This is a genomic window from Leucobacter japonicus (assembly GCF_001273855.1).
Taxonomy (GTDB): Bacteria; Actinomycetota; Actinomycetes; order Actinomycetales; family Microbacteriaceae; genus Leucobacter; species Leucobacter japonicus.
Map to the genome: position 1 here is coordinate 54,825 of NZ_JHBX01000109.1, position 45,626 is coordinate 100,450.

Genomic DNA, 45,626 nt, shown 5'->3' on the forward strand with positions numbered 1-45,626 from the left:
TGTATCAGCTGCACCTCACCGCGGTCGGCAAGATCCCGAAGCCGTCGTTCCGGCCGGCCGAGGTCGTCGAACAGGCGCCGGGGGCGCCCGCCGAGCGGCGCTCCGTCTACTTCGGCGCCGACGGATGGGTCGACACCCCTGTGTACGACCGCGACGCGCTCGCCGCCGGCACCGCGTTCCCAGGCCCCGCCATTATCAACCAGCTCGACTCGACGACGGTCGTGCCACCGCACACTAACGCCGAGATCGACGAGTGGCTCAACATCCGTATCCACCTCGAGGAGGTCTCCCGATGACTGCACCCAGCACGTCTACCGTCAGCCGCGACACGAGCACCGCACCGGCATCGGCGCCGGCGCACGCCGCCCCCGGGCGCGACACCGCGCTCGACCCGGTCACCTTCGAGGTGCTCAAGAACGCCTTCGCCACGAGCGTCGACCTCATGAGCGAGCAGATTCTGCGCACCTGCTACTCGTTCGTGATCTACTCCCGCGACTTCTCATCCGCCCTCTGCGACGCCCGCGGCAACACCGTGATGCAGGGCTCCGGCGACATCGCGGTGCACGTCGGCACGCTGCACTTCCAGTGCAAGGCCGTCATCGAGGAATTCGGCGACGACATCCACCCGGGCGACGTGTTCGCCGTAAACGACCCGTATCGCGGGGGCACGCACCTCAACGACGTGTCGTTTATCCGCCCGATCTTCTCCGGCGGCCGAATTATTGCCTACGCGCAGAACAAGGGGCACTGGGCCGATATCGGCGGGCCGGTGCCCGGCTCGTTCAACGTCTCGGCCACCGAGCACTTCGGTGAGGGGCTGCGCATCACGCCGGTGCGCCTGTGGTCGAAGGGCGTTTACCTGCACGACGTCGCGAACCTCCTCGTCGGCAACACACGAGCGCCCGGGCAAGCGATGGGAGACCTGCACGCGCAGTCCGAGGCCACCGCGGTCTGCGAGCGCGAGATTCTGCGCCTCGTCGAGCGCTACGGCACCGTGACTGTCGAGACCGCGATGCAAGAGACCCAGGATTACGTCGAGCGCACGGTTCTGCGGCGCCTCGAAGATCTGCCGCGCGGCACCTGGAGCACGGTCGACTACCTCGACCTCGACCCGGGCGCCGACGAGGGGCTCGTGCCGGTCGAGATCACGATGACGCTCGATGGCAAAGGCATCCACTACAGCCTGAGGGGCGGCGCCGCGATCAAGGCTTTCCTCAACTCGGGGTACGGCACGACGTTCTCGGCGATCTACGCCGGCACGAAGACCTTCTTCCCCGACGTGCCGCTGAACTCGGGCTTTTACGCGGCCGTGACCGCCGAAATCGGCCCGGAGGGCACCGTGATCAACGCCGGCTGGCCGCTCGCGGTGACCGGTACCGTGTCTGGCCCGTACGAAAAGATCATGAACGGCATCTTCGAGATCTGGTCGCAGATCATGCCTGAGCGCGCGATGGCCTGCGCGTTCAACCTCGAGTACCTGCTCGTCGGCGGGCGCGATTCGCGGCACGATGAGAACCCGTACTTCATGTGGTACGACTGGATGGCCGGAGGCTGGGGCGGCCGCTCGTCGAAGGACGGCTCGTCGGCGACGGCACCCGTGTTCGGCGTCGGGCTCGCGGTGCAGGCGTGCGAGGGGCAGGAGCGATTGACGCCGGTGCTCACGACGATGCACCGGATCGGCACCGACTCCGGAGGACCCGGCCGATTTCGGGGCGGGTGCGGCGTTGAAAAGGGTGGCACGCTCACCGACGCGGGCAATTCGGTCATGAGCTACTGCTGCGACCGCGCGCGATCCATCACCTGGGGCATCGAGGGCGGGCTGCCGTCAATTCCCCACGGCGTTTGGCTCAACCGCGATACCGAGCACGAGCGGTTCCTCGGGTCGATCTTCTCGTCGGTGCCGGTGGAGCCGGGTGACACGTTCTATCGGCCCTCGGCAGGGGGTGGCGGGTTCGGAGATCCTCTCGACCGCAGCCCAGAGGAGGTGCTGGAAGACGTGATCGACGACTACGTCTCGATCGAGCGGGCCCGGGCCGACTACGGGGTGGTCATCCGCCCGATCGACCCCGAACTCGACCGGTACGAGATCGACCGCGACGCCACCGCGACCGAGCGAGCGCACATCCGTGAGCACCGCGCCGGCTGGCTCGCGGCCGATCCCGAATCGATCGCTGCCGGCTACCGCGACGGATCCATCGATCTGCTCGACGTGATCCGCCGTCACGGTGTCATTCTCGACTGGGGCACGGGGGAGCTATTCGCCGAGACCACGCGCCAGCACCGGGAGCAGATGCAGCGTCGCTCGGCAGCGCACTGGGTCGCCTGACCAAGAGGAGTACGTGTGGGCGGGGCGGCACGCCTCGCCCACGCGGCACCGTGCGCAGTGGTGCGCGAACGCGCTGAGCAGCGCTGCTCAGCCGCGTTCGAGCCATTGTGCAGATGACCGAGAAGTCTTGCGAATGTTCCGTCTGTTGCACAGTACTGATTCGTCATCCCTTCCATAACAATAAATGCGATACCGGGCGGAGGGGCCGCCCGGAACATCGCACTCCGCACTCGCAACGGCGCCCGCCGGAAGCGATCACCCGAACCCCACCGCCGCTCCCGCTTCGCGCACCGCCGTGCGAACTGTGAGATGCGGCACCCCGGATACCAATGGAGGTACACATCGTGAGTTTCAATCTCACCGGGACCAACGAGGATGTCGAAGCCACCGACGCCCTGGCGCGCGAGGCAAACGACGAAGACCAGATGAAGCGCGGTTCGCTCGCGCTCGCCTGGTACGGCGTCGCCAGCGCGTTCTTCTTCGTCTACATCGGCGCCGCCATGGCCGCCGCCTACGGCACGGTTAACGCCATCATCGGCATCGTGCTCACCATCATCGTGTATGGCGCGATCAACGCGGTGCTCTCGAAGTACGCGATCAACAACCGCACCACGGTCGCCCAGTTCTCGCGCACGATTCTCGGTACGGCCGGATCATCGATCGCGACGATCATCTTCGCGCTCGTGGCGATCTACTACGCCGTCTTCGAGGGCTCGATCGTGGCGTATGCGTTCATGGCGGCATTCGGTGGAGAGATGTGGATGTGGAGCCTGATCGTCGTGCTCTACTCCACCCCATTGATCATCGGTGGTGTGCGCCGGTTCCTCGACAAGCTCAACGGCTGGTTGATGCCGCTCTATTTCTTCGGACTCGTCGCAGCGGTCATTTGGGCCGGCGTGGTCTACGGATTCGGCGACGCGTGGCTCACCCATGCGCCTGCGGTGGAGCTGCCCTTCTCTCTGGGCGGCCCGGGCTGGCTCGCGACCTTCGCCGGGTACATGGGCATCTGGATCATGATGATGTTCACGATGGACTACGCAGCATTGGGCAAGCGCAAGGACGTGAAGTTCCATCAGCGTTTCACCTTCGGCCCGCTGTTCTACGTGCTCGCCTACGGCTTCTCGGCGTTCGTCGGCATCTTCCTCACCTTCACCATTCCCGGCATGGAAGTGTCGGAAAGCGGTGTCGCCGGGGGCATGGTCAGCCTCATGGGCATCTTCGGCCTGGTCGTCATCATCGCCTCGCAGACCCGCATCAATACCGCGAACTATTACCTGGGTGCGGCGAATCTGAAAGCGTTCGGCGAGCGAGTGCTGAGACTCAACCTGCCGAACATCGCGTGGGTGCTGATCTCTTCCGTCATCATCTTCCTGTTGATGCTGCTCCCAATCGTGCAGTACCTGCTGCTCGCCCTCGCCTGGCAGGGGGTATTGGTGACGGCGTGGGTCGCGATCGCGCTCACTCACGTGCTGCTCGACCAGGGCCGCAACCAGGAGCACTCCGCGATCGACGATCGCCATTACAAGCCCTTCAACAGCAACGGTCTCATCGCGTGGATCGTCGGTACGGTAATCGGTCTTGTGATGCTGCAGTTCGGTGCCATCAACCCCGAACTCGCGGGCGTCGGATCGACCTGGGGTCCGATTCTGACGGCCGTGTCATCTGCGGTCGTCTACGCGCTGCTCTGGAAAGTGCGTCCAACGAGCCGCACCGGACTGATCGCGGTGGTCGGATCCTGATCTGACATCTGCACCCGACCTGGCCCCGCAGGGCCCGAGCACCGCTCGGCGTGACTGCGGGGCCAGGCGCGTGCGTCCTGCGGTATCAGTACGGCTCGATATCGACCAGTCGCAGCGCCATCAGGCAGGTGGCCTTCCCCTCGAGAGTATCGAGCGAGAGGCCGAGGATCTCCTCGATGCGGCGGATGCGATACCCCAGCGAGTTGCGGTGGATGAAGAGTTCGTCGCAGGTGCGCGAGGGCTGGGCGTCATTGCGAATCCAGGCGCGCAGCGTCGGCAGCAGTTCGGTGCTGCGCTGCTCATCGTGCTCCAGCAGCGGGGCGAGGAAGTGCTCGGCCGACTCGCGCGCCCCGCGCCCGGCCGCCGCTGCGACCACGGCACTGAGGCCGAGAGCCGGAGCGACGACCGGGTGCGCAGTGTGGTGCACGAGGTCGAGTGCGTGAACGAGCGAGATGCGCAGCTCGTCGATGGTGCGCATCGGCCCGCGGAACACCAGCGGCAGCGCCGGCTTGAGGTGCAGGAGCGCCTCGGAGGCCTCGACGAACCCCTCGCGGGGAAACTGTGCGAGCGCGATGAGACGGTCGTCGATCTCGGCGACGCGCACATCGTGGAAGGCGCCGTGCAGGGCGACGCGCAGCTTCCAGGCCGCGGCCGCGTGCTCGCCGCTGAGGTCGGCGACGGTCAACGCGGTGTCGGCGCGGCGACTCAGGCCGAGCTCGTGGAACGCGTTCGCCACGTCGCTGCGCGTCGATTCCGACCAGCCCACGCAGCGGTTCACGAAGCGCAGCATGTCTTGGTGGCTGCTCGCGTCGACGGCGACTGCGCGATTCAGTTGCAGCGCCAGAATCGCGGTGACGGGGGCGAGCAGCGTCTCCACCTCGCCGGCGGAGCGGTGCAGGCGCACGGCCAGCTGGCACGGATTGCTCAGGCCCATGGGCAGCGGAATGCTGAGCTCTTCGGGGCCAGAAACGCGCCCGCTGCCGGTGCGCCAGGTGGCGGTCTCGGGGTATTGCGCGATCAGCGAGTCGAACGCGTCGTAGACCGCGAGCGGCCCCTCGACCACGGCATGAATCGCGGCGAGCAGCGTGGTGATCTCTGCGCCCTGGCTCGCGAGCCGCGCGCACTCGTCGGCGAGGAGCCAACCACGGTTGAACCGCTCCATGCGCTCCGCCTGAATCCACTCCTCGACGTATTGATCGATCTTGTGGAGGGGAACAGTGGTCGGCACCTCGAGCAGGGGGACATCGTAGGCGGCGCAGGCGGTGACGAGGCCGGGTGGCAACTCACGGTGCGCGGAGCCGATCGCGAAGGCGACCGCCGAGACCGGCACCCCGGCGAGGCGCTCGACGTAGCCGTCCCAGATCGCCGGCTCGGTGAAGTTCATGCCGATCCCCGAGGTGAGCAGCAGCACGTCCTCCTCCAGGAACGGCGTCGGATCGAGGTGTTCCATGGGGGCGCACCGGGCGATCTCGCGGTTGAGTCGTTTCGTGCCCGAGGGGGTCTCGAGGCGCAGGTCGAGCGAGGGGTCTGTCAGCAGATCGACGACGCGCACGTGCGGCTCCTTTGCGCTTGCACAATTTCATCCTGAAGTTTCTTGCACCTGCATAATAACGTCTCTCGTTTGGAGCACGTACGTTAGACGCCATGACTGCACAACGTGGTGAAGAAGTTACTGTCAACTCCGACATGGGCGAAGCCCTCGGCCTGCACACCTTCGGGAACGATCCGGCACTGATGCCGATCATCGATGTCGCCAACGTGGCGTGCGGGTTCCACTCGGGCGACCCGCAGACGATGGCCGCGACCGTGGCCCTCGCGCACGAGCACGGCGTCCGTATCGGAGCCCACCCGGGCCTCCCCGATCTCGTCGGTTTCGGCCGCCGCGAAATGAAGCTCACCGCCGACGAGGTCGAGAGCCTGATCCGCTACCAGGTCGGCGCGCTGAGCGGCTTCCTGAAGGCCCACGGCCTCCCGCTGAACCACATCAAGCCCCACGGTTCGCTCTACGGCATGCTCGCACGCGACGAGGGGCTCATGGCCGGAGCCGTGCGCGTCGCCGCCGACTTCGACGTGCCGGTTTTCGGCATTGCGGGATCCGCCCACCAGCGCGTCGCCGAGCGCGCGGGCGTCGAATTCGTCGGTGAGCTCTACGTCGACCTCGACTACAACTCCGAGGGCGGGCTCATCATCCTGCGCCAGCCGCTCGCCACCGACCCCGCTGCTGCTGCCGAGCGCACGCGTCGCGCGCTCGAGACCGGCATGGTGCTCGCGAACGACGGTACGGAGCTTCCCATCGCGTTCCGCAGCATCTGCGTGCATTCTGATACCCCGAACGCCGTCGAGGTCGCCGCCGCAGTCCGTGCGGCGCTCGCCGCCTGAACCACCCCGCTACCTGCACCGCACCGCCCACGCATCACTGGAGATCACACCCATGAGTTCACAGGTCATCGCGCCCCTTCCGGGCATTTTCTATCGCAGCCCCGCACCAGGCAAGCCGCCGTTCGTCGAAGCGGGTGACCCGGTCGAGGCCGGCCAGACCATCGGTGTCATCGAGATCATGAAGCAGTTCACCGAGGTTCGGTCGGAGAGCGCGGGAACCCTCACCGCGTTCGAGATCGAAGACAACGGCACCGTCGGCCCGGGCGATGTCATCGCCACCATCGACTGATGGGTGCGACGAACGGCAACAAAGGAGCTGCAGCAGTGAAGAAATTGCTCATCGCCAATCGCGGCGAGATCGCGATCCGCATCATCCGCACGGCGAAAGAGATGGGGATCGCCACGGTCGCCGTCGTGAGCGAGGCCGACCGCGGTTCGAACGTCGAGCGCTTCGCCGACGAAACCCACGTGATCGGGCCAGCGCCAGCCGGGCTCAGCTATCTGAACCACGACGCGATCCTCGCCGCCGCAGCGGCCAGCGGTGCCGACGCGGTGCACCCGGGCTACGGCTTCCTGTCCGAGAACGCGGCGTTCGCGCGACGCGTGCAAGAGGCCGGTCTCGTGTGGGTCGGCCCGAGCCCCGAGTCGATCGAGCTCATGGGTGACAAGGCGCGTGCGCGCGAGGCCGCCATCGCCGCCGGGGTGCCCGTGCTCGCCGGCACTGAAGGCGTGCTCGACATCGAGGCCGACATCGAGTCGATCGCCGACGGTATCGGCTACCCGCTCGTGGTCAAGGCCTCGGCAGGCGGCGGTGGTCGCGGTATTCGCCGCATCGCATCGCGCGCCGAGGTGCGGGGCACGGTCGAGATCGCGCAGGCCGAAGCGCTCGCCGCCTTCGGGTCGGCCGATGTCTACTTCGAGCGCTTCGTGACGCGCGCCCGCCACGTCGAGGTGCAGATCTTCGGCGACGGGGAGTCGTGGGTGCACCTCGGCGACCGTGACTGCTCCATGCAGCGGCGCCAGCAGAAGGTCATCGAGGAGGCGCCGGCGCCCAGCCTGCCCGACGCGATCCGCGCCCAGATGCGCGAAACCTCGGTGGAACTCGCGCGGCAGTCGCAGTACATCGGAGCGGGCACCGTCGAGTTCCTGTACGACCCGGTGCGCGAGGAGGTCGCGTTCATCGAGATGAACACGCGCCTGCAGGTCGAACACCCCATCAGCGAGGCCATCACGGGTATCGACCTCGTGCGCGAGCAGTTGCGCGTCGCGTCGGGCGAGCGGCTCGGTTACACGCAGGACGACATCACGTTCGAGGGGCACGCCTTCGAGTTCCGCATCAACGCCGAAGACCCCGAGAACAACTTCATGCCGAGCCCGGGCCTCATCGAGACGCTCGAACTGTCAGGCGGCCCCGGTGTTCGCTCCGACTTCGGGTTCTCGGCCGGGCAGACCGTGATGCCGTTTTACGACTCGCTGCTCGGAAAAGTCGTCGTCTGGGCTGCCGATCGCGAACAGGCTCGCGCTCGCGCGATCCGGGTGCTCGACGAGACGCAGATCTCCGGCATCAAAACGACCGTGCCGCTGATGCGCCGACTCGTCGACCTCGAGGACTTCAGCGCCGCGGAGCATTACACGACCTACATCGAATCCGTACCAGGACTATTGGGGGAGCCCTCATGACGCACACGGATCAGTCGCGCTACACATGGGGTGGCGACGAGTTCTTGCTCGTCGAGATCTCGCCCGACATGTCGCTCGAATCCAATTTCATCGCGAACGCAGTGGCCCACGGGCTCGAGGAGGCGGCGCTCGACGGCATCGTCGACATCTGCCCCGCGAACGCCTCACTCCTCATCCGCTTCGACCCCGACGCGCTATCGCATGGTGTGCTCGAGGCCCGGGTGCGCGAGTTCGAGACCGAGGTGCGACGGGCGACCGTGCAGCAACTCGAGACGCGCATTATGGAGATGCCCGTCTGGTACGGGGATCCCTACACGGCGGAGGTGGAGCAGCGGTTCCGCGAGGGCTTCCACCAACGGCCTGAGGGCACCGACCTCGACTACAGCGCGGAGGTGAACGGCTTGGCTTCAGCCGAGGAGTTCATCCGTCGGCATCACGAGACCCCCTGGATCGTCTCCATGGTCGGGTTCGTCGCAGGCCTTCCCTTCCTCTTCCAGCTGACGCCGCGCGAGCGGCAGTTGGAGGTGCCGAAGTACTTGAGCCCCCGCACCGACACTCCGGCGCTCACCATCGGCTACGGCGGCTGCTTCACCGCGCACTACTCGGTGCGCGGTGCCGGCGGGTACCAGATGCTCGGGATCACGCCGACCCCGATCTTCGACCCTGAGCAGCAGCTCGCCGACTTCGCCGACTTCATGGTGCTCTTCCGCACGGGCGACCTCGTGAAGTACCGCGCCGTCGACGAGGCCGAGTACCGCGAGATCGAGGCGCAGGTCGCCGCCGGCACCTATCGCTACCGCCAGGCGCCCGTCACGTTCACGCTCGCCGAGGCGCTCGCGGATCCCGACGCCTACAACCGCACCCTGCTGGAGGCCCTCGATGTCGCTTGAGATTCTCACCCCCGGTCTCGCCACGACTGTGCAGGATCGTGGTCGTTTCGGCTACTACCGCTTCGGCATTCCGCAGGGAGGTGCCATGGATCAGTACTCCGCCGCGCTCGCGAACCGGCTCGTCGGCAACGGGCCCGATGACGCGCTGCTCGAGTGCACCTACCTGGGGCCGAAGATCCGCGTGGACGCGCACACGGTGCTCGCGATCACCGGAGCACCGGTCGACGTGCTGGTCAACGGCGAGCCCGTGGCCGAGTACGAGCGGGTCGAGTTGGGAGCCGGCGACGAGCTGTCGTTCGGCGTGATCCGCGGCGGCGCGAAGTTCTTCATCGCGGTCGCCGGCGGCATCGACGTGCCGGAGGTGCTCGGCTCCCGCTCGACGTATCCCATCGGCAAGATGGGCGGCTTCGAAGGGCGGGCGCTGCAGGCCGGTGACGTGGTGCCGGTCGGCGCCGCCCCGACGAGCGCGCTGCCCAGGCTCGACGCGGTGCCTGAGGCGTGGCGGCCGAGCTTCGAACGCGAGGTCGCGGTGCGCATCATGTTCGGCCTCTACGATCACAAACTCACCGATGAGGGCCGCAGCAACCTTACGGACGAGGAGTGGACGCTCACCCCGGTCGCCGACCGGATGGGGCTGCGCTTCGACGGCCCTGGCGCCCCCTGGAAGCAGGAGGAGCAACCGTTCGGCGCGGGGCAGGACCCCTCGAATATCACGGACGCCGGCTACGCGGTCGGATCCATCCAGATTCCTGGTGGGACGCAACCGATCGTGCTGCACTGCGACGCGGTGTCGGGTGGCGGATACGCTCAGGCCGGCACAGTGATCAGCGCCGATATGGACCTGTTCGCCCGTATGGCGCCGGGCACGCGCGTGCGCTTCGTGCCCGTCTCGATGGACGAGGCGCTCGCGGCGCGTGCGGAGCGGAGCGCACGATTCGCGGAGATCTGGTCGGGGGAGGTGCGCTGACATGCCGCTCGTCACTGTGAAGATGTTCGAGCATCGGCTGCAGCAGGATCCGGAACTCGCGCGTCGGCTCGCGGTCGCCATCGATGCGCTCATAGCGGAGTACTGCACCGGCCCCGACGGCAAGCGGCCGGATACGTGGGTCACGGTCGAGGGCGTGCCGCGAGAGCAGTGGACGTTCAACGGAGAGACTCGCTAACACGGGCGGAGCGGGTGCGAGGACGTCTTCCCTGCACCCGCTCTCGTGTATTTCCTGAGAATCCGCCATGATAAGAGCAGGCGCGCATCGGCGCTGCCGCACGCACCTGAATAAGGAGTCGACATGGCGTCATCCGCACCCACAACCCCAGAGGCTGCGGCAAGCAGCAACGCGCTTCGCACCGCACTCGGCATCGGCGGCCTCATCGCCATCGTGCTCGGTCTGCTGATCGTCTTCTTCCCGGGGGCATCGGGCGCCGTGACCACCCAGATCATCGCCGCACTCACCGCGGCCTACGCCCTCGTGGTCGGCGTCGTCTACGTCGGCTCGGCGCTCTTCGGGCGCACGGTTGGCGGTTGGGCGCGCACGGGGCACATCGTGCTCGGCCTGCTCTACGTCATCGGCGGGTTCGTCATGCTCGCGAACCTCAAGGCCACCGGCGCACTGCTCGCGCTCTTCCTCACCATCACCATCGGTGTGCTCTGGATCTTCGAAGCCGTACTCGCGTTCAGCACGCTGAGCCAGGCGAAGAGCAAAGTGTGGGGCATTATTCACGGTGTCATCGGGCTGCTCGCCGGTCTCACCCTGATCTTTTCGCCCCTGCTCGGGGCGGTCACCCTGTGGCTGCTGCTCGGCATCTCGATGATCATCCTCGGCATCGCGCAAGCCGTGCGAGCGTTCGGCATGAAGTCGGCGGAATAGCGTTCATCGGGGAGCGGGCGGCGGGCGCGCAGGCACTAGCGGCAGGAGATTTTGGGCCCTAAAATCACTTTTGTGAGTGATGACATGGGGATCCTGATCTTTCTCGCCGTCGGTGTGCTGGTGCTCGCCGCCATCGTCTTCTTCGGAGTTCGCAGTTCTGCGAAGAAGAAGCGTGCCGACCGCCCCACGTGGCAGGTGAGCACGCAGTGGATCGTTGGGCAGCCGGTGATCGTGAGCAGCGATATCGAGCTTGCAGATCGGCGGCAGGAAGAGCTTTTCCGGCAGACGTATGACATCGGCGGCATCGTCGCGGGGGTGCTCGTGCCGGGCCCCGACGGCACGCCTACTCCAACCGATCTGCGGGTGTCTCGGGTCTCGCGCAGCCTGCGCGCCGGATGGCCGCAGGCGAAGCTGGGCCTCGCCGTCTACTTCGAGCCCTGGGAGCAGGCGGAGTTCCCCGCGAGCTACCCGATCTCGGGTTCGGCGAAGTCGGTGCGTCTGGAGCTCGACGCGAACGGAGTCACCGCCAGCGATGCGGCATCCGCGGTGACCTGGGCGGCGCCGTGGTCATCGATCCGGGTGTCAAACGGTAACGACATCATTCTCGCCGACGGCGAGAACCGTCGCGTGCAGTTTTCGGTGCCGGCGGAGCACGCCGAGCTCGAAGAATTCCTCACGAAGTACGCCACCTTGCAGCAGATGCACTTCTAGGCGTTGAGGAGCGGGCGCGCGATCTACCGCATGCTCTCCAGCATCTCGGCGGTGATCTCGCCCTCTCCCGAGGCGAGCACTACGTATTTGCGCAGCATCACGAGTGCGGCCGACGCCTTGTCGAATTCGGCGGCGACGAACCGGTCGGTGCCGATGAGCGCGAGGGCGGCTCGAGCGGGCATCACTGCACCGCGCACCTCGTCGGCGCGCGAGCTCGGCGCGAGGGCGCGCAGCTCCGCCATCGACGTGAAGATCGGCAGCACGGGCTTGCCGGTGGTCGACCGGATGGTGCGCACCCGGTGCCCCTTCTTCTTTGTCGCGGCGCCGGTGACGTCGACGACGAGGTAGCCCTCGCGAAGCGCGTTCAGAAACGCGGCGAGGTGCGTGTAGTCGGGGGTCGCCTGCAGTGCATCGAGTGCGGCGCGGGCCGCCTCGTTCACGTAGTCGGCGTGCACGTCTTCAGGGATCGGCGGCTGCTCCGTCATGCTCCCAGACTACGCGGCCGACGCGCCTCGACCGCGCGTGTGCTCCGAACCACCGGGCTGATCCACACCCTCGTCCTCTTCACCGATGCCCCGCGCCGCGAGCGCCTCACCGGTGAGCTGCGCCTGGGCGACGGTGCGGATCACCAGCGGCACGACGCGGGCGCGCGGGCTGCGTTCGAGGCCCCGAGCGCGTGCCGCGTCACGGGTCTCGCGTGAGATGCCGATGACATTTGGAATCGCGCGGATGACGAGCGAGAACGCGAGTGCGACCCGCTCAGGCTTGACGCCGAAGCGGCGTAGCGGCCCGATTGCCCAGGTCACGGTGTCGGTCATGTCTTCGATCGCGGTGCTCGCGGTGACTGCGCTGGCGGCGAGGATCAGCGCGAAGAGGCTGCCGACCACCACATAGCCGCGCACTGCGCCGGCGGCCCAGGCCGTGGCGCCCGGAAAGGCGGCCCCGGCCGCGCCGATGCCGCCCACCGCAGCGAACGCGTCGCTCGCGGCGGTGAAAACGAAAAGCAGCACCGCGACGATGGCGAAGCCACGGGCGACCCGGCCGAAGTCGCGGCCGCGCATGCCCGAGAGGATGGCGAGTGCGATCGCGATCCCGAGCCACAGTGTGGTCGTCCAAAGCGAGGCTGCGCCCGTGCCGCGCAGCGCCATGACGACGATCGCGAAGAGGAACAGCCCGAGCAGCTTCGCCCCCGGTCGCACCGCGTGCAGCGGGCCGCGGCGGGTGATGTAGCTGCCGAGCGGAGACGCCTCGCTCACCGAAGTGCTCGCTCTCGGTAGTGCGCGATCGCCTCGGCGGGTGGGCCGTCGAACACGACGCGAGCGTCGTCGACCACGAGCGTGCGGTCGGCGCGCGCGGCGAGGTCGAGGTCGTGGGTGACGACGAGCAGCTGCTGCGGCAGCGACATCAGCAGATCACCGATGGTGCGGGCGTTGCGCAGGTCGAGCAGGGTGGTCGGTTCGTCGGCGACGAGGATCGCCGGGTCGCCCGCGAGCACCGACGCGATGGCGAGCAACTGCTTCTGCCCGCCCGAGAGCGTGTGTACGCTCTGGTCGGCGCGCTCGGCCAGCCCGAAGCGCTCGAGCACGGCGAGGGCTGCCGCGTGACGCTCGCGCTTGTCGGGGTGGCTGCGGCGCAGCGAGAGCGAGACGTCTTCGGCGACCGTCGGCATGATGAGCTGCGCCGATGGGTCGGTGAAGACGAACCCCACTGCGCGGCGCACGGCGGCCCCGTCGCGGCGGGTATCGAGCAGGGCGCCGCTCGATGCACCCGCGTCGACGCCGATGCGCACGGACCCCGCGCTCGGCTCGATGAGTCCGTTCACGAGCCGGGCGAGCGTCGATTTGCCCGAGCCGTTGCCGCCGATCACCGAGATGCGGTGCTCGGCGAGCGTCAGCGAGGTGGGCTGCAGAATCGTCCGATCGGCGTCGGGGCCAGGGGCGACCACGGTGGCGGAGCGGAGTTCGATCACGCGGAGATCCTACTCGGGGGCGGGTGCGGGTGCGGGTGCGGTGCCGGTGCGAGCTCAGCGCGCGCGGGTCGGAAGCAGCGCGGGGAAGGCGCGGTGCACGGCAGTCGCGACGAGCGCCATGAGGATGTTCTTCACGATGTCGCCCGGAATGAACGCGAGATCGAAGAGGAAGGCGTCGCCGATGCTCATGCCGCCGCGCCACGCGAGACCGAGTGCGCCGAGCGGGTGAATGAAGATGAGGCTGCTGGCGAAGCCGGCGACGAAGATGAGCGGGATGCTCGCGGCGATCTTGCGGCGGGGCAGGCGTTCGACGATGAAGCCGGTGAGCAGCGCGGCGAGCGGGAACGCGACGAGATAGCCGACCGTGGGGCCGGCGAACGGGGCGAGGCCGGCCGATCCTCCCGAGAACACCGGCAGTCCGATCGCGCCGACGGCGAGGTACAGCAGCACGGCCAAGAATCCGCGTCGCGCCCCGAGCACGGCGCCCGAGAGCATCACGGCGAAGGTCTGCAGCGTGATGGGCACGAGGCCGCCGATGCTGATGGCGGGGAGCAGCGCGCAGGCGGCGATCAGGGCGGCGAACGCGGCGATGAGCGCAAGATCGGTGGCGACGCGATTGCGGCGCGGGGCCGCGGCGGTCTCGAGCGCGGGGGTGGCGTCGGTGGTCATGGGGGCTCCTCGGTGAGTCGGGCGCTGCGGCGGGGTGATGCCCCGGCCCGGCAGGCCAACCTGAACAGTGTTCTGGTGAACGGTGTTCAGGTTAGCGCTAGGCTGGGGAAATGCGCAACACGCTCGCCGATGTCGTCTCCACAGCGTTGGAGGTACTCGACGATCAGGGGCTCGAGGGCTGCTCGATGCGCCGGGTCGCCGCGGCGCTCGACGTGCAGCCCAGCGCCCTCTATCACCACGTGCCCAATAAGCAGAGCCTGCTTGCGCTCATGGCCGACGAGATCGCCGGCGGAGTGCTGCAGGTCGAGGCGGGCGCGGTGCTCACGCGCGACGGTGCTCCGGTCGGGCCGGCTGACCGCGCGCGCTTCATCTGTCTCGCCCTTCGTGGGGCCATGCTCGACATTCGTGACGGCGCCGACGTGGTCGCGACGGCGGCGGCGTTCCGGCTCGGCGATTCGGCAGTGGAGGATCGCCTGGCCGAGCTCATCGGAGCCGACGGCGCGCGCACCATCCTGCTCTTCACCTTCGGCCACACGCAGTCCACGCAGACGCACCGGCAGGCCGCAGCGTTGGGCGCCCTCGGGTCGCTGGTCGGCCGGGCCGACGCCGGAGCCGCTAACGGTGCCGGCTCGGATCGGGGCGCGGGCGATGACGCGGCGGCTGATCCTGCACTCGATCTCGATGCCTCGTTCGAGCGAGGGCTCGACATCATTCTCGCGGGGCTCGAGCGCTAGTCTGCTGAGATGGAACCGCGCGATCTGACCTACGAGCACGGGCCGGTCGAGATGGCCTACACAGAGACCGCGGGCCCGACCGATGCGGGCGATCGCGTCTACGTGCTGATCCACGGCATCGGCATGGGGCGCGTCGTGTACGCCGGGGTCGGCGAAGAGCTCTCGGGCAATGGTCGAGTGCTTGCGGTCGACCTGCCGGGCTTCGGCGATTCACCGGAGCCCGGGTCGGCTGCAACGCTGGAGCAGACCGCCGAGGTGATCGCCCAGTTCATCCGCGACCGCGTGCCCGACACCGCCGTGCTCGTCGGACACTCGATGGGCACGCAGATCGTCGCCGAGGTCGCACACCGGTACCCCGAGCTCGTCGAGGCGCTCGTGCTCATCGCGCCCACGGTGAACCGCCACGAGCGCACGGCGATCCGACAGGGCATGCGCATGGTGCAAGACCTCTGGGGCGAGACCCCGAAGGTGCTGCTGCTCGGGCTCTGGCAGTACGCGAAGACCAGCCCGATCTGGTTTCTCAACAAGCTGCGATTCATGCTCGGGCATCGCATCGAGGCGATCTGCCCGACGATCACGACCCCGACCCTCGTGCTCACCGGCGAAGACGATCGCGTCTGCCCGCCCGATTGGGTGCGCGAGGTCGCCGACGCGCTGCCCGACGGCGTCATGGAGTTGATTCCGGATCGCGGCCACGAAGCCATCATTCGCAGCCCGGAGCCGGTCGCGTCGATGATCCTCGATTTCGTGCGGCGTCGCTCGACGGGTTTTGGAAAGGCTACGAACTCGCTAGCGTAGGGGCAACCGGGCGCACTTCCGCTCGCGCCCGGCGCGAAGGAGGGCGACGATGCGCAAGAACCTGAAGATGCTGATGTGGAGTGGCCTCGGGCTGGTCGTTGTTTCGTTTCTCACGCAGTACGCCCAACTGATCCCGCAGCCCACCGTGGGAGCGAACGACCTCTACTGGGCGTTCATGGGGTCGCTGAATCTCGTGTCGTATGCCGGCAACATGATCGGCGCAATCCTCTTCGCCGGAGCGCTGCTGATTCACTTCGGTCTCGATCGACGCGGAACCGATGCGGTGCGGAGTGCGCAGCGAGTCGACGCCGACCTGCCCGAACCCGAAGCGGGAGGGATTGCGTGACGCGATCCTTCACGATTGAAACTCTTGCGCCGGTGCCGCCCGAAGACCTCTTCGCGATCTCACTCGACGCCTCATCACGCAGCGCAACCGGGCGCTGGTTTCGGCGTTCGGATGAATGATTCGTGCGCTGCGCTTTCGGGCGATGCGTCGTCTCCCAGTCTCCCCGTCTCGGGGATTCGAGAACCGGAGTACCCTGGGCACAGTGAGTGAGCAGGAGAAATCGGTAACGCGGGCGACCATCGTGTGGGTGGTCGCCGGAATTGTGGTCTGCGGTGGCATCGGCGCCGTGCTGGGCGGCCTGATCGGCCTGATCGGGCTCGGAGCCGGCAGCGGTCTCGCGATCGGTGCGGTTGCCGGGTTTCTGATCGGCATGCCCGCGGGCGACGCGAAGTAGCTCGCGCAGTCGCGATCGTCACTGCCACACTGAGTGCATGAGTCAGTATCGCGCGGTGCGCGCCTTGCGTACGACGGTCGTTGCCGGTGCAGCGGCGCTGTGCCTCGGCGGGCTGTCGGCGTGCAGTGCGGCGCCCGAGAGCGGCACCGTGACGATCTCGTACTGGGGTACGGATGGCGCCACGGACGAGCCCGCGTCGATGCACTTCACGATCTCGGTGGCGGGTGCAGGAGTGGTGTCTGAGGGCATCGTCGAGCGCGACTCTTCCGTGGGACTCTCCGAGATTCCCTTCGGGTCGCTGACCATCGACATCGCGGAGGCCTGCCAGGTGCAGTCCGAGTTGTTCGACGCACTCAACCCTTCGGCGACGCTCACTGTCGAAGGCGACCAGTGCACGTTCGGCGATTAGTCGCGGCCCGGGGAGAGAGCCGGGGTGCGAGCCGGGCCTCTCACCAGCTTCGCTCCCGCAGGAGAAATTCGTTCATTCGGAGCTTTCGTCGTCGATCGATCCGCGTGAGCGAAGAACTCCGCCGCGACGGGTGGCGGATCACCGGGCCACCCTACGCCAGCAACGTCGGTGGTGGGATTTACGCTGCTGCACGTGGCAGAGCGATCAAACCTGATTCAGGTGGCGAGTGACGAGTGGATCGTCATGCGCGAGTTCGCGCAGTACCCGAAAGCGGTGATTCGCGGCATTCGAGACACTGCAGGGGAGGCGCGGTATGTGCTGCTCGCCTGGCATCCCGTGCGGCACCGGCAACGCATGGTCGGCATCTTCGCGACCCGCACCGAGGCGGAGCGGGCGGTGCCGTGGCCGTCGCGCTCGCCGCAGGTGCCGGGCCGAGCTGACGCGCCGCTGCAACCTGGTGCGCCCGCGGCGCAGGGGTCGCCGCGAGCGCAGAGCACTCAGCGCACGCAGCCGCCCACGCCGCAGTATCCGCCGCAGAACTACGGTGCGGCAGCGGCTAGTCGGTGAGGTGTATGCATGGCATGCTCACGTGGGGCTGTCAATGCGGTGCACATTGCGGGCCAAAGATGAAAAGCTACTTTCGGCCGCTCCCCGAGGAGTCCTGTTTCCCCAAATGTGGCACCGGGGAGCGGCTCTCGACGCGCAGTGACATGCACGAATGCTGAGCCTGTGCGGGCGACTACCGTGGTGGCATGAGTGCGATCGAGATTCGTGAGGCGATGATGTGCGACGCCCGGGGTGTGGCCGACGTGCACGTGCGGTCGTGGCAAAGTGCCTATCGCGGGCTCATTGCCGATGACGTACTGAGCGCATTGAGTGTCGAACGGCGCACTGAACGGTGGGCGGGGTGGATCGCCGCGTCACTCGCGGGCGAGGTGACCGACGGGCAGGGCGTCGTGAGTAAGGGGGCCTCGTCGCATCGCATGGTGGTCGCGGTCGCGGGTGATCGAATCGTGGGGTGGGCCACGTTCGGGCCCGGCCGCGATGCGGGGTCGGATTCGCTCGGCGAGCTCGCCGGGCTGTATGTGGACCCGAACTTCTGGTCGCAGCGCATCGGCTTCGCCCTGATCTCTCGGGTCGAGAGCGAGTTGGGCGCGGCGGGTTTCGGCGCAGCGTATCTTTGGGTGCTCGATGGCAATGAGCGTGCGTCGCAGTTCTATGCGCGCCTAGGGTGGCAGGCCGACGGTGTGGAGAAGTTCGGTGACGCCGGTGATCTCACGGGGCTGCATGAGCGGCGCCATGTGAAGCGACTCACTCCGTCGTTGTCGGCGATCGGGCGCGACAGCACCGGCTGAACGAACTTCGAGCACCAATGGGCGCGTCGCGAAAAGTCGGCGTACACTCGAACATATGTTCGAATCAGTCATCGGGCCGAAGCTGCCCGTTCGCGATGACACCGTGGTGGTCTGGATGGCGAATGGGGTTCCGGCGCGGTTGGTCTTCGAGCGCGCGCGGTGGCGCATCGAGGGGTCGCCGCGACCGATCATCGAGGTGCCCGAGAGTCATGCGCACCCCTTGATCACGCATGCACCGGAACGGCTGACGGGTTGGCGCTGTACCGCACGTCGAGATGGCGGTGCGGAGGTCGCCGAGCTCGCGCTGCGTCGCGCGGGGTCTCGGTGGATTGCCGAGCGGCTTTAGGCGTGAACCTACTTCGCTGACCGCAGGTTGCCGGGGTACTTGTCACCCTCGGCATCGGCTGCGGCGAGCGTGCCGTCTTCTTTCATGACGATGAGGCCGGTGGTCGATTCGGCCGACTTGCCCAGAACGAGAAGCCAGTCTTTGTTGATCTCGGGCACGCGGCTGCCCATGAACTTGAACGTCACGGGGATGTCGGGCGAGATCCAGATCGCCGTGCGTCCGTCGCCGCCGTTCACGCTGTCTTTCCATGACATGAGAAACGATTCGCCGCGCATCAGCTTCTGCACGATCACGATCTGCAGGTGTGCAAGCGTGCGGTCCTCGAAGTGGGTGACAAGGCCGTCGTAGCGCAGTGATCCCATGTGTTCTCGGTTCCCCTCAAGGTCAGCGGTCGTGGCATGCAGTGTGTGGTGACCATTTTGCCATGTCCAGAAAGTATGACAGTTTTTGTGTAAAGTGTGGAATCATGGAATCGTTGGCGCGAACGTGACCGACGAGAAGGAGGATCCGATGGACGCAGGTGCGTACGTAGGTGGCCTCGACACTTGGTCGCAGGTGGAAGACGACTTCTTTGTCGGCAGCCGCGATGGCGAGTTTCTCGGATTCGTGGATCGCATCGGCGCCGAACAATATCTCGCCTGTGATCAGTATTCGCGCGAGATCGGCAGCTTCGCGACGCTGTCGGCTGCGATCACCGCGCTTGAAGCGTCACGGTCACTCCCTGACGCACCCGGAAAGGCGGCATAACCCATGACACACTCACCGGTGCAGATGATCGGGTCTGCGGCCCTGCACTCGCTCGTGTACTCGAGCCGCGCGACGAGCGCATTCACCGAAGCTCAGCTCCCCGACCTGCTGGTTCGTGCGCGCGCACACAATGCTGCAGCGGGGGTGACTGGCATGCTGTTGTATCGGCAGGGGCGCTTCATCCAGTTCTTGGAGGGGGCGGAGCGCGATGTGCATGCCCTGTTCTCGGCGATCCACGCGGACCCGCGTCACGAGTCTGTTCGCGTGCTGCTCGACGAACCGATCGAGCAGCGGCAGTTTCAGGATTGGACCATGGGGTACGAGCCGTCAGCGGAGTCTGCGGCGCCCGCACCTGCCGGGTTTCGGGATACGTTCGACGACCTGGAGTCGGCTTCGGATCACTTCGTCACGAGTCGCGCTGCACGCGAGCTCACCCTGTGGTTCCGGGTGCGCTCAGCGCGTGGGCGGCTGACGGCGGCGTAGACCTTCAGGCTTCTCGGGCATGTGACGCCAGCGACTCGAGAGTTGAGAGGCGGCGGTCTGGGGGTCCTGTGATCTCGGCGACTTTCGTGCTCGGGCCGATCAGTTTGGGGTCCCCGAGGAGATCGAGCAGCATGTCATTCATGGTGCCTTGGAGCTCCGGAAACTCCTCGATGCCCGGCGCAATGGGGTCGGACGAGGTAAGCGGAAGCGCGACGAGCAAATCGACATGGTTCAGTGCCTCGCGGGTGAGCTCGGTCGAGCGGATGAGTAGCTGACGCGAAACCGATCCGCCCGCCAATTCATCGATGGACAGCAGATATGCGAGAAAGTCGATAGGTCCGCGCTCGGCGATGAGGTTCTCGGGCCTGTCAACAGGCATGAGTCTGTCGGCCGAAACGCGGAGCTGCGCAGCGAAAGAGACTGAACTCGGGGTATCCCACATCTCGTCGATGAGATCGAACGGGTCGGGCAACACGGTGTACTCCGGGTGGCGAAGCGCGAAATCTGCAATGAGCGTGCTCTTGCCGCTCGCGTGGGTGCCCGAGACGACGATGCGCATATCGTGACCCTACGACATTGAGTGAAGCATCGGCGATTGCGAAACCGCGCGGCGGTCTTGGAACAGCGTGTTAGGTCGTGTGGTGATTATGGGGGGGGGCTGCAGTAGGGATCGTTGGAATAGCGGCATTCTGGGCATAGTTAGTACCGATATTTGGAGCGCCTAAGTGTGGTGGCGCGTGGATGAATGTCGGTAGCACCTTAGATACTCAAAAGATGTTCAACAATCAGCCCTCTCAGCGAACAACGATCTGGATAGCGGTAGCACTCATCCTTGGAGTTGGAACGCTCGCGACTTTAGGCGTCTCTCAAACCTCCGGCTTGCCGATTATTCAAGTGGTAATGATTGGGGTTTTCATGGCCATCGCCTTCGCCACCGTCACAATTGCTGCATTCGGGTTCATCGTCGCAGACACCATTCCTCCGTTGCGTCCACTCGCGGAGAGGTCGGTCTTAGGCAAGCGCATCGCGAGCTACAAGAACTTCGGAGTATCTTCTGCTGCACTTCTCGGAACCGTGTACATCACATGGCTGATCACAAGGTCCTACGAAGCAGGCTTCCACACAGGCAACCGCAACTTCAACTCATTGGCTGCAAGCTTCGAGATTCTCCCATTCCTCCTCGTCTTTGCGGCTTGGGTCCAACTGTTTCTGCTCACATGCGACCTCTTTCGCATTGGGTACAGACGCCGCATGAACGCGATCGACTATGCGACCCGCGCAATCGCCGCCAGAACCGGGACGGATGCCATTTTCCTTCGCGAAATTGGTCGAGCAAGCATGAGTAGCATGTTCTGGATCGCAATCACGTTGATCTTCGCATTGCCCTTGGTCGCGAGCGGGCTATCGGTACTCGTTTTGGCGTCTTTGCCGAAGTAACTGGAACTCGCCCCGTTCCCGGGTTAGCGCGCGGGATTTCCAAGACGCTTGGAATGTCCCAGTTGTGACGGAGTGCGGCCAGCCCCACGCGCTTGACGCATATATGAGACAGCCCCTCAACTTTCCGGGAAACCACGGAGCTGAGGGGCTGTCTCCTGTTAGTGATGAGGTGCTTGGAGGGAGGTGTCGTTCACTTCGACGCGCATCTTCTCCGCGCACCAAACGCTCAAGTTCTTCACGTCGCTCAGCGCGCTGTGCAGCGCTCTGAAATAACAGCCCGAAGTCCCGTATGCGGGAGTCCGTTTGAAAGGCCGGGGACAGGGTGCCTCATCGTTTGTTCGCAGTTCACTCGGCACGAACGCGAATCAGCCAATGCGTGCTGACACGAGGGACATAGCCTTCAGGGGCCAGCCTCGTGCGGTGCGAGTTCAGGCTGCAGATGGGTCGGCAGCCTGAACTTCTGCGGTCATCTCGGCCCATACCTATTGTGTAAAAATATGGATGCAGGTTGTGGGCCACAGGACGCTCCTCATCGGGTCCAACTACCCCATCCAACAGGTGCGCCTTTAGTTGATGCCAGGTCGGGTCAGTGTCCTGGCTATGTGGCACCATGCAGGTATGAGCGAATTGCCGAACGGGTTGTCTGCGGTTGTGGAGCATCTGGCTGGAATAGCTGCGGAATATAGCGATGGTTTGAAGTGGAATGAGGAGCACAAGCTCCTCGCGGACATGATGAACATGCCGGCTCGTTGGATCGGTGTTGATCCAGATCAGTTGCATCGGGCTTGCCTTGAAGCGGGGATGGCGGCAGAGGACGCAATGACTGTGAGTGGGTTCTTGCGTGATCGACGGCTAGGAAAGTGGTTCGAAGTGAGGGGTACTTACCGAGATTTCCATTTCATGCCCGTGGTCCACGGGGTTGAATGGACACGCGAGAGCCTAGGGAGTCGAGAATGATGAACTCGACACATGCACTTGAAAGCGCTTGGTGGCGCTGGAGTTGGGCTCCAACGGATGGGGAGTGGCAAGCACTCTGGGCTTTTTGTACGTTGTTGGCGGCAATTATTGCGGCTGGGATCGCACTCAGACAGCTAACCGCTATGTGGCAGGCCAATGCGGCCGCAGCCGATGCCAGCCGGCAGGCGTCTGACGCTAGCCGTGCAACGATGCGGCCATATTTGGACGTGAGTTTTGAGTTCCTGCCGTCCGTCCCTAAGGATCCAGATTCGACGCCGAGAACCGGATTCACCCTCGTTGTGATTGAGAACCGTGGCCAATCAGTAGCAAAGGGCGTGCGGCTCAAGTCGTCACCGGAGTTTGAGTCAAGCGGTGTTGGTCGGCAGGGCGACAAGGACAGGGCGCTCGAATGGATTCGCGAGAAGTTTTCTGGCGAATATGTATTCCAGCAAATTCCCCCGGGCAAGAAGTTTGCCTATGTCCTCGACCTCACGAAAGAGCAGATGGACCCCGATCGGGGCTTGCCGCAGCGATATGAAGTTCAGGCAAACTACTCCGACATGGAGGAGTCAGAGGAGTACCGCGAGATCCACGTTCTTGATGCGGAACCATGGCACTTGTCTCGCGTGGAGGCTGATCCACTTGCGGTTATCGCTCGGCAACTGCGGACTATGAACTCGTATGAGAAGAAGGCTCAGAAATCCCGTGAAAAGCTATTGGGTGCAGTTGAGCAGATTGGTGATAACGGTAATCCTGGTGAGCGCGACACCGTCAGCGCTATGCGTTGAAGGATGGGTCAGCGAGTTCCGCAATCACATCTGCCTGAGGCGGTATTGACGACGTTTCCTCAGCCATTACCTGACTCCTTCTGCTCGATTGAACCCGTGTGGGAAAAGAAACCCCGGAGAGGTATCTTGGCAAACCCCGGAGGCCTTTCGATTTCGCCGGGGAGAGGGACTTGTCGTTCATCTCATCTGGGCCAATGCGGGTTACACATAGGCGAGTCCGCGTCCGAATTGGTCTCGGCGTGTGCGTAGCTTCTGGACGTCATTGACGAGTCCTGCGAATGTTGGGTTCTCTTGAATGAATGAGTGTCACGTTTCACGCTCAGCTGTTGTTAACGGCTGCGAGGGAGAGCGCATTCGGTCGCGGCTATCTTCGCTGAACGCCCTGCGGGCTCCTCGCGGACTAAAGCCGCCACATCGCTGTAATCAAACGGGTTCCTCAGAACAGCGTGTTCTGATCCTCCATGCCGCGCATCGCGTCGTAGTCGAGCACGAGGCAGCGAATGCCGCGATCCTCGGCGAGGGTGCGCGCCTGCGGCTTGATCTCTTGCGCGGCGAAGACGCCCGTGACGGGTGCGAGCTTCGGGTCGCGGTTCATGAGTTCGAGGTAGCGGGTGAGCTGTTCGACGCCGTCGATGCCGCCGCGGCGCTTGATTTCGATGGCCACTGATCCACCATTCTCGTCTTTCGCGAGAATGTCGACCGGGCCGATCGCGGTCATGTATTCGCGACGCACGAGGGTGTGGCCCTCGCCGGCGAGTTCGATCTGGTCGGCGAGCAGCTCTTGCAGGTGCGCTTCGACGCCGTCCTTGATGAGGCCTGGGTCGATGCCGAGATCGTGCGAGCTGTCATGGAAGATTTCGAAGAGCGAGACGATGAGGCGATCCGCGGTCTTCTTGTGCGTGACCTCCCACGCTTCGACGATGCCGGCGCTCGTCTGATCGTCGTCGAGTTCGAGCGATGCGAGTGTGCACGGCGGGCTCATCCAGTTGAGCGGCTTGTATGAGCCGCCGTCGGAGTGCACCAAGATGCTGCCGTCGTTCTTGAGCATGAGCACGCGCTTTGCACGCGGCAGGTGCGCCGACAGGCGCCCCGCATAGTCAACGGAGCAGTCTGCAACAACGATTCGCACCCGCAGAAGTTTACCGGCTTACGACGCCCGCGACGACTCCCGCATCGGAGCGCGTTCGCGTGCCGCCCGAGCGAAGACGAACGCGAAGAGCGCGAAGAACGCGAGCGGCCAGAAGGCGCGCAGCAGGCCGACGTGCTCGCCGAAGAAACCGATCGACATGGGGCCGAGCAGAAACGCGGTGTAGGCGATGGCCGAGACCGCGGCGACGTCGCGCGTCGCGGTCGCAGGGTTGTCGGCGGCGGCCGAGATGCCGATCGGAAACCCGAAAGCGCACCCGACTCCCCACAGCACCGACCCGACGACGCTCGCCCAGGTCAGCGGCACCAGCGTCACCAGTGCGAGGCCGGCGAGCACGAGCACCGCACCGCCGCGCAGCACGGCGACCCGACCGAAGCGCGTCAGCAGCACCGACCCCGCGATGCGGGTCAGCGTCATCGACACGAAGAAGACGCCGAGCGTGAGTGCCGCGGCCTCATTCGTGAACCCGCGGCCGTCGACCAGCGCGAGCGGCAGCCAGTCGCTGGCAGTGCCCTCGGCAAGCGCCATCGACATCGCGATGAGGCCGACGACGACGATCCGCGGGTCGCGCCACGGGCTGTACGGTCGCCGCGCGACCGGCACATTGCCGGTGGTGGTCGGAATCGGGATCGGGCCCGTGTGCACGTTGCGCAGGCTGTCGGCCTCGGGCTCGTCATGATTGCCCGGCGGAAGGTTGGGCAGCGTAAAGATCGCGGCGACCAGGATCAGCGCGTAGACCGTGCCGAGGTGCACGGGCACGGCGAGCTGCGCCGACTCCGCCAACGCCGAAACGCCCATCGCACTCACGCTTCCCAGGCTGTAAGCCGCGTGCATCAGTGGCATGCGCGGTTTGCCGATCGCGCGCTCGGCCCCGGCGCCGCTGACGTTCATTGCGACGTCGGAGGTGCCGAACATGAGCCCGTAGATCACCAGGAACACGACGGCCGCGACGGGCGCATCGAACCAGAACAGGGTCGCGGCGGTCGGAAGCGAGACGGCCTGACCGGTGATGCCGATCGCGAGGGCTTTGCGCGGGCCGAGCCACGACACCGTGCGGCCCGAAAACACGAGCCCGGTGAGTGAACCAAGCGCGAGCGCGAGCCCGAACCAGCTCATCTCGAGCGTGCTCGCGCCGAGATGGTCGCGCAGTGCGGGGAGCCGGCCGAGCCAGCTGCCGAAGCCGAATCCGAGTAGCGCGAAGATGATGATGACGCCGGTGTTCCACTGCGCCGCGAAGCGGGAGGATGACGTGCGAGTCACGGAGCTCCTATGGACCAAATGCCTGAACGATGTGCTCAGCGTAGCAACCACCTGAGTGTCTGCCGGGTTAGGGTGGACGCAGTCCATCGGAGTGTCGGCGAGGAGTCGCAATGGTCGCGTGGGGCAGAGGCGCAATCGTCGCCGTGATCGGTGTTGCGCTCGCGATGAGCGGGTGCAGCCCGCAACCAGATACCTCTGAGAGCGCGTTGCAGGCCGAGCGCTTTCCTGCCGCGTACGCGCAGTCGATCGACTGGGGCGAGTGCGGTGCCGATCACGGCCTCACGCCCGCGTACGCAGACGCCCTGCGCGACGGCGGCGCCGACACCGATGCGTTTCGATGCGCGGTGGTGCAGGCGCCGCTCGACTGGAACGCACCGCGCAATCACGAGACGGTCGACCTGGCGATCTCGCTCATCCCCGCGACCGGCGCCGAGCCGCGTGGCACGCTGCTGGGCAACCCCGGTGGGCCGGGCGGCAGCGGCCTCGATTTCGCATTCGACATGACGATCGCTCCGGGCTTCGCTGACGTGCGCGAGCAGTACGATCTGTTGGGGTTCGACCCTCGCGGCATCGGCCGCAGCACCCCCGTTATCTGCGATGAGGTGTCTGGAATCATGTCGGTCGAGCTTGCGGAGTGCGCAGAACAGCAACCGCTGGCGCACTCGATGGGCACGTCTCAGGTGGCTCGCGACATGGAGCTGCTGCGTACGCTCGTCGCGGCGGATCACCTCGACTACTTCGGCTACTCGTACGGCACGATGCTCGGCGCGACGTATGCGACCCTGTTCCCGGAACGCGTCGGGCGCATGCTGCTCGACAGCGCTTCGGCAGCGGACTGGGCGAGCCTCAGAGGAGACTTCGAACAGAGCGCCGCGATTTCACGCTCACTCGTCGAACTCGCGACCTCATGCGGCACCGCCTACGAGGTCGAGGTCTGCCCATTCGCTGATGAGGCGTCACTCATTAGGGTGCTCGACGATCTCGACCGATCGCCATGGAAATCGAGTGATGGCGCATCAATCGACCGCAACACGCTGCTCGGGTACCTCACCTCGGCGCTGTACCAGCGCACGGCGGGGCGAGAGATCGCCCTCGAAACGGTGGCGCTCGCGGCGTTCGGCGACCAGAATGCGATCGACGGCATCGCTGAGGAGATGGCCTCGGGCGGCGCAAACGTCGGCCTGGCCGGCACGTTCGTGCGCTGCCACTCGTTCCCCGCCGACCCCGACATCGTCGGCACGATCGCCGAAATTGAGCGCGCCGGATTGCCGCGCCTGAACGGCGGGCCCGAGATCACTGACGAGACGCTCGAACCGTTTCTCGATCTCTCTTGTTTCGCGCTCGCAGAGAGCGGAGACGACATCACCGATGCCTTCTCCGGTTCCCCTGACGCGTCGATTCTGGTGATCGGCATCACCGGTGACCATGCGACGCCGTATGCCGGGGCCGAGGAGATGGTGCGCCAGCTCGGAAACGCGCGGCTGCTGACCTTGGACGGCAACGGCCACGCTGCTTCGTATACCGGGCGCTCGCAGTGCATTGATGCTGCGGCGACGGCCTACCTGCTCGACGGCGCGCTGCCGGATCGCGGCACCGACTGCACCGACGACTGACCCGGGCGGATGCCGCTCGAGTCGCGTTGCCGTCGAAGCGCTCGCGCATTCAGACGCCGAGGCGCACCCAGCGATCGCCGCGGGCGCGAATGCCGAGCGTGAGCGCTCGGGCGCCCATGAACACGACGGCGAACCCGATCGTGAGTGCAATCAGCGCGGGGGTGCCGGAGGGCACAAGCACCGTGAGTGCCCAGAGGATGGGGAGGTAGGTCGCGAGGTTCACCAGGCTCGTCCACGCCAGATACCGGGCGTCGCCCGCGCCCATGAGCACGCCGTCGAGCACGAAGACGTAGCCCCCGAGCGGCAGAGACACCCCCAGAACGAGCATCGCCGCCGGCAGTATGGCGATCACCGACGGGTCGTCGGTGAAAACGCGACCGATCACGGGGCTCGATAGTGCGAGCACTCCGCCGATGACGACGCCGCAACCCACTCCCCAGAACATGATGCGCCGCACCACCGCTCGCGCCCGAGAAGCGTTGCTCGCACCGAGGGCGTCGCCCACGAGGGCTTGCGCGGCGATCGCGAGCGCGTCGAGGGCGAACGCCGCCGTCGAGAAGATGGTGAAGACGATCTGATAGCCGGCTGTTGCGACGGTGCCATGGCTCGTCGCGGCGAAGACCGTCGCCAGGGTCGCCGCGCGCAGCCCGACGGTGCGTATGAAGAGCCAGCCGCCGCTGCGCCCGGCATGCGACAGCCCGTCGCGATGCGGCAGCAGGCTCGCGCCCGCGCGGCGCGCGTGGCCCGCGATCACCCAGAGGTAGACCACGACCATCGACCACTGCGCGACGACGGTGCCCCATGCGCTGCCGGCGATGCCGAGCCCCAAGCCGTAGATGAACCACCAGTTGAGCAGTGCGTTTACGGTGAACCCGATTGCCGCGACAGCGAGCGGGGTGCGGGTATCTTGCAGGCCGCGCAGCAGGCCGCTCGCGGCGAAGACGACGAGCATCGCCGGAATGCCGAGGCACGAAACGGTGAGATAGGCGAGTGCCTGCTCGGCGGTGCCGGTCGCCGTGCCGAACGCGATGACGATCGGGCGACTGGCGACCCAGAGCGCGCCGCCGACCACGAGGCCGATGCCGAGCGCGAGCCAGAGGCCGTCGATGCCGGCTTGCACGGCGCCGCGCAGGTCGCCTGCCCCGCGTCGGCGTGCCACCAGGGGAGTCGTCGCATAGGCGAGGAAGACCATCAGGCCCACTGCCGTCTGCAGCACGGCACCCGCGACGGCGAGGCCGGCGAGTGGCTCGGCGCCGAGGTGCCCGATCAATGCCGAATCCACGATGAGAAACAACGGCTCCGCGATGAGCGCGCCGAGCGCCGGAACCGCGAGGTGCGCGATGCTCCGGTCAATGCGACGGCGGTCGTCGCGCGCGGCTGTGGTGGGCATGGATCAACGGTATCGTCGGCCACCGACATCGTGGGGTCGGTGCCGCGCGCCGGTCGATCCCGCACTCTCTGTGGCGTGATCGTCGCCCGTCGATCGCGCTCCGCGAAACACTCTGCCCGTTGTCTGAGGCCCCCAGTAGGGTGGTCGCATGAGCACTGCAGCGACGGCCTCCGGCATCGACCTCACTGAACTCGACCCTGCGGTGCGGCCGCAAGACGACCTGTATCGACACGTGAACGGCAGCTGGATCTCGCGCACCGAGATTCCCGGCGACAAGGCGCGATACGGGTCGTTCGCGGTGCTGGCAGAGAACGCCGAAGAGGCGGTGCGCGACATCATCACCGGTACCGATTCGCCCGCACCCGGGGCTCCGGCTGACACGGAGGCCGACAAGGTCGCCGCGCTGTACGCGAGCTTCATGGACACCGACCGGGTCGACGCGCTCGGCGCTCAGCCGATCGCCGACGACATCGCGCGGGCGCAGTCGGTCGCGTCGATCGACGAACTGCTGACCGCGGTCGCCGACTTTGAGCGGCAGGGCCTCGGCGGCTTCTACGGCATGTACATCGACAACGATCCGGGTGATCCCGAGCGCTACATCGTGTTCGTGATGCAGGGCGGTCTCGGTCTTCCCGACGAGTCGTACTACCGAGAAGAGCAGTTCGCGTCGATTCGTGAGCAGTACCAGGCCCACATCGCGCGCATGCTGGGGCTCGCCGGCGTCGAGCAGGCGGATCGTCTGGCCGAGCTCGCCTATGGGCTCGAGCGCCGCATCGCCGCGAGCCACTGGGACAAGGTGGCGAGCCGCGATATCCAGAAGCTCTACAACCTGCGCACCTTCGCGCAGCTGCAAGAGCTGACTCCCCAATTCGATTGGCCGGCGTATCTCGGAGCACTCGGGGCCCCCGAATCCGCCTTCGCCGAGGTGGTCGCAGCGCAGCCTGACGCCATCTCGGGTCTCGCCGAGTTGCTGGTCGAGCCCGAACTTGAGGCGTGGCGGGCCTGGCTGGTCTGGAGCATCGTGCGCGCCTCCGCGTCGGTGCTCTCGCAAGAGTTTTCACGAGCAAACTTCGATTTCTACGGCACGTCCCTCACTGGGGCCCCCGAGCAGCGCGACCGCTGGCGTCGTGGCGTGTCGTTCGTCGAGGGCGCCATGGGTGAAGCGGTGGGGCGCCTCTACGTCGAGGGCCACTTCGATGAGCGCGCCAAGGCCGCAATGGACGGGCTCGTCGAGCACCTCATCGAGGCCTACCGAGACTCCATCGAGCGCCTCGAATGGATGGGGGCTGAGACCCGTCAGCGCGCACTCGACAAGCTCGACCGGTTCACTCCCAAGATCGGCTACCCCGTCAAGTGGCGCGACTATGCCGCGCTGGCGGTTGACGCCGGTGACCTGCTCGGCAACTCACGACGCGTCGCCGAGTTCGAGTTCGCGCGCGAGATCGGCAAGCTCGGCAAGCCCATCGACCGCGATGAGTGGTTCATGACGCCGCAGACGGTCAACGCGTACTACAACCCCGGGTTCAACGAGATCGTCTTCCCCGCTGCGATCCTGCAGCCGCCGTTCTTCGACGTGACGTGGGACGCGGCCACCAACTTCGGCGCAATCGGCGCGGTGATCGGCCATGAGATCGGGCACGGCTTCGACGATCAGGGCTCCCGCTACGACGGCGATGGCCGTTTGACCGATTGGTGGACGGAGGCGGATCGAGCAGCCTTCGAACAGCTCACCGGTGCGCTCATCGGCCAGTACAACGCGCTGTCGCCGGAGGGTGCCGAAGGCCAGACGGTCAACGGCGAGCTCACCATCGGTGAGAACATCGGCGACCTCTCCGGTCTCGAGATCGCGTGGAAGGCGTACCTCCGCTCGCTGAACGGCGCGGAGTCACCCGTGATCGACGGGCTCACCGGTGCCCAGCGATTCTTCCTCGCGTGGGCGCAGGCCTGGCAGCAGAAGTCGCGCCCCGAAGAGACGGTGCGCTTGCTCACGATCGATCCGCACTCGCCCAACGAGTTCCGCTGCAATCAGATCGTGCGCAACCTGGCCCCGTTCCACGAGGCGTTCGACACGAAGCCCGGTGACGGGCTCTGGCTCGACCCGGCTGAGCGCGTTTCGATCTGGTAGGCGTTACTGCTGTCGCGGCGGCAGCGAGGTGATATCGATCACCCCGTTCGCCGCGGCGGGGGTCAGCGCTGCGGCGCCCGTGGTTTCCCGGGCGTTGTCGGCCACCGACTCGAAGGCGACCGGCGCGGGCGGGGCGAGCCGCCCGCGCACCGGTTCGAGGTCGCTCGGAAGCGTGAACGGAGCGGGTCCGAACGCATCGCGAGCCGCGCGCACCACGCGCCGCGCGAGCAAATGGTTGCCCGTGCCACCGACGACGGCACCGATGCCGAACGGCAGCACTTTGCCGATCACCGAGGCCCCGCCGACGCCGGCGAGTCGGTGGAAGAACGAAGTTTTCAGCCGATCGAGCAGCGGCCCCACCGCATAGCGGGGCAGCGCAGAGGTGAGCATCTTGCCCCAGTAGTCGCGGCGTGATCCGCCGCCACCGACCGCCTGCATCGTAACCTGGCGCACGAGGTCGGCGCCCTCCTGCCCGAGCATCAGGGCGAGTACGAGCGCGCGGGTGCGCTCGCGGTCAGTGGTCGTAACGCCGTGCACCTCAGCGACCGAGTGCGCGAAGAGTGCTGTGGCTTCGACGAAGCCGATCGTCTCGGCGCTCGCCAGCCCGAGCGCGATACCGGTGCCGACCGACGGAATGACCGCGGCGGCTCCGACACCGGCCCCGCCGGCCGTGACAGTGGCGAGATAGCGCACCTCGAGCACACGCACGATCTGGTCAGGCGTCGCCTGCGGGTACTTCTTGCGAATGCGGCGCAGGTGCGCCAGCACCGGTGGGCGTTGCACGGCAAGCAGGCGATCGATCGAGCGCTCGACGATGGGTCGGGGTTCGCCCTCCGAAGCCTTGCGAGGCTGCGTGAAGCGCGCGATTACGCGCTCGCGGCGCGACGGAGTGGTCATGCCGCACAGCGTAGAGCACGGCCCTGCAGATCAGGGGCATGTGCTCCGCGGCCGATGCCCGTGCGAGCGGGGTCACTTTCGGAGGGTGCGGCATGCGCGACACCCTCCGAAAGTGACCCCGCTCCCATGAAATGAGCGCGCCGTCGGCCGCCCCGAGCGCTACGCCGCGGCGTGCTCCCTGCACGGGGCGCCGGTGTGCTCGGCGCACACGACGAAGCGGTGCTTGCATGCGGGTTTCGCACAATTGACTACGGTGTTCGAGGGCGAATCGCACACGCGGCAGCGCCCGATGACGGCAGCGCCGGGTGCGAAGTCGAGCGATTCGCGCCCGTCGAAGACGGCGAGCGATCCCTCCCACAGCCCGTCGTTGCCGAACGCCTCCCCGTACTTCACGATGCCGCCGTCGACTTGATAGACCTCACCGAAGCCGCGTTCGCGCATGGCGGCCGAAAGGATCTCGCATCGAATGCCTCCGGTGCAGTAGGTGACCACGGGCCGGCCTTTGAGGTCGTCGTAGTCACCGGCATCGATCTGCGCGATGAAGTCGTGGGTGGTGCGCACGTCGGGTACGACGGCGCCGCGGAAGCGCCCGATCTCGGCCTCCCATGCGTTGCGTCCATCGAAGAAGACCACATCGTCGCCGCGGTCGGCGACGAGTTCGTTGACCTGCTGCGGCGAGAGGTGCTGCCCGCCGCCGACCACGCCATCGGCGTCGACCCGCGTCTCGGCAGGGATGCCGAAGGCGACGAGTTCGTCGCGCACCTTCACGCTGAGCTTTGGAAAGTCGGTGATGCGCTTCCAGCGCGGCGCGCGATCGACGCCGTGGAGCCGCTCTTCGGGGGCGTCGACCAGGGCGGTGCCTTCGCTCCACTTGACTTCGAGGCCGGCGAACGGCCCGAACTCGCGAGTGCGGCGCGCGTATTGCTTGCACGCGTCGAGCTCGCCCCCAACGGTGCCGTTGATGCCGTGCGCGGAGATGATGATGCGCCCGCGCAGCCCCAGAGATTCGCAGAGCTGCTGCTGCCAGAGGCGTACGGCTTCGGGGTCTGCGATCGGTGCGAAGACGTAGTACAGCAGAATCTTGGGCTCGCTCACCCGACAATCGTACGCGTCGGCGAGAGCAGTGGGAGCCGTGGGGCATCGCTGCGCTCGCGACTTGACATTGACGCGACGTCAACATCTACCGTTGCACGTGAACGGAGACGAACATGACCGACACCACCCCGCTGCGCAGCGTGCAGCAGGTCGCCCGAGCCTCGGGCACCACCTCGCGCACCCTGCGCCACTACGACCGCATCGGCCTGCTGCCGCCGACCGAGTTCGGCGCGAACGGCTACCGCTATTACGACGACCGCGCGCTGGTGCGCCTGCAGCGCATCCTGCTTCTGCGTGAGCTAGGCCTGGGGCTCGAGGCGATCGCGCGCGTACTCGCCATGCAAGACGAGCAGGCGCGCGGTCACCCGGCGCCGACTGCCGAGGCCGAGATTTTGCAGACGCACCTCGCGATCCTGCACCGCGAACGCGACCGGCTGCAGGCCCAGATCGGCGCCGTCGAACGCACCATTACGGCGCTTCGGCGACCACACGTAGACCCCACCAACCCCACCACAGGAGACCTCATGACCCACCGCATGTTCGACGGATTCGACCACTCGCAGCACCGTGAGGAGGTGGAGCAGCGCTGGGGCGCCGACGCATACGCTGCCGGGGATCGCTGGTGGAGCGGTCTGGGCGATGACGAGCGCTCGAACTGGCAGGAGCGCTCGGCCCAACTGGCTGTGGCCTGGACGGCGGCGGCGGATCGCGGAACCGACCCGACGTCAGGGGAAGCGCAGGAGCTCGCCGCACGCCACATCGCCTGGCTGCGCAGCATTCCGGGCACACCGGCGGCCGATCCGAACGGCGACGTCTCCGGCTACATCCGCGGGCTCGCGGAACTCTACGTCGCCGACGACCGCTTCGCGGCGAACTATGGCGGGATGCAGGGAGCCGCGTTCGTGCGCGACGCGCTGCTGCACGCGGTCGATGCGGCCGAGAGTGCCTAGCGCGACGAGCGCGGTGACGCGGATGCCGAGACGCCTCACCTCGACTAAATTGGGGTGCGAGGGAAATCGCAACATCGGGGGAACCATGCGCACCGCTGCCAAGAACGTTGGAATCATCGCCGTGAGCCTCGCGCTCATGACGGGAGTCGGAGGGTGCTCGGCGCTGCTTCCCTCGATCCTGGGCAACAACGCGGCCTCGGATGCGGCACCGAGCCCGTCTGAGAACGCGGCGAACGGGCAAGATCTCGACGGCGCGTGCACCATCGTGTGGGAAGAATGGGGCTACGCGCTCGAGCCGTGGCGGGTGATCGAGGCGCGTGAGGGGCACCGCGACTTTGAGCAAGATCGCAGCGAGCAACTGGCGATGATCACGTCGTTGCAGGGCATCGCGGATCGCGTCGAGGTGCCCGAACTGCGGCAGGCACTCGACGCGACGATCGCCGCGCACCAGGCGTACGCCGACCAGGTCTGGTCGGGGCTTGAAGCGATCCCTGTCGGGACGCCCGTCGACCCGAATGACCTCGAGAGCCCGCACGCGATCCTGGGCAAGCTGACTGCCGGCCTCGAAACCGACATGGCCGCGGCCGACGAGCAGCGCTACGACCTCTGCGGTCCGATGCAGAGCGACCAGCCCGCCAGTGAGGTCTGCAACCTCATCAACTTCGACTGGGTTGACGCGGGGCTTGCGTTCAACGAAGCGACAAAAGTGGTGGGCGAGGGCGACGTCAGCGAGGGTACGGAACAGGCGAAGGCGGCGATAGAACGCATGCGAACGGTACTCGTGCAGGTCGATGCCGGGGAAGCGTATGACGAACTCGGGGCCATGTACGACCTGTATATGGACTTCACCGACGACCACCTGGCCACCGCGTTGACTGTCGATCAGGCGAGCGAACTCAATGATGACGAGTTGAACGCCTACATCGACGATGCCGACGCAGCGTTCGAGGAGTGGGACGCAGCGCTGCAGGTGCACGAGGCGAATCTCAAGACGTACTGCGACACCGCCGACTGACGCGGTCCGCAGTTACTCGCTCGGCGGCCACACTGCCCGCAGCACGGCGACTGCGTCATCGAAGCTTGTGCTCTCCTGCTGAGCGGACTCGGCGAACGCTCGCGCACGCTCGACGACCGCACCGGCGGCGCGCGAAGCCCCGGGCGCGACGCGCGTGCCCGCAGCGGTGCGGGTGACGGTGAGGCCCTCCTGCTCGAGCGCGCGATACGCCTTCGCGGCGGTCGCCTGAGCGACCCCGAAATCGCGCGCGGTTTGGCGCACGGTCGGCAGGCGTTCGTTATCGCCGAGCTGGCCCGTCTGAATTGCGCCGCGGAAGAGTGCGGCGATCTCCTCGGCCGACCCGGTCACTGGCGTGACCCGGCTTCGCGCAGTGGCATCGTGGTCTGCGAGGCGACACTGGCAGTCGGTGCCGGATCGCCCGGCAGACTCGTGGCTCGGCGTCGACCGGCACGCAACTCTCGCCAGGTGTCGACGGCAAGGCGCATGAGCAGCGCGGCGCCGAGACCCTGTACGAGGTAGCCGCCCCGGTGCAAGATGCCCGCGAAGTCTTGGTAGCGGGATCCGATCATCACGTCTACCGCACCGTTCGCGTCGGGTTCGCCGAGCATGACGAAGCGATCTCCGTTGAAGCCGATGAATGCCCACACCGCGCCGAGCGTGAGGAGTATGCCGCCGAGTGTGATCAACGTCACGATGCGTGCGGTCGCGGCGCGATCTTGCCGCACCTCCGCGGCGGTGACCCGGGCGAAGACCGGACGGTTCGCGTCGCCGCTCAGCGCCAGTACGAGCGCGGACCCGCTCAGCGCGAGCGCGATGAGTGTGAGTGCGTGGTTGGGCCACCCGGCGCCCCACACGTATCCGAAGCCGTGCTGCAGTTCCATGTAGGCCGGTGGCCCGTGCACCGTCGGTCCGATGCCGTAGGTGTCGCCGTCTTCCGGGAGCGAGACCCCGATTGCGGTCTGCCAGGTGGCGGTGAGCAGCAGCAGTGCTGCGGTGATGCCCGTCGTCCACAGCAGCGGAGACGGCGCGAACGACCACCAGCGGCGGCGCGGCGCAATCGCCCGTTCGCCGGGGGCCGGGAGCGGCTCGCGGCGCAGCATCAGGGCGAAGATCACGAGTGCCAGTGCGACCGCGAGGAGCGGGGCCGGTCTTAGCCACCAACCGCCCCACCCCGTGATCGGGTTCGCTGCCGAGACGTAGCTCGAGGCGGTGCCGACGGCCAGCACCGCCGCAGCTCCGGCGATGCCGATGGTGCCGAGCGTGGCCCGGCGCCGCCCCTCAGGCAATGCGACGATGCTGCGGCGTCGCACCCACGAGAGGCCGAAGAACAGCAGGCCGAGCGTCGAGGCGGCTTCAATCGGAAAGACTTCGCGCACGGGCAGCAGCACGGATCGAATCCAGAAGACGATGTCCATACAGCTCCATTCGTCGGGCGGCGTGGTGCCGCGAGCACTTCTTGTGCTGCGAAGTTATCACAACTTGTACTGCGCATGTAGTGCAAGTTGGACGCGATCCGGCACATCGAAAAGCGCCGCAGCAGTGCCGACAGGCATGAACGACACAGCCCCCGCCGCGCGAATGCGACAGGGGCTGCTCAGGCGAAGCGGTTACACCCGCTCGCGATCCTCTGCCTGCGCCTGCGTGTAATCTTGCGCGAGCTGCGCCTCGTCGATGCGCTGCTGCTGCTCGGGCGAGCGTACGAGCGGCGGCACGACCTCGTGCTGGTCGTTGACGATGACGACATCGTGGTCGACGTGGTTGACCATTGCGTGCACGGCGTCGATGAAGTCTTGGCGGCGGATCGCGTCGAGCACGCGCGCGTGGTCGCGCTCCATCTCGGCACCTGTTGCGACGTTGGCCAGGCGGCCGCGGTGCTCAGGGGTGCGCAGGCGGTCGTTGATGCCGGCGTACAGCGACGCGAGCAGACGGTTCTTCGCGGCGTCGAAGACGAGGCGGTGGAAGCGGCTGTCAAAGGCGGTGTCGACGTCGCCCGCGAACCCGAGCACGGGGCAGCGCGTGCAGCCGACCTCTTCGAGCGCGGCCTGCTCGAGCGCGGCGACGTCTTCGTCGGTGCGGTGGAGCGCGGCCTGCTGCGCGGCTTCGATTTCAAGGGCGCGGCGGTAGCTCAGGATCTCCTCGAGCGTGAAGTCGCTCAAGAATTCGTTCAGCAGCGTGCTCGTCGGGGCAGCCGAACGCACGAACGTGCCGCGGCCCGGCAGCGTCTCGAGCATGCCGATGCTGGCCAGTGAGCGCACGGCCTCGCGCACGGTCGAGCGGCCGACACCGGTCTGCTCGGCGAGCTCGGGCTCGATGGGGATGCGACCGCCGACCGGCCACTCTCCGGTGGTGATCTTGCGGCGCAGGTAAGCGAGCGTCGCGCGTGCTCGATCTGACCCAGTGGTCGCTGCCATAGCCGCTCCGATTCGTCGGGCGCGAAGTGCGCCGGTGCTGAGGTGCCAGTATATCCGGGCGAGATGAGCGTTTCCGGGTCGTGACCATTGGTTTCGCCCGCCGCGCGCCCTAGGCTGTGAGGCGTTGCACGGCGCTGTCCGAGCGCGTGCTCCGAGACGACGAGGGAGCGCCATGACGCAGGGGAACGCAGTGACCGGAACACAGGGCCGCGGAGCCATCAACCCCTATGCGGGCATGCGCGAGGTGCCAGGGTTCACCCTCTCAAGCAGTGATATTCAAGACGGCGAGCCGCTGCCCGCCGAGGTCTACGCCGAGTACGCCGGCGGGTCGAATCGATCGCCGCACCTGCGCTGGTCGGGATTCCCGGAGGGCACCCGCAGTTTTGCCGTGACCTGCTTCGACCCCGATGCGCCGACAGGTTCGGGCTTCTGGCACTGGTCCGTCGCGAATATTCCGGCGAGTGTGACCGAGCTGGCCGCCGGCGCGGGTGCACTGGCCGGAAGCCCGGGCAGTGAGCTGTTGCCCGATGGGGCGCTGACGATGCCGAACGAGATGCGCGAGCCGTCGTTCACGGGCGCGGCCCCGCCCGAGGGCACGGGAGTGCACCACTACTGGTTCGCCGTGCACGCGCTGAGCGTCGATCGCATCGACGTCGATCCGGGTGCGACGCCGGCGGTGATGGGGTTCACGATGCGCGATGCCGTGCTGGCTCGGGCGCTCATCGTGGCGACCGGGGAGTTCGGCGGCGCGGCCTAGCCGCGGCAGCGGCGCGCGCGACCAGCGCATCGCGGGGCCGGATCAACACAACGGCTCCATCACGAACGCCGCCCTCGGTGTGTGCGATCGGCCCCGCACCGTCTAGCATGCTGGAATCGGCGCTTTCTCGCGCCGATTCCTCAGTTCGCCGCGGTGCTGACCCGGCGACGCCCCACTCGAAGGATCCGATACCCATGCGACAGACCTCGTTCCGCCGCCGCGCTCTCGCCGTTGCCGGCCTCACCGCTGTGGCCGCTCTCACGCTGAGCGCTTGCTCTTCCAACGACTCGGGCAGTGGCGATGGCGCCGCGGCCGAGAAGGTGAAGATCGGCATCAGCCAGTTCGTGCAGCACCCCGCGCTCGACTCCGCCACGGAGGGCTTCAAGCAGGCCTTTATCGACGCCGGCTATGTCGAGGGTGACACGGTCGAGTTCGATGAGCAGAACGCGAACGCCGAGCAGGCCACCGCAGTCACCATCGCCCAGGGGTTCGCGAACTCCGACGACGACCTGATTCTCGCCGTAGCTACGCCCGCGGCTCAGGCTGCGGCTCAGGCGATCACCGACAAGCCGGTGCTCTTCACCGCCGTCACCGATGCGGTTTCGGCTGAGCTGGTCGACTCCAACGAGAAGCCGGGCGCCAATGTCACCGGCACCAGCGACCTCGCTCCGCTCGACGAGCAGCTGAAGCTCATCCAGGAGATCGTGCCCGGCGCGAAGAAGGTCGGCATCGTCTACGCCTCGGGTGAGGTGAACTCCGAGGTGCAGGTGAAGGCTGCCGAGGAGGCCGCGAAAGATCTGGATCTGGAGATCGTGACCAAGACGGTCACGACCGCCAACGACATCGCGCAGGCCACCGAGGCGCTCGGCGACGTCGACGCGATCTACGTGCCGACCGACAACCTCGTCGTCTCGGGCATCGCCTCGCTCGTGCAGGTTGCCGAGACGAAGCAGATCCCCGTGATCGGCGCAGAGGCCGGCACGGTCGAGGGCGGCGCTGTGGCGACGCTCGGCATCGACTACACCGACCTCGGCCACCAGACGGGCGAGATGGCCATCAAGATCCTCAAGGATGGTGCGGATCCGGCAGACATGCCCGTCGAGGTCTCGAAGAGCTTCACCTACGTCGTGAACCCGGGCGCCGCTGAGCGCATGGGCGTGGAGATCCCGAAGGATATCCTCGATCAGGCGGAGACCGTCGAGTAAATCGGGCTCCACCCGAACTCTCGACACGAACAGAAAGACCACCGCATGATCGGCGCGCTCGAACTCGGCCTCATCTACGGCGTGATGGCGCTCGGCGTCTACCTGACGTTCCGGGTGCTCAACTTCCCAGACCTCACGGTTGACGGAAGCTTCACCACGGGCGCCGCAGTCGCAGCCGCGCTGATCACGAACGGTCAGAACCCCGTTCTCGCCACCCTCGCCGGTGGCGGGGCGGGGCTCCTGGCCGGCATCATCACCGGCCTGCTGCACACGAAGGGCCGCATCGACGGGCTGCTCTCCGGAATCCTCACGATGATCGCCCTGTGGTCGATCAACCTCCGCATCATGGGAACCGCGAAAGAGGGCACCGCGGTCGCGGCGAACCTGCCGCTGCTGCGTGCAGAAACCGTGTTCACCCCGCTCCGCGAGGCCGATCTGCTCGGCACCTGGGGCGGCGTCGCGATCATCCTCGTGGCCGTGCTGGTGCTCAAGTTCATCGTCGACTGGTTCCTGTCGACGAACCTCGGCCTCGCCATTCAGGCGACGGGCGACAACGGCCCGATGATCCGGAGCTTCGGCGTCAGCACCGACCGCACGAAGATTCTGACTCTCGCGATCTCCAACGGCTTCGTCGGGCTCTGCGGGGCGCTCGTCGCGCAGTACCAGGGCTTCGCCGACATCAGCATGGGCGTCGGCCTCATCCTCGTCGGCCTCGCCTCGGTCATTCTCGGCCAAGCGATCTTCGGTCAGCGCTTCATCTGGCTCGCCAGCCTCGCCGTCGTGCTCGGCGCGGTCATCTATCGCCTCATCATCTTCTTCGCCCTGCAGGCCGGGCTCGACCCGAACGACATGAAGCTCATCACCGCCGTCCTGGTGATCCTCGCGCTGCTCCTGCCGCGCTGGGGCTTCCTGCGCAAGATCCCCGCGCTGCGCCGCAAGAACGGCAGCGTGGTGCTCGAAGACGTAACGTCTGCGGCGTCGGCCGATCCGGCACCGGCTCACCCGGCACCCGCCGCGGCGACCGGCGCAGCCTCGCACTCGAACCCCACCGCCGGAAAGTAGCCGCATGCTCACCATCGACAGCATCGAGAAGACCTTCTTCCCCGGCACCGTCAACGAGCGGCGCGCGCTCGCCGGCCTCAGCCTGCGACTCGACGAAGGCGATTTCGTCACCGTGATCGGCTCTAACGGCGCCGGGAAGTCGACGCTGCTCAACGCCATCTCCGGGCGCTACACCGTCGACTCGGGCAGCATCGAGATCGACGGCAAGCGGGTCAACCGGCTGGGCGAGCATCAGCGGGCGAAGTACATCGGCCGTGTGTTCCAGGATCCGATGGCGGGCACGGCCCCCGACCTCACCATCGAGCAGAACCTCGCCCTCGCAGTGCGTCGCGGCCAGAGTCGCGGGCTCGGGTTCGCCCTCAATCGTCAGCTGCGCGAGCGGTTCCGCACCGAACTGCAGTCGCTCGAACTCGGCCTCGAGCACCGGCTCACGGCCAAGGTCGGCCTGCTCTCGGGCGGCCAGCGCCAGGCGCTGTCGCTGCTCATGGCGGGCTTCACGCACCCGAGCATCCTGCTGCTCGACGAGCACACGGCAGCGCTCGATCCGCAGCGCGCCGCGCTCGTCACCGAACTCACCGATCGCATCGTGGCGCAGGGCAAGCTGACCACGCTCATGGTGACCCACAACATGGAGCAGGCGTTGCGTCTCGGCAACCGCCTCATCATGATGCACGAGGGCAACATCGTTTTCGAGGCGTCGGCAGAAGAGAAGCAGCGGCTGACGGTTGCGGGGCTGCTCGAGGAGTTCGCGAAGATCAAGGGCGCTCAGCTCGACGATCGCGCGCTGCTCGCCTGATCCGCACTCGGCGCGCGCTCCCTGGAATCGCAGGTCACGCCCATACAGTGGGCACATGGCAGGTGAATCCATCGAGACGGTCTCGGTCTGGGATGACGTCGCCGCGCGCACGTCGACGCTCGCGACCGAATGGGTCGCGGCGCTCCGCGGTCGAGAATCCGATGTCGAGGCCGAGGCGCGTGGCGCCGACCACCTGCTCGAGGGTCTCCGCCGCGACCCCGAGAGTTTCGAGTTCACGCGGCGTCTGCTCGAACTCGTGGCGGGCACGGACGACGCCTTCGCCTCGGCGCTCGGTCTCCACGCGATGGCTCGCGAGGTTCCCGAGTCGATGCCGGTGCGCGACCGGTTGGCGGTGCGTGCGGGAGGCGCGACATCGCTGGGTCTGCCCTGGGCGGTGATGCCGGTGGCGCGCAAGTGGCTGCGCGACCGAGTCTCTGGGCTGGTGCTCGCGACGAAGCTGCCGACGGGGGCGGGAGCGGGAGGCGGCAGCGGTCGCCTCGCCGGTCTCGCCGATGGCCTGCGCAAGTATTCCGACGCTGGCCTGAAGCCGGTGATCGAGCCGCTCGGCGACGCGGTGCACGGGCCGGCGGGCGCTGCGGCCGAGGCGGCGCGATTGGCTGCGCTGGCGGCCCATCCGACCGTCGGGCATCTCGTCGTCGACGTCACGCGGATCGCCCCAGGTGGGTCTGACTGGTCATATGACGCGGATGTCGCTCGCGCGGCGGCGGCGCTCGAGCCCGTGCTGCGGGCTGCTGCCGACCACGGCACAACGGTGCACCTGACCGCGCGCACGGTGCGGTGGGCGCGCATGCTTCCGGATATCGCTATTCGCGCCACCGTCGATCCGGCCCTTGACCGGGCCCGCATCGGGGTGCGGCTGCTCGCAGAACTGCCGGAGTCACGCGAGTACTACGGGCGTTTGAGCCGGTGGGCGCAGCGTCGAGTCGCCGATGGTGGTGCTCCCGCCGAGGTGACCATCGGAGTCGGCGGGGTCGCCGGCACCGAGCGTATCGCCTCGATTGCGAGTGGGCTGGCGGTGCCGGTGCTCGAAGATCCGACCGAGGTGACCGCCCAGTTGCTCCGGCTCATCGAACTGGCCCTGCATCCCGGCCGCGCCGCGGTGCTGCGACCGGTGATCGCGAGCGAGGATCTGCTGGCCCTCGCCGGCACCGTCGCGCTGACCGAGCACCTCGGCGCTCGAGGTCTCGCCGCGCTGCAAGTGCGCAGCGGCGTTGCTCCCGGGCTGGCGAGTGCACTGCGTGCGGCAGACATCGAGGTGCGCGTCGCGATTCCGGTGGTCGCCCCCAAGGAGTTCGGCGGTGCCGTTGACCTGCTCGTCGCGGTCGCGGCCGAGGCCGCCGACCCGGAGTCGCCGCTGTCACGATTGGAGGCGCTGATCGCCGCGGAACCCGTCGATGACGAGCCCCCGCTCCCGGAATCGTCGATGTCGGCGGCACTGCGCCGATTCGCGGCTGCGGCAGAGCTGGCCGCCGATCCGGCTCCGTCGTCGCATCGTACGCAGGTGCGGGCGCGCGAGTGGGATCCGAGCGAGCGCGACAGTGCGCTCTTCTACCGGTCTCCCGATGAACCCTCGCGGTTCGACACGGGCGGGCTCACCGCTGCTGTGCTCGGGTTGACCCGCGGTGCCGAGGGGGCCTTCGCCTTGGAAGCGCTGGCGCCGCCGCGCGCGATTCCGGTGGTCTCTGACTCGGGGTTCGCGAATGAGCCGGGCACTGATGCCACGGTCGCAGCGAACCGCGAGTGGGTGCGCGAGCTCCTCACGCACGCCGCAGCTTCTGCACGGCAGGTCGACGATGCGAACGCGACCATTGCGCTCGCTCGAGCCGACCTCGATCCGCAGCACGTCGCCGATGAGGCGCGCTCCCGGGCCGAAGCCTGGTCGGCGCAACCTCACCGCACGCGAGCGTCTCGTCTCCGCCGCGCCGCGCTGGCGATGGTGGCGGCGCGTGATCGTCTCATCCAGGCCCTCGTCGTTGATACTGGTGCGCCGCCGTGGTTGGTCGATGCCGAAGTCGACACACTCATCGACGCGGCGCGCTACAGCGGCCAGTTGGCCGAGGGGCTCGGTGCGGTGCGCGGGGCGACGTTCGTGCCGGATTGCCTCGTGCTCGTCGTCGCCGACGCGGCAACGCCGCTCGCGATCCAGGCGGAATCCGTGTTTGCCGCCCTCGCGGCGGGTAGCGGTGTGCTGTGGTCAGTGCCCGCTGCGCTGGTCGATTCGGCTGCGGCGGTCATCGAGGAGTGCGAAGTCGGAGGGCTCACCCCGGGCGTCGTGCGACTCGAAGCGACCGTCGTCGGGCGCACGGTGGCCGAGCTTGCGGCGCACCCCGGCATCGACCGCGCGGTCGTGCTCGGTGCACGGTCGGATGCACTGGAGCTCGCACGGCGCCGGCCCGACTTGCGAGTGGAAGGGCGCTTCCGGGCACGCGGCACCACGCTGGTCACGCCCTCCGCAGACCTGGACCGTGCGATCGACGACATCGTCGCTTCGGCCTTCGGCGCTCACCCGGGCGACCCGCGGGCGGCTCGAGGCGTCGTGCTGCTCGGCAGCGTCGCGCGATCCCGCAGGTTCCGCGATGGGCTCGCCGATGCGGTGCGCGCGATCACGGTGGTCGATAGCGCGCGTCCGAGTGACGCCGATGCGCTCGACGGCGCGATCGGTCCGCTCATCGCAGCGCCCGATGCAGCAGGGTTGCGGGCGCTCACCGAGCTCGGACGTGGAGAGTCGTGGCTCGTGCAACCGCGCAGGCTGGATGATGCGGGCCGGCTGTGGAGCCCCGGCGTTCGGCTCGGCGTGAGTGCAGCGTCGACCTTCTGGGACGACTCGCGTGCGGTGCCGGTCATCGGCATCGCCACCGCGCATTCCCTTTCGGAGGCGATCGCTGTGCAGAACGCGGAGGGGAGCGGCGGGGTCGCCGCGCTGCAGTCGCACGATGCCGACGAGATCGCCGATTGGCTCGAATCGGTTGAAGCCGCCGCGCTCGCGGTGAATCGACCGACCACCGGTGCGCTGATCGAACGGCACCCCGGTGGCGGGTGGAACGATGCCGGCATGGGGCTGGCGGCGCTCGCGGGAGGCCCGCACCGGTTGGTCGCTCTCGGGGCATGGCGCCCCCGCGAGGGCAGCCGGAGCGAGACCCTGCACCTGCGCGGCCTCGACGCAGAGGTGCAGCTGTTGATCGAGGCGGCGCAGGCCGACCTCGATTACGCAGGGTTCGATGCGCTGCGCCGTGCGGCACTCGCCGATGCCCTGACGTGGCGCACGAGTTTCGGCGTCGACCGCGATGTCGTGGGGCTTGGGGTCGAGCGCAATGTGCTGCGGCACCGGGCGGTACCGACACATATTCGATTGGCGGAGGGCGGAGCGATGGCGCACCTGGTGCGCGTCATCGCTGCTGCGTTGCTGGTGCAGGCCCCGGTGACGATCTCGACCGGAGAGGTGCTGCCCGCCGGAGTCGCGGCGTTCTTAGAGCGTCGTGACATCGAGGTGTCGCTCGAGCGCGATGACGACTGGGTCGAGCGACTCGCGGTCACCGGGCCGGTGGGGGCGAACGGCGAGATTGCGCTGCGCGTGCGTCTCATCGACGGAGATCGTGTGCGCGCGGCCGAGTGGTTGGGCGGGCAGGATCGCGTGGCGATCTGGGGCGAGCCCGTGACGATGGCGGGGCCCGTCGAACTCCTGACGCTGCTGCGCGAGCAGGCCGTCTCGGTGCGTGCGCATCGCCACGGGTTGGCAGTGCCAGTGCCCGGCCTCGACGCCGAGCTCGACGACTAGCGAGTGGTCAGCCGCATCGGGGTGTGCGGAATCCCGTCTTCAAGGTATTCGGGCCCGTCAGCGCTGAAGCCGAATCGGCCGTACCAATCGGTGAGGTGCGACTGCGCATGCAGCACGACGGGGTGCTCACCGCAGGTGGCGATTGCCGCCTCCATGAGCGCCGCGGCGATGCCGCGACCGCGCCAGTCGGGGTCGGTGACGACGCGCCCGATGCTGCGCAGGCCGGGCTCGTGCGCCTCCTCGGAGAGAATGCGCACGGTCGCGGCGACGGTGCCGGCGGCGTCGGAGGCCCACACCTGCTGCGTCTCGGGTTCGAGGTCACGGCCGTCGAGGTCGAGGTAGACGCAGTCTTGCTCGACGACGAAGACGCGCTGACGCAGCGCAGCGATTCGGTAGAACGTGGTGGAGTCGATGCGATTCACGTGGGCGGAGTGGAGCGCGAGTTCAGCAGGCAGCGTGGTCATGAATCGATCCTCGCACGGGGCTGATGCGCGGTGGCAGAGCAACGAAGCAGACGTCCGATTTCCATTTCGCCCGGGGAAGACGGTAATGTTGCTTCCTGGTTGCGCACGCGCAACCGACGGCGGGTTACCCGAGCGGCCAAAGGGGGCTGACTGTAAATCAGCTGGCACTGCCTACGGGGGTTCGAATCCCTCACCCGCCACCAGCCAGGCCCCGGCCTCGTGTGAGACATCACCGAGACCGGGGCCTTTTTGGTATTTCCAGGGCCCGTATCCGCGCGGCTTACGTACCTGCTGCACGCGCCTGCATCTGGGCCACGCTCGCCTTGCGGATCAGAATTCGCGTGAATATGCGGGACACGCCCGGGATGGGGTGCGCAATTGCCCTCACGGGGTCGATCCGCGTAATGTATTCCCTTGTCAGCGAGACGGAAAACGACGCGAAAGCGGCGGGATCGGATCGCAAATCGGCTCTGAAAGTCACGATGAGCAAGGCTTGCAAAAGTCATGCTGCAGCGTGTAAAGTAAGAGACTCGATCTCACCGCAAGGTGGACGCCCTGAGGGTGGTCCAGCTGGAGTGTGTTTCACTCCCAGCGGTTGATGACAGGTTGCTGTTCGGAGCT

Annotated in this window: 49 protein-coding genes and 1 tRNA gene (1 of these 50 only partly in view); 34 read left to right on the forward strand and 16 right to left on the reverse strand. The window is 66.9% G+C overall.

Features of this window, described 5'->3' with window-relative positions; genetic code table 11:
- The 3 genes from AMS67_RS11645 to AMS67_RS11655 all read left to right on the forward strand — a co-directional run.
- Nucleotides 1-296, forward strand: the final stretch of a protein-coding gene (locus tag AMS67_RS11645; RefSeq protein WP_053387540.1) for a hydantoinase/oxoprolinase family protein. Its footprint begins 1,747 nt before the window's first position; 296 of the gene's 2,043 nt are visible here — the last part of the coding sequence; its start codon lies off the left edge, out of view; its stop codon occupies nucleotides 294-296.
- A complete protein-coding gene (locus tag AMS67_RS11650) occupies nucleotides 293-2,326 on the forward strand; it encodes a hydantoinase B/oxoprolinase family protein (protein ID WP_075201358.1) in 2,034 nt (677 codons plus the stop codon). The genes AMS67_RS11645 and AMS67_RS11650 overlap by 4 nt, the downstream gene beginning before the upstream one ends.
- 344 nt (nucleotides 2,327-2,670) lie before the next feature.
- Nucleotides 2,671-4,065 (forward strand): purine-cytosine permease family protein, encoded by a 1,395-nt coding sequence (locus tag AMS67_RS11655; protein ID WP_156316635.1) that lies wholly within the window; start codon nucleotides 2,671-2,673, stop codon nucleotides 4,063-4,065.
- 85 nt (nucleotides 4,066-4,150) lie between these two features.
- On the opposite strand, the gene AMS67_RS11660 is transcribed toward AMS67_RS11655, so the two are convergent.
- Nucleotides 4,151-5,617 carry a PucR family transcriptional regulator gene (locus tag AMS67_RS11660; protein ID WP_053387542.1) on the reverse strand — a complete coding sequence of 489 codons (1,467 nt, stop codon included), beginning with the start codon at nucleotides 5,615-5,617 and terminating at the stop codon, nucleotides 4,151-4,153.
- 92 nt (nucleotides 5,618-5,709) lie between these two features.
- Here AMS67_RS11660 and pxpA point away from each other — a divergent pair, with 92 nt between their 5' ends.
- From pxpA to AMS67_RS11700, 8 genes are all read left to right on the forward strand, one after another.
- On the forward strand, nucleotides 5,710-6,444 hold the full coding sequence (gene pxpA, locus AMS67_RS11665; protein ID WP_053387543.1) for a 5-oxoprolinase subunit PxpA: 735 nt from the start codon (nucleotides 5,710-5,712) through the stop codon (nucleotides 6,442-6,444).
- Between the two features lie 52 nt (nucleotides 6,445-6,496).
- Complete coding sequence (locus AMS67_RS11670) at nucleotides 6,497-6,733, forward strand: acetyl-CoA carboxylase (RefSeq protein WP_053387544.1); 237 nt, start codon at nucleotides 6,497-6,499, stop codon at nucleotides 6,731-6,733.
- A 35-nt stretch (nucleotides 6,734-6,768) separates the two neighbouring features.
- On the forward strand, nucleotides 6,769-8,124 hold the full coding sequence (locus AMS67_RS11675) for an acetyl-CoA carboxylase biotin carboxylase subunit (RefSeq protein WP_053387545.1): 1,356 nt from the start codon (nucleotides 6,769-6,771) through the stop codon (nucleotides 8,122-8,124).
- Nucleotides 8,121-9,014 (forward strand): 5-oxoprolinase subunit B family protein, encoded by an 894-nt coding sequence (locus tag AMS67_RS11680; RefSeq protein WP_053387546.1) that lies wholly within the window; start codon nucleotides 8,121-8,123, stop codon nucleotides 9,012-9,014. Before AMS67_RS11675 ends, AMS67_RS11680 begins: the two co-directional genes overlap by 4 nt.
- Nucleotides 9,004-9,981 carry a 5-oxoprolinase subunit C family protein gene (locus AMS67_RS11685; RefSeq protein ID WP_053387547.1) on the forward strand — a complete coding sequence of 326 codons (978 nt, stop codon included), beginning with the start codon at nucleotides 9,004-9,006 and terminating at the stop codon, nucleotides 9,979-9,981. Before AMS67_RS11680 ends, AMS67_RS11685 begins: the two co-directional genes overlap by 11 nt.
- Before the next feature lies 1 nt (nucleotide 9,982).
- Nucleotides 9,983-10,177, forward strand: a complete 195-nt coding sequence (locus AMS67_RS11690) for a tautomerase family protein (protein ID WP_053387548.1) — start codon at nucleotides 9,983-9,985, stop codon at nucleotides 10,175-10,177.
- A 123-nt stretch (nucleotides 10,178-10,300) separates the two neighbouring features.
- Nucleotides 10,301-10,879 (forward strand): HdeD family acid-resistance protein, encoded by a 579-nt coding sequence (locus AMS67_RS11695; RefSeq protein ID WP_053387549.1) that lies wholly within the window; start codon nucleotides 10,301-10,303, stop codon nucleotides 10,877-10,879.
- A 72-nt stretch (nucleotides 10,880-10,951) separates the two neighbouring features.
- Entirely contained in the window at nucleotides 10,952-11,590 is a 639-nt protein-coding gene (locus tag AMS67_RS11700; RefSeq protein ID WP_156316636.1) for a hypothetical protein, read from the forward strand.
- A gap of 23 nt (nucleotides 11,591-11,613) precedes the next feature.
- Here the strand turns inward: AMS67_RS11700 and AMS67_RS11705 are convergent, their stop codons facing one another.
- Genes AMS67_RS11705 through AMS67_RS11720 form a run of 4 tightly spaced genes read right to left on the reverse strand, consistent with a single transcriptional unit; the run spans nucleotide 11,614 to nucleotide 14,228 of the window.
- Nucleotides 11,614-12,075 carry an SseB family protein gene (locus AMS67_RS11705; RefSeq protein WP_053387551.1) on the reverse strand — a complete coding sequence of 154 codons (462 nt, stop codon included), beginning with the start codon at nucleotides 12,073-12,075 and terminating at the stop codon, nucleotides 11,614-11,616.
- A 9-nt stretch (nucleotides 12,076-12,084) separates the two neighbouring features.
- Entirely contained in the window at nucleotides 12,085-12,846 is a 762-nt protein-coding gene (locus tag AMS67_RS11710; protein ID WP_082305493.1) for an energy-coupling factor transporter transmembrane component T family protein, read from the reverse strand.
- Complete coding sequence (locus AMS67_RS11715) at nucleotides 12,843-13,559, reverse strand: energy-coupling factor ABC transporter ATP-binding protein (protein ID WP_053387552.1); 717 nt, start codon at nucleotides 13,557-13,559, stop codon at nucleotides 12,843-12,845. The genes AMS67_RS11710 and AMS67_RS11715 overlap by 4 nt, the downstream gene beginning before the upstream one ends.
- Nucleotides 13,560-13,613: 54 nt before the next feature.
- Nucleotides 13,614-14,228: a biotin transporter BioY gene (locus AMS67_RS11720; RefSeq protein ID WP_053387553.1), complete on the reverse strand. Its 615-nt coding sequence runs from the start codon at nucleotides 14,226-14,228 to the stop codon at nucleotides 13,614-13,616.
- A 110-nt stretch (nucleotides 14,229-14,338) separates the two neighbouring features.
- On the opposite strand from AMS67_RS11720, the gene AMS67_RS11725 reads away from it, so the two are divergent.
- The 8 genes from AMS67_RS11725 to AMS67_RS11760 all read left to right on the forward strand — a co-directional run bounded on the left by AMS67_RS11725 (nucleotide 14,339) and on the right by AMS67_RS11760 (nucleotide 18,610).
- Nucleotides 14,339-14,962, forward strand: coding sequence for a TetR family transcriptional regulator (locus tag AMS67_RS11725; protein ID WP_053387554.1), 624 nt, complete (start codon nucleotides 14,339-14,341; stop codon nucleotides 14,960-14,962).
- Nucleotides 14,963-14,971: 9 nt separating this feature from the next.
- Nucleotides 14,972-15,760 (forward strand): alpha/beta fold hydrolase, encoded by a 789-nt coding sequence (locus tag AMS67_RS11730; protein ID WP_053387555.1) that lies wholly within the window; start codon nucleotides 14,972-14,974, stop codon nucleotides 15,758-15,760.
- Nucleotides 15,761-15,809: 49 nt separating this feature from the next.
- The gene (locus AMS67_RS11735) at nucleotides 15,810-16,106 is read left to right on the forward strand and encodes a hypothetical protein (RefSeq protein WP_053387556.1); all 297 of its coding nucleotides are present in this window, start codon (nucleotides 15,810-15,812) and stop codon (nucleotides 16,104-16,106) included.
- Between the two features lie 202 nt (nucleotides 16,107-16,308).
- Nucleotides 16,309-16,500 (forward strand): hypothetical protein, encoded by a 192-nt coding sequence (locus AMS67_RS11740; RefSeq protein WP_053387557.1) that lies wholly within the window; start codon nucleotides 16,309-16,311, stop codon nucleotides 16,498-16,500.
- A gap of 37 nt (nucleotides 16,501-16,537) precedes the next feature.
- The gene (locus tag AMS67_RS11745) at nucleotides 16,538-16,909 is read left to right on the forward strand and encodes a hypothetical protein (protein WP_053387558.1); all 372 of its coding nucleotides are present in this window, start codon (nucleotides 16,538-16,540) and stop codon (nucleotides 16,907-16,909) included.
- 192 nt (nucleotides 16,910-17,101) lie between these two features.
- Entirely contained in the window at nucleotides 17,102-17,476 is a 375-nt protein-coding gene (locus AMS67_RS11750; RefSeq protein WP_156316637.1) for a hypothetical protein, read from the forward strand.
- A 185-nt stretch (nucleotides 17,477-17,661) separates the two neighbouring features.
- On the forward strand, nucleotides 17,662-18,264 hold the full coding sequence (locus tag AMS67_RS11755) for a GNAT family N-acetyltransferase (RefSeq protein ID WP_053387560.1): 603 nt from the start codon (nucleotides 17,662-17,664) through the stop codon (nucleotides 18,262-18,264).
- A gap of 55 nt (nucleotides 18,265-18,319) precedes the next feature.
- On the forward strand, nucleotides 18,320-18,610 hold the full coding sequence (locus AMS67_RS11760; protein ID WP_053387561.1) for a hypothetical protein: 291 nt from the start codon (nucleotides 18,320-18,322) through the stop codon (nucleotides 18,608-18,610).
- An 8-nt stretch (nucleotides 18,611-18,618) separates the two neighbouring features.
- Here AMS67_RS11760 and AMS67_RS11765 read toward each other — a convergent pair whose 3' ends face one another.
- Nucleotides 18,619-18,972, reverse strand: coding sequence for a DUF7882 family protein (locus tag AMS67_RS11765; RefSeq protein ID WP_053387562.1), 354 nt, complete (start codon nucleotides 18,970-18,972; stop codon nucleotides 18,619-18,621).
- A 124-nt stretch (nucleotides 18,973-19,096) separates the two neighbouring features.
- On the opposite strand from AMS67_RS11765, the gene AMS67_RS11770 reads away from it, so the two are divergent.
- Together AMS67_RS11770 and AMS67_RS11775 are read left to right on the forward strand one after the other, a co-directional pair.
- Nucleotides 19,097-19,357: a hypothetical protein gene (locus tag AMS67_RS11770; protein WP_241488066.1), complete on the forward strand. Its 261-nt coding sequence runs from the start codon at nucleotides 19,097-19,099 to the stop codon at nucleotides 19,355-19,357.
- 3 nt (nucleotides 19,358-19,360) lie between these two features.
- On the forward strand, nucleotides 19,361-19,840 hold the full coding sequence (locus AMS67_RS11775) for a BLUF domain-containing protein (RefSeq protein ID WP_075201360.1): 480 nt from the start codon (nucleotides 19,361-19,363) through the stop codon (nucleotides 19,838-19,840).
- 4 nt (nucleotides 19,841-19,844) lie between these two features.
- Here AMS67_RS11775 and AMS67_RS11780 read toward each other — a convergent pair whose 3' ends face one another.
- Nucleotides 19,845-20,399, reverse strand: a complete 555-nt coding sequence (locus AMS67_RS11780; protein WP_053387564.1) for a nucleoside/nucleotide kinase family protein — start codon at nucleotides 20,397-20,399, stop codon at nucleotides 19,845-19,847.
- A gap of 215 nt (nucleotides 20,400-20,614) precedes the next feature.
- Here AMS67_RS11780 and AMS67_RS11785 point away from each other — a divergent pair, with 215 nt between their 5' ends.
- The 3 genes from AMS67_RS11785 to AMS67_RS17380 all read left to right on the forward strand — a co-directional run bounded on the left by AMS67_RS11785 (nucleotide 20,615) and on the right by AMS67_RS17380 (nucleotide 23,022).
- The gene (locus tag AMS67_RS11785; protein WP_156316638.1) at nucleotides 20,615-21,277 is read left to right on the forward strand and encodes a hypothetical protein; all 663 of its coding nucleotides are present in this window, start codon (nucleotides 20,615-20,617) and stop codon (nucleotides 21,275-21,277) included.
- 618 nt (nucleotides 21,278-21,895) lie between these two features.
- Nucleotides 21,896-22,234: a hypothetical protein gene (locus AMS67_RS17375; protein ID WP_156316639.1), complete on the forward strand. Its 339-nt coding sequence runs from the start codon at nucleotides 21,896-21,898 to the stop codon at nucleotides 22,232-22,234.
- On the forward strand, nucleotides 22,231-23,022 hold the full coding sequence (locus tag AMS67_RS17380) for a DUF8453 domain-containing protein (RefSeq protein ID WP_156316640.1): 792 nt from the start codon (nucleotides 22,231-22,233) through the stop codon (nucleotides 23,020-23,022). Before AMS67_RS17375 ends, AMS67_RS17380 begins: the two co-directional genes overlap by 4 nt.
- 436 nt (nucleotides 23,023-23,458) lie before the next feature.
- Here the strand turns inward: AMS67_RS17380 and nucS are convergent, their stop codons facing one another.
- Nucleotides 23,459-24,151, reverse strand: coding sequence for an endonuclease NucS (gene nucS / locus AMS67_RS11795; RefSeq protein ID WP_053387567.1), 693 nt, complete (start codon nucleotides 24,149-24,151; stop codon nucleotides 23,459-23,461).
- Nucleotides 24,152-24,169: 18 nt separating this feature from the next.
- On the reverse strand, nucleotides 24,170-25,516 hold the full coding sequence (locus tag AMS67_RS11800) for an MFS transporter (protein ID WP_156316641.1): 1,347 nt from the start codon (nucleotides 25,514-25,516) through the stop codon (nucleotides 24,170-24,172).
- Between the two features lie 23 nt (nucleotides 25,517-25,539).
- Between AMS67_RS11800 and AMS67_RS11805 the strand changes: the two genes are divergently transcribed.
- Complete coding sequence (locus tag AMS67_RS11805) at nucleotides 25,540-27,042, forward strand: alpha/beta hydrolase (RefSeq protein ID WP_053387569.1); 1,503 nt, start codon at nucleotides 25,540-25,542, stop codon at nucleotides 27,040-27,042.
- A gap of 49 nt (nucleotides 27,043-27,091) precedes the next feature.
- Here the strand turns inward: AMS67_RS11805 and AMS67_RS11810 are convergent, their stop codons facing one another.
- The gene (locus AMS67_RS11810) at nucleotides 27,092-28,432 is read right to left on the reverse strand and encodes an MATE family efflux transporter (RefSeq protein ID WP_053387570.1); all 1,341 of its coding nucleotides are present in this window, start codon (nucleotides 28,430-28,432) and stop codon (nucleotides 27,092-27,094) included.
- 148 nt (nucleotides 28,433-28,580) lie between these two features.
- Here AMS67_RS11810 and AMS67_RS11815 point away from each other — a divergent pair, with 148 nt between their 5' ends.
- Nucleotides 28,581-30,557, forward strand: a complete 1,977-nt coding sequence (locus AMS67_RS11815; RefSeq protein ID WP_053387571.1) for a M13 family metallopeptidase — start codon at nucleotides 28,581-28,583, stop codon at nucleotides 30,555-30,557.
- Nucleotides 30,558-30,560: 3 nt separating this feature from the next.
- Here the strand turns inward: AMS67_RS11815 and AMS67_RS11820 are convergent, their stop codons facing one another.
- Both AMS67_RS11820 and AMS67_RS11825 read right to left on the reverse strand, forming a co-directional pair.
- A complete protein-coding gene (locus AMS67_RS11820; RefSeq protein ID WP_053387572.1) occupies nucleotides 30,561-31,454 on the reverse strand; it encodes a hypothetical protein in 894 nt (297 codons plus the stop codon).
- Between the two features lie 159 nt (nucleotides 31,455-31,613).
- The gene (locus tag AMS67_RS11825) at nucleotides 31,614-32,549 is read right to left on the reverse strand and encodes a tRNA uridine(34) hydroxylase (RefSeq protein WP_053387573.1); all 936 of its coding nucleotides are present in this window, start codon (nucleotides 32,547-32,549) and stop codon (nucleotides 31,614-31,616) included.
- A 113-nt stretch (nucleotides 32,550-32,662) separates the two neighbouring features.
- Between AMS67_RS11825 and AMS67_RS11830 the strand changes: the two genes are divergently transcribed.
- Nucleotides 32,663-33,499, forward strand: coding sequence for a MerR family transcriptional regulator (locus AMS67_RS11830; RefSeq protein WP_053387574.1), 837 nt, complete (start codon nucleotides 32,663-32,665; stop codon nucleotides 33,497-33,499).
- Nucleotides 33,500-33,584: 85 nt separating this feature from the next.
- Nucleotides 33,585-34,514, forward strand: a complete 930-nt coding sequence (locus AMS67_RS11835; protein ID WP_053387575.1) for a hypothetical protein — start codon at nucleotides 33,585-33,587, stop codon at nucleotides 34,512-34,514.
- Between the two features lie 12 nt (nucleotides 34,515-34,526).
- Here AMS67_RS11835 and AMS67_RS11840 read toward each other — a convergent pair whose 3' ends face one another.
- From AMS67_RS11840 to AMS67_RS11850, 3 genes are all read right to left on the reverse strand, one after another.
- Nucleotides 34,527-34,862, reverse strand: a complete 336-nt coding sequence (locus tag AMS67_RS11840; RefSeq protein ID WP_053387576.1) for a GntR family transcriptional regulator — start codon at nucleotides 34,860-34,862, stop codon at nucleotides 34,527-34,529.
- Complete coding sequence (locus AMS67_RS11845; protein WP_053387577.1) at nucleotides 34,859-35,929, reverse strand: hypothetical protein; 1,071 nt, start codon at nucleotides 35,927-35,929, stop codon at nucleotides 34,859-34,861. Before AMS67_RS11845 ends, AMS67_RS11840 begins: the two co-directional genes overlap by 4 nt.
- Nucleotides 35,930-36,121: 192 nt before the next feature.
- A complete protein-coding gene (locus AMS67_RS11850) occupies nucleotides 36,122-36,925 on the reverse strand; it encodes a FadR/GntR family transcriptional regulator (RefSeq protein WP_053387578.1) in 804 nt (267 codons plus the stop codon).
- A 172-nt stretch (nucleotides 36,926-37,097) separates the two neighbouring features.
- Between AMS67_RS11850 and AMS67_RS11855 the strand changes: the two genes are divergently transcribed.
- From AMS67_RS11855 to AMS67_RS11875, 5 genes are all read left to right on the forward strand, one after another.
- Nucleotides 37,098-37,682, forward strand: coding sequence for a YbhB/YbcL family Raf kinase inhibitor-like protein (locus AMS67_RS11855; protein ID WP_053353745.1), 585 nt, complete (start codon nucleotides 37,098-37,100; stop codon nucleotides 37,680-37,682).
- Nucleotides 37,683-37,876: 194 nt separating this feature from the next.
- Nucleotides 37,877-38,887, forward strand: coding sequence for an ABC transporter substrate-binding protein (locus tag AMS67_RS11860; RefSeq protein WP_053387579.1), 1,011 nt, complete (start codon nucleotides 37,877-37,879; stop codon nucleotides 38,885-38,887).
- Nucleotides 38,888-38,932: 45 nt separating this feature from the next.
- Nucleotides 38,933-39,949: an ABC transporter permease gene (locus AMS67_RS11865; protein ID WP_053387580.1), complete on the forward strand. Its 1,017-nt coding sequence runs from the start codon at nucleotides 38,933-38,935 to the stop codon at nucleotides 39,947-39,949.
- 4 nt (nucleotides 39,950-39,953) lie between these two features.
- Nucleotides 39,954-40,745: an ABC transporter ATP-binding protein gene (locus AMS67_RS11870; protein ID WP_053387581.1), complete on the forward strand. Its 792-nt coding sequence runs from the start codon at nucleotides 39,954-39,956 to the stop codon at nucleotides 40,743-40,745.
- 55 nt (nucleotides 40,746-40,800) lie between these two features.
- On the forward strand, nucleotides 40,801-44,541 hold the full coding sequence (locus tag AMS67_RS11875; RefSeq protein WP_082305494.1) for a proline dehydrogenase family protein: 3,741 nt from the start codon (nucleotides 40,801-40,803) through the stop codon (nucleotides 44,539-44,541).
- Here the strand turns inward: AMS67_RS11875 and AMS67_RS11880 are convergent.
- Nucleotides 44,538-45,005 (reverse strand): GNAT family N-acetyltransferase, encoded by a 468-nt coding sequence (locus AMS67_RS11880; protein WP_053387582.1) that lies wholly within the window; start codon nucleotides 45,003-45,005, stop codon nucleotides 44,538-44,540. The genes AMS67_RS11875 and AMS67_RS11880 overlap by 4 nt on opposite strands.
- Nucleotides 45,006-45,123: 118 nt before the next feature.
- On the opposite strand from AMS67_RS11880, the gene AMS67_RS11885 reads away from it, so the two are divergent.
- Nucleotides 45,124-45,208 (forward strand) — tRNA-Tyr (locus AMS67_RS11885).
- Nucleotides 45,209-45,626 lie beyond the last annotated feature (418 nt).

What these genes read in the sequence shown, in the direction of transcription:
- AMS67_RS11650 (WP_075201358.1), top strand. Translation starts at nt 293, where the DNA reads ATGACTGCACCCAGCACGTCTACCGTCAGCCGCGACACGAGCACCGCA.
- pxpA (WP_053387543.1), top strand. Translation starts at nt 5,710, where the DNA reads ATGACTGCACAACGTGGTGAAGAAGTTACTGTCAACTCCGACATGGGC.
- AMS67_RS11670 (WP_053387544.1), top strand. Translation starts at nt 6,497, where the DNA reads ATGAGTTCACAGGTCATCGCGCCCCTTCCGGGCATTTTCTATCGCAGC.
- AMS67_RS11680 (WP_053387546.1), top strand. Translation starts at nt 8,121, where the DNA reads ATGACGCACACGGATCAGTCGCGCTACACATGGGGTGGCGACGAGTTC.
- AMS67_RS11685 (WP_053387547.1), top strand. Translation starts at nt 9,004, where the DNA reads ATGTCGCTTGAGATTCTCACCCCCGGTCTCGCCACGACTGTGCAGGAT.
- AMS67_RS11690 (WP_053387548.1), top strand. Translation starts at nt 9,983, where the DNA reads ATGCCGCTCGTCACTGTGAAGATGTTCGAGCATCGGCTGCAGCAGGAT.
- AMS67_RS11695 (WP_053387549.1), top strand. Translation starts at nt 10,301, where the DNA reads ATGGCGTCATCCGCACCCACAACCCCAGAGGCTGCGGCAAGCAGCAAC.
- AMS67_RS11705 (WP_053387551.1), bottom strand. Translation starts at nt 12,075, where the DNA reads ATGACGGAGCAGCCGCCGATCCCTGAAGACGTGCACGCCGACTACGTG.
- AMS67_RS11720 (WP_053387553.1), bottom strand. Translation starts at nt 14,228, where the DNA reads ATGACCACCGACGCCACCCCCGCGCTCGAGACCGCCGCGGCCCCGCGC.
- AMS67_RS11725 (WP_053387554.1), top strand. Translation starts at nt 14,339, where the DNA reads ATGCGCAACACGCTCGCCGATGTCGTCTCCACAGCGTTGGAGGTACTC.
- AMS67_RS11730 (WP_053387555.1), top strand. Translation starts at nt 14,972, where the DNA reads ATGGAACCGCGCGATCTGACCTACGAGCACGGGCCGGTCGAGATGGCC.
- AMS67_RS11735 (WP_053387556.1), top strand. Translation starts at nt 15,810, where the DNA reads ATGCGCAAGAACCTGAAGATGCTGATGTGGAGTGGCCTCGGGCTGGTC.
- AMS67_RS11745 (WP_053387558.1), top strand. Translation starts at nt 16,538, where the DNA reads ATGAGTCAGTATCGCGCGGTGCGCGCCTTGCGTACGACGGTCGTTGCC.
- AMS67_RS11755 (WP_053387560.1), top strand. Translation starts at nt 17,662, where the DNA reads ATGAGTGCGATCGAGATTCGTGAGGCGATGATGTGCGACGCCCGGGGT.
- AMS67_RS11760 (WP_053387561.1), top strand. Translation starts at nt 18,320, where the DNA reads ATGTTCGAATCAGTCATCGGGCCGAAGCTGCCCGTTCGCGATGACACC.
- AMS67_RS11765 (WP_053387562.1), bottom strand. Translation starts at nt 18,972, where the DNA reads ATGGGATCACTGCGCTACGACGGCCTTGTCACCCACTTCGAGGACCGC.
- AMS67_RS11775 (WP_075201360.1), top strand. Translation starts at nt 19,361, where the DNA reads ATGACACACTCACCGGTGCAGATGATCGGGTCTGCGGCCCTGCACTCG.
- AMS67_RS11780 (WP_053387564.1), bottom strand. Translation starts at nt 20,399, where the DNA reads ATGCGCATCGTCGTCTCGGGCACCCACGCGAGCGGCAAGAGCACGCTC.
- AMS67_RS11785 (WP_156316638.1), top strand. Translation starts at nt 20,615, where the DNA reads ATGTTCAACAATCAGCCCTCTCAGCGAACAACGATCTGGATAGCGGTA.
- AMS67_RS17375 (WP_156316639.1), top strand. Translation starts at nt 21,896, where the DNA reads ATGAGCGAATTGCCGAACGGGTTGTCTGCGGTTGTGGAGCATCTGGCT.
- AMS67_RS17380 (WP_156316640.1), top strand. Translation starts at nt 22,231, where the DNA reads ATGATGAACTCGACACATGCACTTGAAAGCGCTTGGTGGCGCTGGAGT.
- AMS67_RS11800 (WP_156316641.1), bottom strand. Translation starts at nt 25,516, where the DNA reads ATGGACTGCGTCCACCCTAACCCGGCAGACACTCAGGTGGTTGCTACG.
- AMS67_RS11805 (WP_053387569.1), top strand. Translation starts at nt 25,540, where the DNA reads ATGGTCGCGTGGGGCAGAGGCGCAATCGTCGCCGTGATCGGTGTTGCG.
- AMS67_RS11810 (WP_053387570.1), bottom strand. Translation starts at nt 28,432, where the DNA reads ATGCCCACCACAGCCGCGCGCGACGACCGCCGTCGCATTGACCGGAGC.
- AMS67_RS11815 (WP_053387571.1), top strand. Translation starts at nt 28,581, where the DNA reads ATGAGCACTGCAGCGACGGCCTCCGGCATCGACCTCACTGAACTCGAC.
- AMS67_RS11820 (WP_053387572.1), bottom strand. Translation starts at nt 31,454, where the DNA reads ATGACCACTCCGTCGCGCCGCGAGCGCGTAATCGCGCGCTTCACGCAG.
- AMS67_RS11830 (WP_053387574.1), top strand. Translation starts at nt 32,663, where the DNA reads ATGACCGACACCACCCCGCTGCGCAGCGTGCAGCAGGTCGCCCGAGCC.
- AMS67_RS11835 (WP_053387575.1), top strand. Translation starts at nt 33,585, where the DNA reads ATGCGCACCGCTGCCAAGAACGTTGGAATCATCGCCGTGAGCCTCGCG.
- AMS67_RS11845 (WP_053387577.1), bottom strand. Translation starts at nt 35,929, where the DNA reads ATGGACATCGTCTTCTGGATTCGATCCGTGCTGCTGCCCGTGCGCGAA.
- AMS67_RS11850 (WP_053387578.1), bottom strand. Translation starts at nt 36,925, where the DNA reads ATGGCAGCGACCACTGGGTCAGATCGAGCACGCGCGACGCTCGCTTAC.
- AMS67_RS11855 (WP_053353745.1), top strand. Translation starts at nt 37,098, where the DNA reads ATGACGCAGGGGAACGCAGTGACCGGAACACAGGGCCGCGGAGCCATC.
- AMS67_RS11860 (WP_053387579.1), top strand. Translation starts at nt 37,877, where the DNA reads ATGCGACAGACCTCGTTCCGCCGCCGCGCTCTCGCCGTTGCCGGCCTC.
- AMS67_RS11865 (WP_053387580.1), top strand. Translation starts at nt 38,933, where the DNA reads ATGATCGGCGCGCTCGAACTCGGCCTCATCTACGGCGTGATGGCGCTC.
- AMS67_RS11870 (WP_053387581.1), top strand. Translation starts at nt 39,954, where the DNA reads ATGCTCACCATCGACAGCATCGAGAAGACCTTCTTCCCCGGCACCGTC.
- AMS67_RS11875 (WP_082305494.1), top strand. Translation starts at nt 40,801, where the DNA reads ATGGCAGGTGAATCCATCGAGACGGTCTCGGTCTGGGATGACGTCGCC.
- AMS67_RS11880 (WP_053387582.1), bottom strand. Translation starts at nt 45,005, where the DNA reads ATGACCACGCTGCCTGCTGAACTCGCGCTCCACTCCGCCCACGTGAAT.